The following is a 57,671-nucleotide window of genomic DNA, read 5'->3' on the forward strand; positions in this document are numbered from 1 at the left end:
CCACACACTCATTCCACCTTACTAGAAGTAAACCCTATGAATATTTAATTAAAGGAGCAACAGGGTCTTAATATGCTAACTGAGAAAATCTAAATACAAATAAATGGCTGATGCTTGTCTCTAAAGCATCAGCCATTCTTTTTAAAATACCTTATCACCATTAAAAATCGAATTTTTCACAACCACGTAATCAACATGGCGAATGGCATCTAATTTATTTCCACCTGCATAAGAAATAGATGATTGAAGATCTTGCTCCATTTCTTTTAATGTATCTTCTAAAGAACCTTTATGTTCCACGTAAATTTTCTTGCCTTCCACATTCTTCTTCTCACCTTTTTGAAATTCTGAAGCTGAGCCAAAGTATTCTTTACAAAGCTTCCCATCTTTTTCGATCGTTTGACCTGGGGATTCTTCATGACCCGCAAATAATGAACCGATCATGACCATAGAAGCCCCAAATCGAATCGATTTTGCGATATCACCGTGTGTGCGAATTCCGCCGTCAGCAATAATTGGCTTACTCGCCGCTTTAGAACACCATCGTAACGCTGCTAGTTGCCAACCACCTGTGCCAAATCCAGTTTTAATCTTGGTGATACAAACCTTTCCTGGGCCTATCCCTACTTTAGTCGCATCAGCTCCAGCATGTTCTAACTCTCTGACAGCTTCTGGTGTACCGACATTTCCAGCAATAACAAAACTTTCAGGGATATGTTTCTTAATGTGCTGAATCATTTCAATGACTGCATTAGAGTGACCATGTGCAATGTCAATTGTAATAAATTCAGGCTTTAATTGTTCTTCCTTAAGCTGTTCAATAAAGCGATATTCTTCGTCTTTAACGCCGACACTAATGGAAGCAAGCAAACCACGTGATTGCATATCTTTAATAAACGCTACACGTTTTTCTGGTTGAAAACGATGCATAATATAGAAATAGCCATTTTCAGCTAAATAAACAGCTAACTTTTCGTCTAAGATTGTCTGCATATTCGCAGGAACAACCGGTAACTTAAAAGTATGTCCACCTAACGTAACAGATGTGTCGCATTCTGAGCGACTACCTACGATGCTTTTTGCGGGAATTAGTTGAATATCTTCGTAATCAAACACATTATCCATGAGTTACACCTCTATATAAAATTAGTAGAACGAAATGAATAGTCCTTTCAGATAATAATCAAAATTATGGCAACTTGTCAATTATAAAGTTAGGGTCACCAGTTGTATACAGCCTTATTCATTTAGCTGTCTTTCGAAGTGAATACATTTTTTCCTATTGAATAAGGAAAAAAATTAAGAAAAAACTAATCAGGATTAATGATAAAGGGGGGATTGTAATGGCAACTGGAAAAAGCTTTAATCATAAGAGAAAAGGGCACCCTGGAGCATTTCCGAAAGAAGGAGAAATGAAAGAACCGAAAAATAACATAAAAGAAGAAGGATACTTAGTTGAAAAAGAAGCTTTTCGAAATCGTGTGACTGAGTAATGTAGAGTGCCTGTCAACGTTTGAAAGTGCGTTGGCAGGCATCATTTTTTGAATGAATTGTGTCGAAATATTTAAAGGATTATGTGCTTGTATTTCAAAACCTCTCGTTATACTATTAAAATACATACCTACCGGTTAGTATATAATGGAGGAGGAGTCACACTCAACGTGAAAGATCAAAAAAGATTATGGATCTATTCATTTATTGGCATCATAACCACCAGTGTTGTACTCGCTTTTGCACGCCTTTCTTACGGCACAATACTTCCTTTTATGCGAGAAGGTTTACAAATTACGTATAAAGAAGCCGGACTGCTTGGGACGGTCACATCTTTTGGGTATTTATCTATGGTTGTTACTGCCGGCCTCCTATCCGCAAAGTGGGGAGGGAAGAAAACGATCCTTTTAGGTATTAGCCTAGTTACCGTTGGTTTTATAGGTGTGGCTTTAAGTCCTTATTATTGGATTACTTTATGGTTTATGCTTTTACTAGGAATAGGTACGGCCTTTACTTATACTCCTTTGATTTCCTTGCTCGTCACATGGTTTCCTAAACAAAAGGGATTGGTAATCGGTTTAACAACAAGCGGTGTTGGTATTGGCATTTTACTCACAGGTCTAATGGTTCCTTATATAAGTCGATTGTATCCAGTCGTTGGCTGGAGAATTTCGTGGGGGTTGTTTGCACTTGTGGGAGGCATTGTAGTCTTCTGCATATATCTTTTTATTAAAAATCCACCTTCTATTACATCCTCAGAAACAACAGAGCTACAAACACGTCCTAAAGATATTTATAAAAATAAAGATGTCATTAATGTCTCACTGATTTATGGCTTAATTGGTGTTGCTTATATCGTTCAAATGCTTTTTGTAATGAGTTTTATGATCGAATCAGAAATAAGTATGACACAAGCAGGTCAACTTATCGCACTAAATGGTATTTTATCCATATTTGGAGGTCCGTTATGGGGATTTATCTCTGATAAGTTAGGACGAAAACAATCACTAATCGCTACGATGACCATTACTTTTGCTTCTATGACACTCCCACTCTTTTTTCCAACTCTTCTTGGATTTACTGTTCATATTGTTGTATTAAGCTGTACGTTAACAGGATTATTCACATTAATTCAAGCTTCAACGATGGATCAAGTAAAGCCGATTGATATGCCTTTGGCGTTCAGCTATGCAACCTTTTATTTTGCAGCAGGTCAATTTATTGGACCGTTTATAGCGGGATGGTTGATCGATGATTTTGGTGGCTTTAGTAGTGCTTTTCTTTTTTCGACAATTTGTTTAGGGTTAGGTTTGCTTTTAACTTTTAAAGTGAAAAGAGGCAGAGTCCAGACTTTTTCTAAATCTAATCTCACTACAGAGGTAAACTAGTGTTTTTCCTCTAAAGGAGGTGATGTATGAGTTTTCGTCTTAGTTTAAATTTAGCAGATAATAGGGGGATGATTTTTATTGAAAAATTATTTGAATTTCTATCCTAATCGTGTACCAAGAACGATCACTATACCTGAAACGACTCTTTTCGAAAATTTAGAAATGTCAGCACGTCGTTATCCAAATAAAACAGCTCTTCATTATTACGGAAGAAAGGTTTCCTACCAAGAGTTATATGAAGAGGTATTGAATCTTGCTGGATATTTGCAGGAGAAAAGTGTGAGCAAAGGTGAACGTGTCCTTCTGTACATGCAAAACTCACCACAATGGATCATTTCTTTTTATGCTATTGCTCGTATAGGAGTAGTTGTTATTCCAGCCAATCCGATGTGCACTAACGAAGAGCTAACTTTTTTTATCCAAGATGGAGCGGTGAAGACCGCAATCATATCTCAAGAATTGCTAAATAAAGTGGATTCAAGCTTGCTTGAGCAAGTGATCGTTGCCGCTTACTCAGATTACATTGACCAAGAAACAGACTTGGCACTGCCTCCCGAGGTAAGAGCACCTAGACAGGAAATCCCTCATGAATGGGTGCATTGGATCAATGCAATTTCATTTGGTTACTCCCCTAAAGAAATGAAGGTAAGGGCTGATGACCTTGTTGTTATGCCATATACGTCAGGGACAACTGGCCTTCCAAAAGGATGTATGCACACAAATAAAACGGTGCAAGCCAATATCGTCAGTGTAACCGTGTGGCAGAGTGTCACTAGTGAATCTGTTCACCTATTAACTCTTCCTCTCTTTCATGTAACTGGCATGCTTCACAGTTGTCATGGTCCTTTGGCTGGTGGATGTGAAATCGTAATAATGACAAGGTGGGATCGCGAACTTGCTAGACAATTAATTGAGAGAAATCAGGTTACACACTGGACAAATATTAGTACGATGTTAATAGACTTTTTAGCGAATCCCAACTTAACTAAAGAATCGTTAAACACAGTTGAAGTTATTGGGGGTGGAGGAGCACCTTTACCAGCAGCGGTTGGAGAGAAATTGTTTGAACTGGCTGGAATTCGCTATTCAGAAGGATATGGTTTATCTGAAACAATCTCGCACACACACTTGAATCCGCCAGATCGGCCAAAGATGCAATGTTTAGGTCTCCCGTCTCCAAATACCATTTCTAAAATTATTGACCCAACTACATTAAAGGTGTTAGGTCCTAATGAAGAAGGCGAAATCATCGTTTACGGTCCACAAATTTTCAAAGGATATTATAATCGTCCAGAAGAAAATGTAAACGCATTCATAGAGGTTGACGGTCAACCTTACTTTAGAACAGGCGACATAGCGAAATACGATGAAGAGGGATATTACTTTATTGTTGATCGAATTAAAAGAATGATTAATGCTTCTGGATTTAAGGTGTGGCCGACCGAAGTTGAATCAATGCTTTATAAACACCCCGCCATTCAGCAGGCTTGTGTTGTCGGGATACCAGATGAAAAAAGAGGTGAAACAGTCAAAGCCTTTATTATCTTAAATGAAAAAAATAAAGGGAAAATCACAGAAGAGGAGATCATCGAGTGGTCTAAAAAGCAATTATCTGCTTATAAATATCCAAGAATCATCGAGTTCAGAGAGCAACTTCCAACTACGAGTAGCGGGAAATTGTTATGGCGTCATTTGCAAGACGAAGAAAAAAGAAAAGTGTTGGAGGGATCATAATGAATGTTGAAACAGTAACAGGGCCAATATCTGTTGATCAACTAGGGAAAACACTCGTTCATGAGCATTTTGTGTTTGGCTATCCTGGCTACAGTGGTGACTCGACACTAGGAAGGTTTCACTACGATGAAGCCCTTAAAATAGGGATTGAAGTAGCTCTTAAGATTATGTCACATGGTGTGAAAACGGTGATGGATCCAACACCAAATGAATGTGGTCGAAATGTACGCTTGTTAAAAGATATTTCAGAACAAACGGGCCTCCAAATCATCTGTGGAACTGGATTTTACTATGAAGGTGAGGGAGCAACACCATACTTTAAATCCCGTGCTGCATTAGGACCCGCTGAAGAAGAGATTTACGAAATGTTTATCACAGAAATTAAACAAGGGATTGAAGATACAGGGATCAAGGCAGGTTTTATAAAACTTGCTTCTAGTAAAGACGAAATTACAGATTACGAGAAAATGTTTTTCAGAGCCGCCGCTAGAGCTCATAAGGAAACCGGAGTTGTGATTCTCACACATACACAAGAAGGGACAATGGGTCCTGAACAAGCAAAGTTTTTAGTTGAACTTGGGGTAAATCCTAACTCCATTGTGATTGGGCATATGTGTGGGAACACCGATGTTAATTACCATAGAAGAACGCTTGAACAAGGAGTTAAAATCGGATTTGACCGTATTGGCCTTCAAGGGTTAGTAGGGTGTCCGACTGATCAAGAAAGGATAGCGGTCCTACTTGAATTGCTTAGTGAAGGATATGCGAACCAAATTTTCTTAGCACATGACACGGTGAATATTTGGTTAGGTAGACAACTTGTTGTTCCTGAGGCTGCATTACCTGCAATTGCGAACTGGCATCCCACTCATATTTTTGAAAATATTGTACCAGACTACGGTTAGCTGGAGTGACGGATGAGCAGCTTAATGTCATGTTCAATCAAAATGTGAAGTCACTTTTCACAAAAACTAGGACAATAGCGACAAATTAATAGAGTACCTGTTACTTGTTCTCAAGTGACAGGTACTTTTTTGATGTTCATAAAACTCTATTCATGCCAATTCTAATTTTCTGGTATAATACTAGAGTAATTATGCCATCTAGTAGAAAGGACAAGTGATGAACAACAATGGAATTACAACATAAAGAAGAAATGCAACCTAGTAATAAGAACTCGATTAGAATGACTGTTAAACAACTAATTGAGCATTCCTATTTTCAACCGATTGTGATAGGAATTATCCTATTAAACGGTTTAATCATTGTGACTGAAACGTATCTCACTGGTAATAGTCTATTACTTTCTTTAGATAAAATCATTGTTTGGATTTTTGTAGGAGAATTAATTTTAAAACTCGTTGGACTTGGCTTCAAAGGGTATCTAACCGATCGTTGGAACCGCTTTGACTTTCTAATTGTTGTAGGAAGTTTGGTGTTTTATTCAACGCCATTTGTTAGTGTTTTAAGGTTAGTCAGGGTACTGCGTCTGATCAGAATGATTCCCGCTATCCCAGCGTTACGAAAAATTATTGATTCCTTAATGAAGTCCGTACCTGCGCTTACAGGAATTCTAGGGTTATCGATCTTGATTTTCTCAATCTATGCAATTATTGGAACGACTTTCTTTAGTGAAGTTCTTCCAGATGAATTCTTTGGTAGTTTTCATTCATCGCTATTCACTCTGCTTCAAGTAGTGACGTTTGAATCATGGGCAAGTCAAGTAGCAAGACCAGTGATCAATGAAATTCCATGGGCTTGGGCTTATTTTGTTTCCTTTATTATTATTGGAGCGTTGGTCATTTTAAATCTAGTTGTGGCCGTTATTTTAAGTTACCTTGGCCAAGATGACGAAGCTATTCGAGAAGAGCAGATGAACAAACTATTTCAAGAAAACCAAGAGCTTAAAAAGGATATTCAGGAGATTAAGCAATTGATATTAGATAGAAAATAATAACGAAGAGAGTAACCTGTTGCTTGTCGGATACGACGAGTAGCAGGTTCTTTGTTGATTTTACTTCCTGAAACTGGCGTGGAATATTAAATGTTTTTTATGCTAAGATTAAAGGCTGAAAGGAGTCGGTTTAAATGGACATCATTGCAATGATAGCTGAAGATAAAATAAAAGCAGCCATCGAAAAAGGAGAACTAGATAATCTACCAGGGCAAGGCAAGCCTCTTGTTTTCAAAGACGATTATCCTGGAATGTCAAATGACATGAAGATGGCGTTTCGAATGATGAAAAATGCCGGTTTCATAGATGACAAGACTGCAGTGCATAAAGAATTATTGAATGTAAATGATTTAATCCGATTATGTGATGATAATCGCGTTAAAACAGAAGAAGAAAAAAAAGCATCTGTCAAAGAACAGCTGTTTGACGACGTTATGAAAAAGCGACGTGGAAAAGAAGAATTAAACTTTGGCAAGTATGCGCAGAAAATATATCAAAAGCTAAAAAGCAGCAAGTAATAAAGATCGCGATAGTTTGCGGTCTTTTTTGTATTTCAGCCTTTACATAGATAACGTTGGTCTAACGCTTTTTCCTACTACATACACTTTAATCTTGGAGCATGGTTCGAGGTAAGGAGGATTACTAGTGATTTCTTCCCTTAATGAACACGTATTGTTTATTTTAAAGACGATTTCGGTCGGGGCTTTAATCTTTTTAACCCTAATTCTACTGAAGAGATGGTTGAGGTGGTTTTTCAAGGAATTTGATTTTTCGACAGAGAGTAAAGAGAAGACCACAGAGGTGTTTTTAAATTCGTTCTTAAACTATGCTGCTATTGTCGGGTTTATTGTCTATGTGCTAACTCCTTATATTGATTTGACGAAAGTGTTAATGGGAGCTGGAATCGTTGCTCTGATACTGGGAGCTACGTTGCAAAAGTTTATTAAAGATGCTTTTTTTGGATTTATCAGGCTGTATGAGAAGCAGTTTATAGTTGGAGATTTCGTTATAATAAATGGAAAGCATCAAGGTACTATTGAAGAAATTCGTGTTCGTTTTATTAGAATTCGTGAGTGGTCAGGCCGGCGACTGATGTTAGCACACAGTGAGATTTTAGAAATTCAAAATTATAATCATTCCGAATTAAAAGTGATCGAAAAAATTGTAATTGACAATCAGGAAAATCCTGAAAAAGTAAAGGTAGTGATTGAAAATGTTTGCGAGAAGCTGAATACGGAAATAAAAGAATGGTTGCAAGTAGATCAGTCAGGAAATTCAGTCCAGCCATTTGAAGTTTATGGGATTACTTCACTAAACAGAGATTATGTTGGTATTGAGTGGACGGTCATCGGAGTTGTCAAACCCGAGCATTATATAAAGGTATGCAACTTAATCCGTTATGAATTAGCGGTAGCGGTATACAAGGAAAAGATAAGGTTGGCAGCGAATACGGTCGTTTCCCGTTCTTGAGGATACCTATAACTAATGTGCGTAAAAAAGACTTGCCCAGTAACTTGATTCACCGGGCAAGTTTTTTCCTTACTACCTTGTAGCGACAATCGCCTTACTCTTATATAACCACGAACCAATGAAAAACGTGACAACTCCCCACAACACCATAACTCCAACACCAAACCAAAGTGTGCTAGAGAAAATGCTAGTTGAATACACCATACTTTCTCGTAACCCTTCAACAAAGTAGGTGAGAGGAAGTACGTTTGAAATAGGCTGTAACCATTCAGGCATCGTCTCAATTGGGAAAAACACGCCACTTAAAAACATCATAAAGAAATTGCTTATATTGGCAACACCCATATAAGCCTCGGTCGTTTTACATATCGAAGAAAAAAAGTATCCTAATGCATTAAAGGAAAGAGCACCTAGTAAGAAAACAAATAGGAGACTCGGAAAGTTAATATAAAGATTTGCTCCAAAAATGAATACCCCGATTAACGATAATAAAATAATTTGAACGACACTAAACAGCAAGCGCATGACCATGTCACTTAATCCAAAAAGATTCATATTGGCAGGGGTCATTCGTAATCTTTTAATAAGTCCTTTTCTCCGCATTTCTACTAAATCGACCATTCCAAACAATCCACCTTGAGCGATAGCAAGAGCGATCATTCCGGTAAGAAGGAAGTCTGAATAACTCAATTCGTTATGTCCCGATGAGATAGATTCAAATTGTAACTCATATGTAGGGGGAGCGCCCACTGCATAGAGATTTGCTTGTTGTACAAAGTTGTTTAACATACCTGAAAGAGCTTGTGTTGTGACTCCTTGTTCGTTTTCTTTATTCACAATAAGAAGAATAGAAGTGGATTCAGCAGAGTTTGGCAAAATAATTGCAGCCTGCACATCTTGGCTTTTTACCAGCTCTTCAGCTTGCTCTCTAGTAACATCATTTGACTCACTTTCAAGAACGGGAATCTGGCTAATTTGCTGAAAAAGCATATCAGAGGTAGGATTTGGATTTTCATTAACAATTGCCACGTTCGCAGAGAATTCATTATCGGAACCTCCACTAAAAATAGACATAAAGATGACCATTAAGATAACTGGGAAGAAAATCCCCCAAAACCAAGCTTGTTTTTCTCTAAAGGTTAATTTAAGCTGAGCAGAAAACATATGTTTAAACTGCTTAAAGTTGTTCAAATTAGTCCCTCCATTCCTTACCAGTAAATGCGATAAAGACATCTTCTAAACTCATTTCACGAATAGAGACTTGTTCGACACGATAATTCTTCTCCTTTGTGAATCCAAATAAGTCATACAATGTATCTTCCGGGTTCGTGGTCCATATTTTTAACAACGTTTCTTCACGCTCTGTCCGAGTAACAGACTCTAGTTTCTCTGAAAAAAGATTCGCTTCCTCCGCAGCAAGAGCTCCATCAAGAAAAGATAATCGTACTTCTCTTTCTTTTGTTAACTTTTCAATTAGGGCAGAGGGAGTATCTAATGTAATCACTTTTCCTTGGTCAACGATACAAACACGGTCACTTAATTTCTCTGCTTCTTCCATATAATGAGTCGTTAAGATGGTTGTTTTACCAATTTCCTTTAGTTGTAAGATGATATCCCAAATGTTTCGCCGTGCTTGTGGATCAAGCCCTGTTGTCGGTTCATCTAAAAAAATTATTTCTGGATCACTAATCATCGCCAGACCAATCGCCAATCTTTGTCGTTGCCCACCAGAAAGCTTTTTTGTTTGATTATGACGGTGATCAGTAAGATTGATCAATTGTAAAATTTCTTCTGTCGACCGAGCTTGATCGTAAAAAGTCGCAAATAAATTCAAATTTTCCTCAGGAGTTAACAAATCGAACATCGCACTAGATTGCGGCTGGACACCAATTTTCTTTTTAATTGTATTTGCATGATGGTTCCAGTTTAATTCTCCAAAGAAGATGTCACCATGATCGGGCGTAACTAACCCTTCAATCATCTCCAGTGTCGTTGTCTTACCTGCCCCATTTGGACCAATAATCGTAAACACTTCTCCTGCCTTTACTGCAAAATTAATGTCCTGAACAGCACGAATGGAACCAAATGATTTTTTTAAGTTCCTCACTTCCAATACGGTCATGAATTCTCCTCACTTTCAGTTAGCTGCACTTAATAATAAACTCTATATCCATAATAGTTTTATAATCTCATAAATAATACCTTTTTTTTCCAAAGAAGATGTAAAATGAAAAATAAATCGAACGAAAAAGATGAAACTTCCCAATATAGAGTATAAAGAAAAAAGGAGGGTTGATTGTGACAGATGAGACCAAATATCACATGCTTATTAGACGGATATTGGAGGGAGATCAACAAGCATATAGTGAACTATATGACGTCACAATAAAACAAGTTTATAAGAATGTTCATTTTCTATTAGAGTCAAAAGAAGAAATTGATGATGTGATCCAAGATATTTATTTAGAAGTATTTAAATCACTCGGAAGATTTGATAAGCAAAGAGAATTTAATCCATGGCTCATGGGGTTAGTGATTAGACAAATTCAATCTTACCGAAAAAAAAGATGGACACGATTGCGGATCATTAAAAAAGCATTTGAAAATAATGTAACCATTACAGGACAAATATTTAACTGTGTAGATCAATTTGTTACTAATGACGAACTGATTAGATTAATTGAGCAATTACCATTTAAACAGAAGCAAGTAGTTATTCTTCACTATCTTAATGATTATTCACAGGAAGAAGTAGCAGAAATCTTACAAATACCAATCGGAACAGTTAAATCGAGAATTCACGCAGCGTTAGGGAAATTACGAAAAAAAGGCTTGATACAGAACCTTCTATTAGAGGAAGCGGGGAATGAGGTATGAGCATGGAAAAAAGGTTACGACAAGCTTTACAAGAGCAGGAGGTTGACCCATCACCTTCGCTAAAAGGAAAGGTCTTAAACCAGATTAGACAAAAGCAGAAAAAATCAAAAACAGCAATTATTGCTGGGATTATCCTTGCCTTTTTTATTTTCCCTGCAAGTGCCTTTGCTTATCAAACCTTTTTAGCAGATGAGTTATATGGATCTTTCGATTCGCTTAAGAATCGTTTTGCAGGTGTTACGATGGAAACGTACTTTATCATCAATGCGAAACTCTCGCAAGCTAAAGGAGAATTAAATAGTGAAGAATACGCGATCTTTAAAGAGCAATTAAAAGTAATTACTAGTTCAAAAGTTGAATGGGGTGATTCATATGGCAACATTGACTATGATTCTATACCTGGAGAAGATGCTAAGACGATTAAAGAGGCTCTTATCGAACTACAACCTTTTTTTGACCGCTTAAATGGTCTTAAATCTAGTAAAGAGGTTTTAACAGAAGAAGAGTATTTGAAGTATATAGAGGCATTAATGACCTATGAAAAAATTCTTGTGCAAAGTGGAATCAATCCAAGTGTACGTTTTGAAGTGGAAGAGGTTTTACCGAGCTTACAAGAAGACCTAATAGCTGCTCAGCAATTTATGCAAGAGGTTGACGAGAGGCAACGTTAAAGGAAATAATAAAGCGACTTCTGTTGAAATTTAGGGATATCCGAAAAGGTATGAAACTCTCGGATATCCCTTTTGTGTTGAGAGGTAATAGTTATTTCTTCACAAACATAGGTAAATCAGTGTGTCCCATTAAGCGAACATAAACGAATAAATTCCCTTTATGATTAATTTCATGGTCAATAGCTATATTTAATAGGTTTTCGGCTGGAAGTTCTATACCCATAATAGCGGTTAAATCAATCAACTCTTTTAAATCTTCATCAGTTAGTGATTCAATTAATTGAACCGTTTCGTCCGTGTAAAGCTGAGCCAACTCATGTAATTCCGGGTTTGAAGCTTCATCGTGCAGAGATTTTGGTGCTTGTTTAGCTGCAGCTGATGCAAATTGATAAAAGGACGTTACCATATGTAAGACAAGTTCTTTCGTGGACATGGACGAAGGTGTAGGTTTGAAATCATAATCTTTTTGCTCAATCTTTCCAATTAATTCATTTGTAACATGACGATGTGATAGAAAATAATCTTTTAATTGATTTGCTTTGCTCATAGAATATCTCTCCTTGTTTTTATTCATTTACTTCTTTTAAGTTAGTGGTTCTTTACTTAATAGTCAAGTGAAGTCACTCGTGTTGGGTGCCTGACCCCCAGCGCTTTAAAGCGCTGGGGGTCAGGCACCTTTTTTTCCTTTTTTATCACTTTTTTAAGGGAGAGGGCATTATCGCGCATTTTCCTTAATGCATTTTTCTTTAATTGATGAACCGAGTTTCTTGAAGTGCCAAATGTTAGTTGGATTTCCGATGGTTTTTTTTGTAAAACAATTGCTTCGTACACCCAGGTTTTTTCCTTTTCGGTTAGATTCCAAAGGTACGCTTCGAGTAATTCATACTCGAGGGGGATTGGGCCACCTTTGCTCGGAACCAACTCGATGGTTTCCTCTTCGGTAAAAGCATGGCGTTCATTATATGTTGTTTCTTTTGTGAGGTGGGTGAGCATTCGACCGCGAATAAACGAGATCGCGTACGTTGAAAACTTGCCTTTATCAGGGTTAAATTGTTGATATGCGTCCCAAAGAGCAATACAACCAACCTGGTAAAACTCATCAAAATCTTTGTATAACCGTAAAGAGACGAATTGTTTCTTTATCGCTTTTTCATACAGACGTAACACTTCTTCAAAAGGTTGGTCTTGTATATTCACTTTGCTTCCTTTTTGGAAAGCGCGCTTCCTTCTTTATTCCGTCGGTAGCTTTAAGATATCGAAAGAAAAGAGCATCGTCATTTGTCGAAATAACAATTAAACAAGTCGCTAAAAGGTTGAAAAATTCGTTTTTGTTAGGGAATTTTTAAAAAATGGAACAAGAGCGAGGTATGATTTTTAATAAAGTGTAATGTTTCTAACTAAAGGAAACATCCTCCAAATGAGGAGACGTTTTTGAATTGAGAAAAAGATAGAGATCGTTGAAAATAGAAGAAGTGTGTTCACGATAGAGAGGAGTGATGAATTCGTGAGTCGAAAGGAAATGAATGAAATACATTGGCTCCGGATCATTGCTTGTTTGAGTGTTGTCCTCACTCATGCTGTGAGTAGAGTGTTAACCGATTTCTCTGTGACCGGGGACGAAAGGGTTCTGTATAGGACTTTTCAGATGATGTTGCTTTATGGGACACCAATGTTTGTGTTAATTTCAACGATTGTTATGACACATGCTTATAAAGAGAAGATCCCACAAGGCTTTTTAAAAAAGAGAGTAAGTTTTATTTTAATCCCTTATATGGTGATGGCTACATTTTATGCTAGTGACAAATTCTACCGCTATAATTGGACAATAAACGATTTTGCCAAAGAACTGGGCTATAACTTGATTGGACAATGGCATGGATATTTTGTTTTAATTATTTTTCAGTTTTACCTTATTCACTTGTTATTTATTAAATATATGAAAAAGTATAAACCATTGGTTGTTTTAACCATAAGTTTTGTTATTAGCGTTGGTTATTGGATAAGCTTCTATTTTTATTGGATTGATTACGTGAATCAGTCGAGTTACCTAACTCTGTTCTTTTCAAGAATTCTATTTGTTGGTTGGTTATTTTATTATGTTGTTGCTTTTTATTGTGGAAGGAACTATGAACGCTTTACACAGATGCTAAATAAAAATTGGCTTTTGATACTAGTAGGAACCGTTGCTTCAGCATTACTCGTTCAAACTATATTTCATTCAGGATTGCTTATGCGAGTGACATCAGCTCGTTTTGATCTAATCCCTTACACCGTTTTTATTTTCTTTTTGTTTTTCTACATGGCCTCAAAAGTAAGACGAGTACCGAGATCACTTGTGTTGATCAGTGTATATTCATACGGTATCTATTTGCTGCACCCGTTTGCTCAGACGGTGACTAGTAGGTTTTTCTCATCTGCTGAAATTAGTGAATATCAGTATTTGCTTATTCAGTTTCTAGCTGGAGTAGTTATGCCGATGATTATCATCTTTTTTATATCGCAATTTCGATATGGTGTTTATATGATTGGAAAAACGCCTGTTCGAACTCGAAAAACATCTAAACAATTAGGAAAGCCCAAAATTGAACAAGCTGTTTAAACTCTAATTAGTTACCTAGTTGGAAGGTATAAATGTAATGTATAAACGTAATTTTGCCATTTACAGAAGTGATACTTACTGATATGATAAATCAGTTAAAATGAGTGGAGCTAATAACACTGACACAGAAGATAATAAAATAGGGTAGGTTTGTAGGGCCACTGAAATAAGGTTTTTTTACTTTTTCAGTGGTCTTTAAACTCATTGGGAATATTATTTGTTTTGTGTAGTGGCTCTGAAATGAATATAACTATTGTATGTTCACTCACTAACTAAATAAGGAAGCTGTTAAAAGTGCCCTCACTTAAGTGCCAAACAATCTTTTAACCTACCCGTTTTTACTAGATAAATTATAATTGAGAAGGAGGACGTTTTTTGAATGCTAATAATGTAGAAACTAGCGAAACAATCTCAGAAGGTGAATTCAAACGAATTCCAATAATGGTTTCATTGATTATTGGTGTATTCTTTGCAATTTTGAATGAAACCCTTTTGAACGTTGCTTATGTCCAATTAATGAATGATTTTGGGGTAACTACATCAACGATTCAGTGGTTAACAACAGGCTTTCTACTTGTCGTCGGGATTTTAATTCCAATTACGGCACTGATCCTACAATGGTTTACAACGAGGCAAATCTTTTTAGGTGCGATGAGTATTTTTGCAGTCGGAACATTGATTTGTGCATTTGCTCCAAACTTTCCGTTATTATTAATTGGTCGTTTAGTCCAAGCCGTTGGGACCGGTCTTCTCATTCCTGTAATGATGAATACCGTATTAGTTCTTTTTCCTAAGGAAAAACGAGGATCAGCAATGGGGATGGTCAGTCTAGTCATCATGGTTGCTCCTGCAATTGGACCAACACTTTCAGGGATTATTGTAGAAATGTTCCACTGGCGTTTCTTATTTATTTTTGTTTTGCCATTTATTGCATTCTCACTGGTTTTTGCTTTCATCTATTTGAAAAATATTACAAAATTAACAAAACCAAAGGTGGATATCCCCTCCATTGTTTTCTCAACCTTAGGATTCGGTGGGATCGTTTTTGGTTTCAGTCAAGCTGGTAAAGGAACAGCAGGTTGGTCCCACCCAGAAGTTTATCTTTTTATTGTAGTAGGGATCATCTCGTTAATTATTTTTGTGAAGCGCCAGTTACAGCTGAAGGAACCGATGCTTGATGTCCGAGCATTTCGCTTTCCGATGTTTACTCTTGCTACCATTTTAACAGTTGTATTGATGATGACGTTGTTTTCAACGTTCATTATCCTGCCTTTGTTTTTACAGCAGGGACTTCTATTTACCGCTTTTGCGACAGGTCTTGCCTTTTTACCAGGAGGAATTATTAATGGAATTGCCTCTCAAACGTCTGGTAGATTGTATGATAAATTTGGTCCAAGGGCTCTCGTCATACCAGGGGCATTAATTGTTGTTATTGTCATGTTCTTTTTTTCAAAAGTTACGATTTTAACTTCTTTTACGACTTTTATAGTATTGCATTGTTTGTTAATGTTTGGAGTGGCCCTGATCATGACACCTATTCAAACAAATGGATTGAACCAGTTGCCACCGAAATACTATCCACATGGGGCAGCCATTCTAAATACATTAGTTCAAGTGGCTGGTGCGATTGGGATTGCCGTATTTGTGACTGTACTAAGCTCTAGCCAAGCGAGATTTTTGGAGAATGTTGGTGGCAATGTAGAAGCAAATCAAGCCGAGGCATTAATAGCAGGCGTTCAAAGTGTATTTGCAATCGGGTTTGTGTTTGCGAGTATTTGTTTATTTTTAGCCTTGTTTATAAAGCGCCCAGTTACAAGCGAAGGGCTAGATATTTTAGAAGAAAAAGAGAAGGATAAACCGGTACATTTAACGCCTTAACGGATTTTAAACATAAATTCAATAGAACATTCATACATCTACCTTTTTAGAAAAGGGTAGGTGTTTTTTTGTTGCCATAACCTAACTGTATAGGACAAATATTGACAATAAAAAGGGATATAAAGTTTAGCTTATTGTAATGAAGTGATATAATTATAAAGAGAAAAATTAGTTTTATTCTAGAAACAAATCACTATGCTTCTGGCATTAAGAAAGAGTGGTTGTGTCTTAATAATTGTTTATTATTTTATGAAATCATGGCTACCTAAATCATGGGTAGTCTTCTTTAATTACAGTTGAAAGAACAAAAAACTATTGTGAATATGAAAATAATCTTTAAAAGGAGGGGTTAAATTGAGTGAGATTTTTAATCAACTAGAAAAGATAATAGATGAACATTATCTTACAGAAAAGATTTTTATAGTGCCGTCTCATCGTGATGGGAAGCTTGCGATCCGAGCTTTAACGAAAAGGGGAAAACATGTATTAAATGTCAAAGTACAAACATTTCACGATTTGGCTCAGGAACAGGTTCAACCGGTATTAAGAAAGAGTGGGCAGTCACCCTTGCCCAATGTAGTGGGTAGACAGTTTATTTATCAAGCGTTAAAACAACTTAAAAAGAAGAAAGAACTGTCCTATTTCAAGGATGTTCAATTTAATCCATCTTTCTGTCAGGCGTTCTACCAAACCCTATTAGATTTGAAACAAGTAAATGTCAGTCTGGAAAATTTTCCGATGGATGCTTTCTTAAAATCGGACAAAGGACAAGATATCGAGAAAGTTTTTACAATATATGAAGAAAAGAGAAAGCAAGCGCAGTTTATGGATGTGGCCGATTTATTCCAACTGGCGAAAAAGACAGAGTCCACTGCACGAACAGATGCAGTCTATATCTTTTTTCCGCATGAAGCTTATCACGTAGTTGAGAAAGAATTTTTTCTTCATTACACAAAAGAAGCAACAGTTATTCCACTAGCTCTTCCTGAAATTGAGGGCTTAGAACCTCTTTCGGCAATGGTTAAGTGTGAGGAACCGGTTACTACTGACCATCCGTTTAAACATATCTTTGATGTTGAAAAAGCGATAGAAGAAGGGATGCCTTCTTTTGAATTAACAGCAACGATAAGTGAGGATGAGGAAATTCAAAGTGTTTATCGCCGTATGAAGCAAGAGGAAATCCCATTTGATCAGACCGTGCTTTTTTACACGAGCCAGCGGCCATACATCGAGAGTTTAAGACGTCTTCAGCAAAAATTAAACCTTCCAATCACTTATGGAGAAGGAATTTCAATGGAGTTAACGAAACCAGGGAAGTTTCTTAAAGGCCTATTTCGCTGGATTCGTGATGATTTTAATGTCGCTACTTTAGCGAAACTGATTCGTGAAGATACGTTCGAAAAACTACCTTTACACCAAGAGCGCTTAATTAAATTATTAAAAGAAAGTGACATCCGGTGGGGAAAAGAACGTTATCTCCAAAAGTTACAAGAGAGATTAAACGTTTTTGTTGAGAAACAAGAGCAAGGATCGAATGTTGATTATCAATTGGATCAATACAAAGAATTATATAAGTGGACTGCGAAAATCCTTGCTCTGATTCCAGCAGCAAAGCCTTGGGAGGAAATCAATTTTAATGATTGGCTAATCAATGTGAAAGAGCTAATCTCTGATTATGCAAATGGAAAAGAGCTTGCGAGAAATGAGCAAAATGTAGATCAGCAGTCTTTTGATAAGATCGCAAAAGATCTCATGATAGAGGAGATCAAACAAATTATAGATGTTCAAGAGGAGCGCCTCACTCTTAGTGAAGCGATTAGCTTTACAGAACAATGGCTTCTTTCTTTGCCGGTAGGAGCTCGTAATCCTAAACCAGGTCATTTACACGTTTCTCCACATCGAAACGGTCTTTATGTGGACCGAGAACATGTTTTTATCGTCGGAATGGACAACGGGAAATTTCCTGGAAGAGTGAAGGAAGATCCATTGCTATTAGACCGGGAACGTAAGAAGATTCATGAAGAAATGACACTTGGAAAAGCATTTGTAAAACGAAATGGCTTTTTATTTGTTCAAGTTCTTCTAGCAACAAAGGGGAAAGTTCAATTGAGCTTTCCGTTTATGGACACGGTTGATAATCGTCAAAGCTCTCCTGCTCATCTGTTCTTACAACTGTTTAGAATACAAATGAATAATCCGGACAGTACAGGTGAAGATTTAATGGAGAAAATGGCCGAGAATGTTCATTTCATAAGAGAAGATGTAGGTTCGATGCTTCAGCAAGCGGAGTGGTTCGGTACGCAAATATGGAATAATCACGAACTAGATCAAAGCTTGTTACAAGAAGGTTCGTTTGAAAATATACAACAAGGCTTTAAAGCAAGAGCAGCTCGTTTAATGGAGCAAGTCACAGAACATGATGGATTTGTAGAGTATGAAGGAAATAACCTCGACCCACGCGAAAATCAATCTATGCTTTCTACGAGTAAGCTAGAGCAATTAGGTACCTGTCCATATTCCTTTTTTCTACGGCATATCTTGAAAATAGAAGAGGAAGAGGAGGAAGAGTTCGACCGATACTCTTGGCTTGACGCAGCTACAAGAGGAAGTGTGCTTCATGACGTATTTGAACGTTTTTACAGGTTGTTACATGAAAAGAAAGAAAAACCAAGCTTTGAAAAACATTTATCTGTCATTCTTTCTCTCTGTGATGACGTGTTGCTTGAAAAAAGAGAACTTCAGCTTCCACCGAGTGAAATGGTGTTTGAATTAGAACGACAAGAGATGTTAGAGTCATGCGGCTTGTTTCTAAAAGCAGAGGAAGAAGCCAGTGAAGATGGAGAGCCATTATTTTTTGAATTTACGTTTGGAATGGACGGAAAAGAACCGGCTGTTATTGATCTTCCTAACGGGAAACAGCTTCAGCTACGTGGGAAAATAGACAGAATTGATAGAAGACCTGACGGCACGTATTCTATCATTGATTATAAAACCGGAAGTTCGTACGGCTACGGAGAAAAGAAGTATTTTAATGGTGGTAGAAAGTTGCAACATATTCTTTATGCCCAAGCTTTTGAGAAATTAGTTGAGCATGAAGGTGGTCGTGTAAGTTCAAGTGTTTATGTGTTTCCAACATTAAAAGGGCAAGGCGAACGTGCTTACAGAACTCATACAGAAGAACAAAAACAGGCTTTCATTCAAATCGTTGATCATCTTTGTAATTACTTAAAAGAAGGACACTTTCCTTATACCGATAATGAAGATGATTGTAAGTTTTGTAACTTTAAAAGTATTTGCAGTCGCCACACGTACGACCAAGAATTACTTAATAAGAAAGCAAAAGATGAGCGGGCAAAAGGCTGGCAAGCATTAGAGGCGGTGAGAAAGCATGACTAATCGGGAAATCGTCGATCAACTGGAACGAGATAAAATATCAAATGAGTTAACAACGAACTTTTTGGTTGAAGCAGGAGCAGGGTCCGGGAAGACTCACAGTCTTGTTGAACGAATGGTAAATCTTGTGACAACGAATACGTTTAAGATTCAGCAAATTGTCGCCATTACTTTCACAAAAAAAGCAGCTGATGAGTTGAAGGAACGTTTTCAAACGGGACTAGAAAAAAAGCGGAAAGCAACAGATGATCCATTAGTGAAGCAAAGAGTGGAAGAAGCATTAGCTGATTTTGATCAATGTTATTTAGGCACTGTCCATGCTTTTTGTGCAAGACTTCTTAGAGAACGTCCGATTGAAGCTGGGCTTGATTTTGATTTTACCGAAATTGACGAGCGTGAAGATAAGCAACTAGCGGATGAAGCTTGGGAACGTTACATTCAAGACATCAGACGCAAACAGAAAGATAAAATGGATGAGCTAGGGGAGTTAGGTTTTAATATAGCTGAACTTCGAAATACGCTTCACTATCTAAGAGAATATGGCGATGTACATTGGCATTATGATGAGGTTGAAAAACCTTCTCTCACACCAGCTTTTACAGAACTTAAGAAGTTCATTGAATACACGAAACGCTCACTGCCAAAAGAAGAACCTGAAAAAGGCTATGATGCTCTGCAAAAGAAAATTTTAAAAACCATCATGCAGCTTAAATATTCAGACGTAGAACAAGAGAAAACCATCGTGCAGATGCTACGTCCGTATCAAAAGAAAAGTGCTGTAACATTAAATCGCTGGGAGAACAGTGATGAGGCAAAAGAAATACGCGATGAGATCCAGCTTTTGTTAGTAGAGGTGGTTCAACCGACGCTTGAACGGTGGTTCGAGTACTGTCATAGCAAGCTGATTCCATTTTTAAAACCGGCACTAGCCTATTATCAAAGTCTTAAGAAAGAACGCTCCGCTTTGAATTTCCAAGACTTACTCGTGAATGCTGCTAAACTATTGAAAGAAAACAGTGAGGTGCGCCGTTATTTTCAACAAAAGTATGGTTGTCTGTTAGTCGATGAGTTTCAAGACACCGACCCGATTCAAGCGGAAATTATGCTTTATTTGACAGGGGAGGAATTGACTGAAAAGAACTGGACAAACATTACGCCGAGACAAGGAACTCTGTTTGTGGTTGGAGATCCAAAGCAATCAATCTACCGTTTCAGAAGAGCGGATATTGACATTTATCAGAGAGTTAAAGACATGATTGCTCAAACAGGCGGAGAAGTTCTTCATTTAACGATGAACTTCCGAACGATTACGGCAATTACAGAACCGCTAAATGCTGTGTTTGAAGGTCCCCTTCCTCCAGAAGAAACACCATTTCAAGCAGCCTTTCGACCATTAAACTCTTATAACATAGGGGAAAAAGATGAAGAAGGCTTAAAAGGTGTTTATCAACACATAGTTCCTTATAATCGGAAAGCGCAAGAGGTGTTAGAGGCAGACTCGACGGCCATTGCTCATTTTATTCGAAACACCTTAGATGAGGAAAAAGCACAGCCTAAAGACTTTATGGTACTTACCCGTTACAACGGAAACTTAAAGGATTATGCGAAAAAACTTGAGGAGTACGGCATACCTGTTATGACTACGGGGGAAGTTTCCCTTGTAGAAGATGAAGAGATTCAAACGCTTGTTCATGTGATCCGTCTATTAACGGAGCCTTCGAACAGTCTTTACATGACCGCAGTCTTGCGAGGGCCATTATTTGGAATAAGCGACCGTCTTCTATATGAATTTGTTTCAAATAGCGGGAAATTACAGGTAACGAAGCATATCCCTGAGCAATTAAAGGAAGAAGATAAGATTCTTTTAGAACAGGCTTTTTCAAAGATAAATAAATATTATAAATGGACGAAAGAAGACTTACCTTCTGCAGCGATTGAGAAAATAATGGATGATATCGGCTTATTATCAATTTATATTAAATTACGTAAAACAAGAAGGGACTTTACCCGCCTGTATCAAGTGCTAGAACGGTTACGCACGTTTGAAGCCAATGGTAATAGTGAATTTCACTTAGTGGCTGAACGTCTTGTTGAAATGGTTCAAGAAGAAGCGATAGGTGAAATGACGTTACCGAATGAACAAAATGCGGTAAGAGTCATGAATGTTCATAAGTCGAAAGGCCTTGAAGCACCGATTGTCTTTTTAACGCAACCTAATAAGTTTATTGATACAGAAACTAAAATTAGTCAGCATATTAAACGACAGGGCACCGATTCAATTGGTTATTTCTCGTTTCAAAATGATAAAGGCGAACTGATGGCCCAACCAGTTCATTGGAACGACTTTAGAAGCGAAGAATATCAATATCTGCAAGCAGAAGAGTTGCGTCTACTTTATGTGGCTGCAACTAGAGCGAAACAGATGTTGGTCGTTAGTGGCATGGAGAAAAACAATGAGAAAAATAATCCGTGGAATATGCTACTTACAGGGATGGACCTTGAGTCACTTACTATTCCTGAAAATGTCGAACCACCTCAAGCTCTAACTCAAGTGAGGACGGATGTGGCACAATTTAAAGCGATTAAAGATGAATTGAAAAGTTGGATCGAACCACTATCTCAATCAACGTATAGTGAGTATAGTCCGACAGATGACACGAAAAAGCTTCCACAAGGGATTGAACGAGAAGACGGTGGAGGAAAAGCATGGGGAAGTGTCATTCATGCTGCATTTGAAGTAGTCTTAAAGGGGAAAGAACAGACAGAAGGCGAAGTTAAAGCCTTATTGGTAAAAGAAGGGCTAGCAACAGAACGCCTTCAAGAAGTATTGCAGACAGTCGAGCGTTTTAAAGAATCGGACTTATATCAACGAGTGAAGCAAGCTGACGCCTATTTTGTAGAAATGCCATTTTCACTCTCAGTAAAAAAAGGAGATCCCCTTTACTCACCAAATAACAAAAGTGACGTTGTTTTTATAAGCGGAGTAATCGACTTACTTATTAAAGAAGGAGATCAGTGGGTAATCGCTGATTTTAAAACGGACCGAGTGAAAACGGACAAAGGCTTATCTAAATTGAAAGACCACTATCAATCCCAACTTAACTTATATAAACAAGCATGGGAGTTTATGACGAATGAACAAGTGAAAGAAACATTATTTTATTTTGTTACACCGAATAAAACGATGGTGTTGTAAACAGCTTGCTAAACAAAGTAGAGATGGAAATCGCTTCGATTTTCATCTTTCTTTTTTGGGTAAATGCGATTTACATACATACTTATAGAAAATTACTACGCTCGAGCAGGAAAGTTTGAATTATTTACTTACTATTATATAGTGATGGTGCAAGGTTATTTTTTCTCAGAGTAATAAGATAATCATAAACACAAAGAAAGGTGTTTTGTATGGAAAAATATCGAATTGATCCAAGTAAAGGGCTTGAATTTGGAATTTATACATTGGGTGACCATTTGCCTAATCCGTTAACAGGAGAGCGCATGTCTGCAGGGGAGCGCATTCAAGAAATCATTAACTATGCAAAATTAGCAGAACAGGCAGGGGTTGACTTTTTTAGTGTCGGAGAAAGTCATCAAGAGTATTTTGCAACACAAGCACATACCGTAGTGCTCTCTGCAATTGCACAGGCGACGAGCAAAATAAAAATCGCAAGTTCTTCAACTATTGTTAGTACTTCAGATCCTGTACGTGTATATGAGGACTTTGCAACAATTGATTTAATTTCAAAGGGGCGTGCGGAAATTGTTTGTGGTCGCGCTTCGCGAGTGGGCCTTTTTGAGTTATTAGGGTATGACGTTAATAATTATGAAGAATTGTTTGAAGAAAAATTCGATTTGTTGCGTGAGATTAATGAAAAGGAAGTCATCAACTGGCGTGGTGAATTCCGTGCTCCGTTGCGCAATGCTGAAATTCTCCCGCGCCCCCAAACTGGGTCAATGCCAATTTGGCGGGCTGTTGGAGGATCTCCAGGTAGTGCGATAAAAGCAGGGTACGCAGGAGTCCCGATGTTCTTAGCTCATTTGGGAGGACATGTAATGAGCTTTAAGCGTTCAATTGATGCCTATCGCGATGCGGCAAAACAGGGTGGCTTTGACCCTGCTGAGTTACCAGTGGCAACTGCTGGATTCTTTTATGCGGCAGAAACTTCACAACAAGCGATTGAGGACACATACCCGCACATTAATGAGGGAATGAAACGAACAAACGGAAGAGGTTTTCCAAAAGAGGCGTACTCACAAGGCATTGATCCTCATAATGTGATGAATATTGGCAGTCCACAACAAATTATTGAAAAGATTCTTTATCAACATGAAGTTTATGGTCACCAACGCTATATCGCTCAAATTGATTTTGGCGGAGTCCCGTTTGAACGATTAGAGAAAAATCTTGAGTTGATTGGTACGGAAATATTACCTGCAATTAAGAAGTACACAGCGAAAAAGTAAGATTAATGATAATAATTTAAGCCGAATTAAAAATAAGTATTGCGCTAGCCAGCGCATGGGGAGAGAAGGGTCAGCTGAAGGACGACTTTAAGTAAAAGAAGTGGGGAATGTTTTTATAGGGATTATGAAGACCGAAACTAATTGAACGAAGTGGAGAAAAGGTCTTCATAAGGACGATGAAGACGAAACTGATTGAACGAAGTGAAGAAAAGGTCTTCATAAGGACGATGAAGACCGAAACTGATTGAACGAAGTGGAGAAAAGGTCTTCATAAGGACGATGAAGACCGAAACTGATTGAACGCAGAGCAGAAAAGGTCATCATGAGGACGATGAAGTGCTAAACTCATCAAAAGAATCAGTGAAAAGTCCTTCATCAGTTGATGAAGGACAAAATCATGTTTCGATGAAGATGAGTGTGACTCACCTATTCGTAATAAGTCCATTGACGCACCCCGACTTTTTTGAAATTCTTTTCTAGTATGGTTCTAATTTTTCTTTTACTAGAAATTAATTGGCACCAGTCATAAATGGCATTCGTAGTTATTCTCCGAGTTGGGAAAAGCAACTTAAACTCCTCCACACTTCGTATTACGGAAGTGGCAACTACCTCGCCATACCCACAATCATGACAAATACAGTATTTTCCTTTAAGCGATAGTGAAAACGAGGTGCACTTTGCACATGTGATTCCTGTTCGAAGTTGTTCATACTCGTATGCGGGTAATAAAGTAAAAGGAGAGTCTGTCATATGCAGGGAAGCTAGATTTGTAGCTAGCATTTGGTGTTTTTTAGTTAGTTTTGACTGAGTCGCATTGAGGTTTTTTAAATATCTAGTAATCTGAGTTGGGAAAATAAAAGGTTTGTTCCTAGGGGATTGGTATAAAGTGAATTCGGGGTTAACAAAGACAACATGAGCATAAATAGGGAGATTAAATCCGAGGGTTTGAAGTAATTGGCGTAGAAGAGATTCACTTCGTTGCAATTGGTTTAGTGGATTAGTAACTTCAGTATGAGGAGTTTTTTACAATCTGTCTGACTCGTAATAAAAATCACCTTCGTAATTTTTAATCTCGAAAAGGTAAACGGCGTCTTGTAGAATCACCATTGTGTCAATTTGAAATAAAGTGTTATTTAGTTTTAAAAGTAAATCATGTAATAGTAAGCATTCACATTCAAGTGTATCTACTAATAAATCAAAGACTTTCTCACCTTCATACCCTTTTTTGAAATTTAAATAATGTAGCCTGTCCTTGCTAGATAGTTTCATTCTTGTGTTTAACGATCTAAGGATAAGGAATTCAGTAGATTCAGTGCGAGACTTAAAAGGGCATAGTCCACAACCTTTCGTATTTATTTGTCATACAAATTTATTATACATAATGGTTGCATTCAAGTATAGTTGACTTATACATAATAATAAGTAGTGCCAAACCTGAGTATCTATGACTCTATAAATGATCACGCTTACAAAAAACGATAAAACAAACAAAAGGAGTTTAACCGATGCCAAAAGTAATCATGACATTTCCAGAAGGAAAACACAAAGTTCTTACAATGAGCTATGATGATGGGAAGGCAGCTGACAGAAGATTAGTCGACATTTTTAACAAATTCGGAATAAAAGGAACGTTTCATCTGAATTCAGGTTTACTTGGAGTGGGTGACCGGATTGCGAAGGAAGAAATTGCTGACCTTTATCGTGAACATGAAATATCCGCTCATACGGTTACGCATCCAACGATAGCTAGGTCACCGAGAGAACAACTTGTTGAAGAGTTATTCAATGATCGAAAACAATTAGAAAAGATCACAGGTTATCCTGTCAGAGGTGCATCATATCCGAACGGTTCCTTTAACAAGTATATTAAAGAATTGCTTCCATTTCTAGGAATTGAATATTCTAGAACCGTTAACAGCACAGGGAATTTCGGAATCCCTGACGAGTTCTTAGAATGGAATCCAACTTGTCATCATAAAAACAATTTAATGAAACTCGCCGAAGAGTTTATTAACCTCCACAAAAAACAATATTTATATATGATGTATGTCTGGGGACACAGTTATGAATTTGATAATGATCAAAATTGGGATCTGATTGAAAGTTTCTGTGAAAAGATTAGCAAGCGAGATGACATTTGGTATGCGACTAATATTGAGATCGTAGATTATATGAAGGCATTTCAAAATTTAAAGTTTTCCGCTGAAAGCCATTTCGTTTATAATCCTTCGGCTAAATCAGTCTGGCTTAATGTTGATGATGACAAAATTGTTGAAGTAGAAGGAGGAGCACAAATAGCATTGGTGTGATTTTAGAAAAAGTAGACTAAATTCTAAAACTGACTTTTTATTCATGAGAAACCTAGAAAATAGGCTCATTCTCTTCTCAGCATACGTGGATTTACCTAATTTATAATAACAAATTAGGTCTGTAATCAATATCATACATAGACAAGTGATAAAACTTGATATTAGAAAAATGTTGCCATGTTGTTGGAGACAGGAGAAAGCATGTTAAAATATGTGATATTTGATTTTGATGGTACGCTTGCTAATTCCAAGGACGTATTCATCTCAGCTTGGAATAGCTTAGCGGACAAACACAACTATCGAAAAATAAATCGTTCAGAGTTAGATACGCTTAGAAGATTGCCCATACTTGAGAGAGTTAAACGATTGGATTTCCCTATTTTTAAAGCACCATTAATCATCCAGATTTTTACCGTTATTATCGGAAATTTTCGGGGGACATTAAGTTATATCCTGGTGTGATTCAAATGTTAAATACATTAGAGAGAGAAGGCTATCAAACCGCTATCATCTCTTCTAATTCGAAAGAGGTAATCAAACAGGTATTACGACGACATCGGATAAGAACTATATCACAGATACTGAGTTCGAGTGCGATTTTCGGAAAAGATCAATTGATTCGTAAATTTCTAAAAGAACATCGCTTAAAACCTTCAGAAGTTGTGTACGTCGGTGATGAACAGCGAGATATCGTAGCTTGTAAATCAGCTGGAATTAAGGTTATTTGGGTCAGTTGGGGATATGATGCGAAAGAACTTATTCAGTCACAGAATCCTGATTTTCTCGTGGATTCTCCTGGGGAGATCTTGGATATTGTTTTCGAACAACTAAAATAATAAAAGAAAACAGTCAATCGTTTATAAACGGTTGACTGTTTTCTTGGTTACAGCTTGCTGTTTAGATGATGATCTCGACTTCCTTTTAAAATGACTTTCTTAAAATCAATCTTTGAAACAAGTACGCCTGCTAATAAAATCGTTGCTCCAAGGTACCCTTGTGCAGTCATGGTTTCACCGAGTAGAACGAAGGCAAATACTACAGCAACAACAGGCTCTAATGAGAAAATCAAACCCGTATTGGTTGGGGTCGTATATTTTTGGGAAATCGTTTGAACCGTGAAACCAATGGCGCTGCAAAAGATTCCTAACGATAAAATAGCAATCCATGACGCTTCAGAATTAGGCAACGTTGTTGTTTCAGTGCTTACGATTGAAGAAACAAGACCAAAGAAACCAGCAAAACCAAGTTGAACAATACCTAAACTAAGCGAATCAACATGTTTAGTAAGAGTTCCTGTAACAAGAATATATATTGCGTAAAATAAGGCTCCTAAAATACATAAAGCATCTCCAGTGTTAATCTGTAATTGAGTATTTACAGTTAATAGTCCAATCCCAAGGAATGCTAAACAAATACCGAATAATACACGAGTATTTAACTTCTCTTTTAAAAAAACTGCAGACAAGATCGGTACAAAAATAACCGCTAAACTGACTAGAAATCCTGCATTGGAAGCCGAAGTAGACTTTACGCCAAACGTAATAAAAGAAAAAGACAAAAATAAGACGAAACCTAAGATGCGCCGTATTTAATTGTTTTCAAATCTAATTTCATTAATTTTTTATAAAAAATGAGTCCTGCAAATAAAAAGGCAATAGCAAATCGTAATCCGATTAAATTAAAACCGTCTATGGAATCGAGCCCCATTTTCATAAATACATAAGATGATCCCCAAAAAATCACTACTACTACCATCATTAAATCTGCTTTTACCTGCATTTTCATCGTGCTTCACAATCTCCCTTTTTTACGTGTTTTTATTTTCGTAATTCAAATTATAATCTTAGACTTTAAATAAATATAATGAATGTTTATAATGTTTTACATGAAAAAAAGTAATGTAACTGAGGGTTGATTATGTCATTAGCAAAGTATGAAATATTTAGTAAGGTTGTAGAATTAGGAAGTTTGACAAAAGCAGGAGAAAAAATGAACTTAACCCAATCGGCCGTTAGTCACGCGATCAACAGTCTCGAATCAGAATTTGGATTTTCTTTATTAAATCGTGGAAGAACTGGATTAAGCTTAACGGTTAATGGAGAAAGGATTTTAGAATACATTCGCGAGATTTTACAAGTGAATGAAAGAATGATTCAAGAAGCTGCAGCTGTTAAAGGATTAGAAATAGGGACAGTAAGAATTGGAACGTTTACAAGTGTTTCGTCTCAATGGCTTCCAGGTATATTTAAAGAGTTTAAATCTGCTTATCCTGGGATTACGATTGAATTGTACGAAGGGGACTACGAAGAGATTGAAAACTGGATTGTATCTGGTGAAATAGATTGTGGATTTGTAAGTAAAATGAAAACAGATATATTAGAAGTGATTTCTCTTAGAACAGAAAAGTTGCTATGTATTATTCCTACTGATCATCCACTCGTGAATCAAGATAAAATCTTATTCAAGCAAATTGAACAAGAGCCTTTTATTATGCCGAGATATGGGGGATACCATGATGTAAAAAGATTTTTCAAAGAAAACGATGTAAAAGTTGATGCCATTTATGAATTAGTAGATGATTATGCCATTATATCAATGGTGGAAAATCATTTAGGTATTAGCGTACTTCCTCAAATGCTCCTTAGCAATTTACCTGAAGGTGTAAGTTGCCTTGATTTAGAAATGGATTGTCATCGAACGATCGGTATCGCTGCTAACTACAATATGTCTCCGGCAACTCGGAGTTTTATTGACGGTGTCGTTGATTGGATTAGAAGGAATTAGCTTAATGGTGTTGAGGTATGAGGACACAGCGTACTCTATTAAACAAAAAAATAGCTGTTTTTCTTAGCTGGAGGACTTAGGATTTCTTATTGAGTAACTTTAAAAGCAATTTATACTTCAAATTGTGACATAACGCATCTAATGTCCGATTGAGTAAGGAAAGCTTATTGTTCAAATAGAGGACTGTGTGTCCATATAGCAAGGCGCTTCTCATCTATTAGTAGGTTTTACCAACTGGTTTGTCCAAGGACATTACATGAAACAACACATAAAGTCATTCTTATAAAAATAGACTCCTATCAATTGATAGGAGTCTATTTATTACCTAGAAGCGTTCGCACGGAACAATTTGATTTCTGCTTGTTTTTCTTCTTGTTTTGAATGATTTAAATAATGATAGAAGACACCCATGAACAAGCTTCCACCTATAAAGTTTCCAATTGTCACAGGAATAAGGTTATGAATAGCTCCTGTGAAACTGATTGTTTCAGGATGGTCAAGTACGAGTGAAATCGCAAATGCACCCATATTGGCAATGCTATGCTCGTAACCAGAAATAAAGAAACAAAAGACAAGTAACATCATCGTAAATATTTTCGAGCCTTCTGATTTCATATTCATTGGAAGGAAAAACGCTAAACAGACGAGCCAGTTACAAAGAATACCTCGAAAGAAAAGCTCTAACCAAGGAGCATTCATTTTTGTCCCAACAACACTAAATAAAAAGCTGTTCACGGAAGAATCCTGAAATAAGCCAGTAAAATAGATGATAACAGCAAACGTAATCGCGCCTATTAAATTCCCAATATAGCTCATGCTTAAAAGTTTAAGAGCGCTAGACCAAACCATCTTTTTTTGCAAGCAAGTATATGTGTAATAAAACGCGTTACCAGTAAATAAATCGCCGCCACCAAAAGCAATAAGAATAATGGCTGCACCGAACGTAATTGCAGCAACCGGATATGTGAAGGGAGAACCTTCTAAATAAAAGAGATTTCCCGTTTTAAATGCTACAATCACACCAAATCCAATAAAAAGACTAGCTAAAACAGCTCGAAGCACGTAGCGAATTCGACTCTGACTGAATGCCTTCTCTTTTTTAATGGCTAATTGTTCAACTTGTTGTAATGCTTGATGTTCCATAAAATCCTCACCTTTTCTGTCTAAACTCTATTTTTCTAGAGTATTTCATCGTTAGTCCATAAATTTTAAAACGAACTTACCTACTATAACAAATGAATAAGAGTGAAACTAGTAGGAAATTGAAAGGAGACGTTTTCATTTTGAAAAAAATTTAAAACGGACAGTTAAGCATGAAAAACGAAGGTTTTTATAAGGAAAAAAAAGAAAATCGAGAAGGGTGTGCGAAATGCCGTACACCCTTTTTTCAATACTTAGAAATGTAGACATCATTCGATCTGGCCAGATTGATTTCTGCTTGTTTAAAAAGGTAAAACTTATGCGAACTTTAAGTGTACTTGAGGGACCTGGTGTAATTGAAGGCTCAGGAGATGATGTGATCCAAGTAACTGGGGATCCAAGCTTGGCAACTGTGGTGGGGAACTCAGAGGGGAGGCATTTTGCTATAACAGGTTTTAATCCAAGTCGGAGTTTAATGGTAAACACAACCGATCCATATGAAGGGAAGGTTCGGGTCGAAAATGGAACGTTTCTAATGGAAATCACCGCAGTTGGAGAATGGTCCATCGATATAGATTAGTTGTTTAGACGGGGGTGTTCCAAAGATGACGAAAAGCTGGCAATAGAGTGGTTCGCTACCTTGAGAAGTCTCATCCGAGGTAGCTCCGTTTATTACTTTGAAATTAACTCTTGCTATGTTAATTATTCAACTGATTTTCCAAGCGCAATCGTATATCACTAATTACGGATTGCCAAATCACAGGATCTGTTGTGATTCTTCTTTTAAATGTTGCGTACATATCCTTTTGTTTCTCTTGAAAATCAAGAGCGTCTTGTGCTGGTAAATTCGCCCGCTGTTCTGTTACCCATTTTTGTACTTCTGGAGAGCGCGGGCCCCATACAGCTAGTTCTTTTCCTAGTTCATTGGTTATAATGAAAATAGGTATAGAACGTGCAGTCCCGTTCGTCAGGTATTGATCCATAAGGTCTAAATTTTCGTCACGAATGAGAAATCTCAATTCAATTGAGATTAATTCCGCTATCCGCTGCATAATTGGTATGCACAAAGCCGCATCGCCACACCAATCTGCAGTGAGTGTAATCACTTGCAGATTTTTATCTCTTAATTGAGTAAAATATGTAACGTCACTAGACTCAAATGTGACGTTCTGATAAATCTCTTCCAATTCCAGGCGGTTCACCTGCATGTTTTCCACATACTCTGTGTAAGTCATTCCTTTAGAAAACCACGTATTTAATGACATGACGTACCTCCTTATGAAACATAAAATAAGCATTTCTAGTTTATACCAGTTTATCATAATGAGGATAGTATCCTTTAGTGTTAAGTTCCACCAATAGATCAAACTAGTAAAAAGCTTTCAAACAATATGGTATAATTCAATCATTGAATGTTAGGTTACTGGCAAAAGCAGGAGGACACATGATAAAGACAAATATAACTCCATATCGTTGTCCAATCACTTTGACGAATAAGGCGAAGGACAAGATGCGGGAGCTCAGGCTTGATGAGCGCTCGTTTTTTTCGTTGGAAAAATCGTTTCATGTTTATATAGAAAAATACCCACCTGCTCCTGACCGTGTTCTATCGGTTGCTTTATTTTTGGACACTGAGAAGAACAAACAGTTGGCGGAGAAATACAACGAGTTTGTCATTGTGCTCCATGGTGTTGTGGAGATGGACCGAGTTATTGTAACGAATGTAACGACAAGAGCAGTCCATACTCCCGTGCATATCAATTGGCGGCGACCGGCGAATCTTCTGTTTGATGTGAATTTCCAGCGCGGGGAGCGAGTAGCTCTGGATTTACTAAACTTGATCCATGAGATGCCTGTTGCACAAGAAAGTTCAACGTACGTAAAAAAAAGGATCGCAAGTTGGGAAGGGTATCTGAAAATTCAAGAGCGATCTGCCGACATTCCAGATATGACAACAAGCTTTTCGGGGCTTATATTTAATGGGGATTTCACTAGGGTGACGATCACGGGTTTAAAACTTGGGGAAAAAGAGTGGAAGTCTCTCAAAGATCTAAGTGTTAAATTAAAAGGGATTGACCAAGATATAGGAAAAGTTCTAAAGGCAAACCGTTCTGGGCAATCGATTGAGGTTGAATTACATGGCTATATGGAAGAACGAGCTAGAAAACAACGGCTTGACGTGAGTCCAAAAGAAGTCGTTTTCAGTAATTTTGCCACTTTGAGTCAAGTAAAGAGATTGCGACAAGGCTTTAAGCACTTAGAGAATGGCTTGGCTGTTAATCCAGATCTTGAGCGTCTTTTGTTTGAAAATAAACCACCAGTCCAGCCTCCGAAAAAACAAGCGGTTCTTAAGTTTCATAATCGTTTGAACGAGTTCCAGCGTGAAGCTGTGACAGGAGCAATGTCTGCAGAAGATTTATACGTTATTCAAGGACCGCCGGGAACTGGAAAAACAACGGTTATTTCTGAAATTTGCTTGCAAAATGCAAAGGCAGGACTTCGCACATTGGTTGCTTCTCAATCAAATTTGGCTGTCGACAACGCTCTTGGACGATTGCTTGCGAATAAGGACATTCGCATTCTTCGTGTAGGACGAACGGAAAGTATCGAAGAAGAAGGCAAGAAATTCATTGAAGAAAATGTCGGGCAATACTGGAAAGACCACACGTTGCAAGAAGTATCTTCTCAATTTGAAGCACGCCATAATCGAGAAAGTGAAATTGAGGCAGAATGGGAAGCAAATCAGCAAGAGCAAGAAAGGTTAGAGCCTGAACTTGAACGTTTACAAGCTGAAATGGAAGCCAAGCAGCGAGCAGAACAACAATTTAACGAGATTCAATCACTGATTGATGAGCAAGAAAAGAAGGTAGAAGAGGCTGAGCAAGAGCAAAAAGCATTGCTAAAAAAGATACAGGACAGCAAAAAATCTCTGAACCTACTAAATGCGGAGCTCGAGAAAGAAAATATTTTTCTTCAGACAGAGCCAGATCGAGACACCATTCAAAAGGAATGGGAGGCAAACGAGCAATTGATTCAACGGTTGCAGAACAGTCTTGCGCTAGAAATTCTTGAAGCGGACATTGCTGATAAAAAGCAAACATTCGCGCAAACGTTATCTAAATGTGAAATGTGGTCAGAAGAAGTTAACAAGACAGAGGCTCTTGCAGAAAGAGTAAAAGAGATTAAGCAAATAGACGGCTTAAAATGGGTGATGCTCGAACAAAACATGAAGCGCTCTTTAAGAATGCAAGAGCTTATGGAAGAGATCGAGGATATTCGCGGATACATCAAACAAAGGGAAAAACTAAAAGATTATGCCGAGAAACTTGGCAAAGCCATTTCAGTTGTTGAACAGAACCTAGCGCTACAGCTTGTAGTCACTCGTCAATTGGAGGAAAGAGCTAAGGCACGAAAGGCCGTTTATACAGCCGAGACTATTGATCAATTTTTAGATAGATTAAGATATAAGTACAAAAGCAACGTCAAATATGATATCCAAGATCTTGAAGGACTTTACAGTAGAATACAGTTTGTATGGCAAAAAGCTAAAATGTTACAGTCACCTGATAGCTATATCCAAATGGCTAAAGAAGCTTTTCGATCGTTGAAGCAGGAAGTGACAGATGAACTTCAACAAAAGCAGCGTGAAAACAAGGTGTTGTACCAGAAGTGGCAGCGAACACTGGAAGAGGAGAAAGCTACACTTCAATCTCTAGAAAACAAGCAAAAACAATTAAGTGTTTCAGCGGAGAGCATCCCGAACGCGAAAGAAATGCTGAAACAAAAAGAAGCAATATCCTTGGAATTAAAGGAAAAGCAAGAACTTTATTCTCAAGTGAAAAAGCGTTTTGAAGAAAATAGTGAGAAACAAGCGCAAGAAGTAATGCAACTTGAAGAAGCAGAGCAGCAACTTGTAGTAAGTGATGATTGTCTCAATGAGCTTAATGTTTCGTTTATTAAATGGGAAGAAGAACAAAAAATGTTAAAAGACATTTTGGCTAGTGAACCTGAAGCGGAGCATGAAAAAGTTTTAACTCAGTTAGCAAGTCTTTCTTTGAGACGCGAGTCTATGAAACAAGAGAAGAAAAGACTTCCACTTTTTCAGTCGATTCAAGGGAAGTGGCTGTCTCTACTAGAAGAAGCAAGTGAACACGATTTGGATGAAATCCGTAAACTTTATGTGAAGCATGCCAATGTAATCGGAACAACCTGTGTGGCATCGGCACGTAAAGATTTCATCGACAGCTACCCTGAATTTGATGTTGTTATTATTGATGAAGTGTCAAAAGCAACTCCGCCAGAGCTACTTTTGCCAATGCTGAAAGGGAAAAAAATTATCTTAGTCGGAGACCATCATCAACTGCCACCTCTATTAGGTAATGATACGCTTGAAGAAACGCTACAAGAAATGGCCGATAGTAGTGATGATTTTGAAGGAAAAGCGGAATTAAACAAACTTTTAAAAGAATCACTGTTTGAACGGTTATTTAAGAGTTTGCCAAAAAGCAATAAAACCATGCTCGCGATCCAGTACCGGATGCATGAAAACATTATGGAGACGATTGCACCATTTTATGAGCAGGAAAGTGACCGACTGCAATGTGGCTTAACTGACTCTGACGCAGAACGCGACCATTTACTAGAATCAGCACTTATAAAGCGAAACAATCACCTTTTATGGCTTGATATGCCAAATGAACCTGCATTTTTTGAGGAAAGAATGAAAGGTGGAAAGAGTTTATTTAACCCATCTGAATTAGAGAAGATCGGTGCGATGTTGACCGAGCTAGATGAAGCAGTTGCAGCAGCTAAAAGAGCTGGACGAATGGATGAGTATGATAAAAAGAGTGTTGGTGTTATTAGTTTCTACGGGGAACAAGTTAAAAGAATTGACCGCTTAATTCAACAAGAACTTCGACTGCAGCACCTAACGATTCGTACAGGGACAGTTGACCGCTTCCAAGGTATGGAAATGGATGTTATTCTGTTAAGTATGGTAAGAAACCATGATAACAAACAAGATGATATCGGTTTTGCTAAGGACTATCGCAGGTTGAATGTTGCCTTATCGCGTGCAAGAGAACTTCTTATTTTAATTGGAAGCACAAAGATGTACACGGAGCGCGCAAAACATAAAGATACAAGACAGATGTATTCGCACGTATTAGAAGCCGCCAAAAAACAAGGTGGATTGCGAATGCTTGAAGAGGTGATGCAGCTTGGATAAACTAACGAAACGCCTACGTACAAGTTTACTTGAAAATCCATCTATTCAAATTAAAGAAACAGCGGTATGGTATCTACCGGTTATGATATTGGATGTGGAATTCAAACGAGTCAAGCGTTCGAAGATGGATATTCTGATGAAAATGATGATGCTCACCTTTGAGGAAGCTGATATTAGAAGACCAGCGAACTTAACCGAAATGCTTTTAGTTGAAGAGTTATTCATTGCAGATTTAATTGAAAAAATGCAGAGGACAGGCTTAATTCAACAAGAAAGAGGAATCTACAAGCTTACAAGAAAAGGGCATGAACAGTTGCAAACGGGTATTATTGAAGAAGAGTTAGAAGAAGAGTGGACCGAGCTTTTCTATAGTTCTGATCTTGATGAATATTGGTCAGAACTTCACCAACCTGAGAAGGAGTCAGAACAGGAAGAGCCGATTTTTCGCTATGCGGATCAACAAGGTATCGTTAATGTGGACCAAATCTTACAATTCATTTCCGAAAGAGAAAACGGACTGGATGAAGATGGCTTCCAAACAGTAGTTGATGCTGTGTTGAACATTGAGGAGCGGTCGTTTGAATATATTCCGTGTGTCGAATTTCAATTATATAATCAAGAACAGGACTCTTTCTTCGCCCGTGTCTGGAATACATCACTTGAACGTTGGGATGAAGCGCTCGAAAAACAGATAGAAGAGCAGGAAAGAGTGAGATGGCGAGAGAAATATGACTTATAAGGGGGTCTGACCCCCAGCGCTGTAAAGCTTTAACGCAGTGGGGGTCAGGCACCTTTATTGCTCTATCAATGGCAGTTGAACGTTAAAGGTAGTACCTTTATTTTCTTTTGATTTAAAATTAATTGTACCACCGTGTTGATGGATAATGTTGTAACAGATCATTAGGCCTAAGCCAGTGCCGTTTTCTTTTGTTGAATAAAAAGGTTGACCTAATTTGTCCTGAATTTGCTCAGGAATTCCTTTACCATTATCGGTTATTTCGATACAAGCTTTATTATTCTGTTTATATATCTTTAAAAGAATCTGTCCGTTGTTACTCGTTGCTTCTATCGCGTTTTTAATTAAATTAATAAATACCTGTTTTATTTGTTCCTCGTTACATTGGATCGGTAAAAACTCTTCTGTTGATAAGAATTCAAGGAGAACTCCTTCCATGTTAGCTTGAGATTGCATAAGAGTAAAGGAGTTCTGAAGTAAGGTCGTTGCATTTGATTCTACGGTTTTCATTGAAGTGGGCTTTCCTAAAACTAACAATTCACTAGCAATCGTTTCGATCCGTTCAATCTCTTTATCTATAATAGATATGAAATCTAATTTTAATTCTCCTTCTCTAGCTAAAGCCATAAATCCTTTTATAGAAGTGAGGGGATTACGTATTTCATGAGCAATACTAGCAGCAAGCTGACCTGTGATTCCTAATTTTTCTGCTTCGACAACTAAACGCTGATTTTCTTTCCGGTCTTTGATATCTCTTACTAAGAGCATGGTTGATTCCTTACAATTTTCAAAAACAAAAGGAAAGGTGAAGGTTTCAACTTCTATCGTTTTTCCATGTAATGATTGAAATGTTTCTTCGACAGGTGTTGAGGGTTTTTGATGCAGCAAATTTATTTTTCTTTTAATCTCTTCTTCAGAAAGACTCGGATGAAAGAAATCACCGATAGCTTTACCTATCAATGGCTCATTCTCAGATTCGAGTAACTCATGTGCGGCCATATTAGAGTAGGCAATGGTGCCTTCTAAAAGAATAAACGCAGCTTCTGGCATCTGCTCGATCAAATGAATGTATTGATTGTTCATAGTTTGCAGATTTGTAATGGTTTCTTTATAGTTTTCTTCCATTCCTATCGACGGAGAGACTCTTTCGCAGTCATAAAAACTAGAAGTGGTAAACTCGGTATCGGTCATGATGTAGGAATGATGTTTGCTCATTTCTAGTAACAGGTCAGCAGAGATCGAATTACCGTCATAAGCACATACACTAACGGAATGAACTTCATTAACAAAATCTTCAACAGTTAATTCATAGTCAAGAAATTTTTCTTTTAGACAGCATTGATTCTCAAGCCAGGCAGGTTTTCCCCAGTTCCGAATGGGGGTACCACTAGTTGCGATTGGTCTAAGAAAGGAAGAGAACGTTTGGACAACACGATCTACATCTAATTCCACAGTTGAGTGATAGTTTTTTTCAGAGTCACCAAATATAACGGAATCTAAGATTTGTTGATCAACCCCCTTTTTTAATAGGGCTTTCTTAACAAGTGAAACGGTCTCCAACGAATCTATAAAAATCGTAGCATGGCCTAGTTCAATACCTGCAACAATAAAAGAGACTGCGTTGTTAATATACTCTTGTTGATTTGACGTAACATATAAAATATGAGCCCCATTCATAACATGTGTATTTGATGTGAAGGCAACTTCTGGTGTGATTGTATGAGTAGGTTTTATTAATATCGTCATATTTATCTCCTTATTATCTTAACAGTTGAATCTATTATATTATTAAAGTACCAATCGACCAAGGGGAAATATATCCAAAAGGGGTCTCATAAAAAGGGGTCTGACCCCCGGCGCTGTAAAGCTTTAACGCAGTGGGGGTCAGGCACCCTTTTCTAGGCACCCTTTTCTAACCTTAATATATCTATATAGAAAGAGCGAAAAAAACATGGAGATGAAAATCAATCACAAGCTGATTAAAGACCTTTGCGGTACGGTTTCTTATAAAAAAGGGGATTCTTTTTATCGCTCGAATAAAGTAACTCTTCACCAGTATCAAGAAGATTTCTGTGAAGCTACCATTTGTGGCAAAGAAGACTTTCATGTCACTATTGAAAAAAGCAAAACAGGTGATTTTCAAATGAATTGCACCTGTCCAACATTAGCTAACTTCTCAAAAAGTTGCCAGCATGTTGCTGCTACTTTACTAGCGATTTATGAACGGCAGCAACTAGAAAAAAGGTCTTTCCTTGGTAATCAAGTGGAACCTTCTACAGTTGGTACGGAAACAGAAGCTTTCATGTCTCTTTTTCAAAATAAGCCAACCAGAACTAGTGGACATCAACTTTACTTTGAAGAAAGAAAAATTCTCCCTATCAGCTTTACTATTAAACCAGTCTTAATCGGAGAGGATCAATACTTGCTCGGAGTGGAAATACAAATCGAGAAAGACTCAGTCAAGTCGATAAGAAACTTTCTATTAGCTGTGAAACAAGGGAAACTATACAAGTACTCTTCTGTATCAGCCTATGATCCAAACATTCACTGTTTTACGAATGAATCAGATGAGGTGATTCAACAGCTTTTACGTGTCATGTACGATGAGAAAGCTTTTCTAGAAGCAACGTCTTATAATTCTAATCAGACAAAATCGAATTCAACATTACTGATTCCTCCATCATCTTGGAAGGATCTTATCCCGTTACTGAAAAAAGCTCCATTCGTTTTCTTTAAGCGAGAAGGTCAGGCTTTTCAGAGCTTTCGGGTCGTGGACGGACCTCCTCCCATTCAGTTTTTATTCGAAGATACTGAGGATTCAAATTTCCAATTAACAATTAAGGGCTTCGAAAGAATGAGTATTTTACATTTTTATAGTGCTGTACTATATGATGGGAAAGTATTTCAGCTCGGAGGACAGGATTGCGAACGATTATACGAACTCAAGCAAACGCTAACGTCTCCGAATAAAAATCACATACCTATACCACACGAACAAATGAATGTTTTTCTGGAAAAAACTGTACCTGATCTGAAGAGAATTGGAAAGGTGCAACTGTCTAAAAGAATGTCACAAGAGCTTTTGAAAACACCACTTATCGCCAAGTTGTATTTGGATCGCTTAAGAAATCGTTTGCTTGTCGGTTTGGAGTTTCAATATGAACATGTGATCATTCAACCGTTGGAACAGCGAGAGAGTGCAGAACCAATGGTAATGAGAGATTTGGAAAAAGAAGAGGAAATTCTTCAGCTTATGGAAACAAGTGGTTTTTCTAAAACAGATGGTGGTTATTTCATGCAAAATGAATTGCTTGAATATGAATTTTTATACCATGTTGTCCCGAAGCTACAATCAATCTGTCAGATCTACGCAACCACAGCTGTTAGAAATCGCATTTTTAAAAAGAATGCTCATCCGAAAATTAAAGTTCATGTTAATGAAAAAGAAAGAACAAACTGGTTAGAATTCAAATTTGAGATGGACGGGGTAGCAGATAAAGAGGTTAAAGAGATTTTAGCTGCACTAGAAGTAAAGCGTAAATACTATCGCCTTCAAAACGGATCGCTTCTTTCACTTGAAACTAAAGAAATGGAAGAAATTCAGCGATTCTTACATGCTGTGCCATCTCAGGAACAAGATTTTGAAACGAGCCTGAATATGCCAATGATTCAGGGGCTAAAATTTCTTGATAGACTTGAGGATAGTAACGTTTTTCAAGCAGAACATTCGTTTCAAGAGCGTTTCAATCAATTGCTGAATCCTGGAACTACTTTGTTTGATGTACCTGAAAACTTAAACCTTATATTGAGAGACTATCAAAAACAAGGTTATCAATGGATGAAAACTTTGGCAAGCTATGGATTTGGGGGCATTTTAGCCGATGATATGGGACTTGGGAAAACGATACAAAGCATTGCCTTTATCACATCGGAACTAGTACGTATTCGAGAAAGTGGTCAGCCTGTCTTGATTGTGTGTCCATCTTCGTTAACATATAACTGGCTACATGAACTGGCGAAATTTGCTCCGGAATTACAGGTGGTTGTGGTAGATGGACAAAAATTAGAGCGAGAGCAGCTTTTAAAAGACACAAGTGATTTAGATGTGATCATCACGTCTTATCCATTGCTTCGTCGTGATATCCAATGCTTTGAAAAGCAATCGTTTCACACGGTTTTCTTTGATGAAGCACAGGCGTTTAAAAATCCAGTCACTCAAACAGCGCGCGCAGTAAAAAGAATTAAGGCAGAACATCGGTTTGGACTTACAGGTACACCAGTAGAAAACTCACTTGAAGAACTTTGGTCAATTTTTCATGTCGTTTTTCCACAGCTATTTCAAGGACTAAAAGAGTACAGTGAGTTATCTCGAAAGAAAATTGCTCGGCGAGTTCGCCCCTTTTTGCTTCGTAGAGTTAAAGAGGATGTACTTCATGAGCTACCTGATAAAGTGGAATCCTTAGTATCAGCAGAATTATTACCTGAGCAAAAGAAGCTGTATGTTGCGTATTTAGCAAAATTACGGCACGAGACTTTAAAACATCTTGATAAAGAAACAGTACGCAAAAATCGAATTAAAATCTTAGCTGGATTGACAAGATTGCGACAAATTTGTTGTCACCCTGCTTTGTTTGTAGATGGCTATAAGGGGAGCTCCGCCAAATTCGAACAGCTCTTGCAAATTCTAGAGGAGTCTAAGCTTTCTGGAAGAAGAGTACTGATTTTCTCGCAATTTACGAAAATGCTAGACTTGATTGGGAGAGAACTTACAATAAGAGGCCAAACCTATTTCTATCTTGATGGACAAACCGCCTCAGAGGAACGATTAGAACTCTGCAATAAATTCAATGAAGGGGAGAGTGAGTTATTTTTGATTTCGTTGAAAGCCGGAGGAACAGGGTTGAACTTAACTGGTGCTGATACGGTCATTTTATATGACCTCTGGTGGAATCCAGCTGTCGAACAACAAGCTGCAGACCGAGCACATAGAATGGGTCAACAAAAAGAAGTAGAGGTGATCAAGCTAATCGCTCGAGGCACCATTGAAGAGAAGATGAATGATCTACAACAGAAAAAGAGAGAGCTAATCGCGGAGATTGTTAATTCAGAAGAACAACCCTCTAACGGGTTAACAGAAGAAGACATTAGAGAGATTTTAATGTGATCAGAGAAGGTGCCTATGCTCTAGCGCTTTAAAGTGCTGGGGGTCAGGCACCTTTTTGAGGCACCTTTTTTGAGGCACCTTTTTTGGAAAATCAAAAAACCAGATTCTTAATGAATCTGGTTTTTAAGAATTGTCTATTAAGCTAATCTCATTTTAAAATCTTCATAGCCAAACTCGCGTACAATACGGTAATCTCCATCTTTATTCTTTACAGCAATTGCTGGTAGGGGCATACCGTTAAAAGTTGTGTTTTTAACCATTGTGTAAATCGCCATATCACCAAAAACGAGGCGGTCTCCGCTTTCTAGTGGCTTGTCAAAAGAGTATTCTCCGATCACGTCACCGGCAAGGCACGTTTGTCCACCAAGGCGATATGAGTGTGGCTTTTCATTTACTTGTCCCGACCCTAATAGAGGGGGACGGTAAGGCATTTCTAATACATCTGGCATATGACAAGTTGCTGACGTATCAAGAATGGCAATTTCCATATCGTTTTCGAGTTTATCAAGAACAGTGGTTACAAGGAAACCTGCATTAAGAGCAATTGCCTCACCAGGCTCAAGATAAACTTCTAATCCATATTTATCCTGCATTCTCTTAATACATTTTTCAAGTAAAGCAATGTCGTAGTCTTCACGCGTGATATGATGACCTCCACCAAAGTTGATCCATTCCATTTGTGACAGATATGGTCCAAACTTTTCTTCAATGGCATTTAAAGTGGTTTCTAAATCGTCAGAGTTTTGCTCGCAAAGAGTATGAAAGTGAAGACCTGACACACCATCTAATAACTCTGGGCGGAAATTCTTAATAGTAACTCCAAAGCGAGAACCAGGAGAACATGGATCATAAATCGCATGTCCAACCTGTGTAGAGTGCTCAGGATTAATTCGTAAACCTACTTGTTTTCCAGCTTGAAGTACTTTGTCTTTAAACTTTTCCACCTGTGAAAAAGAATTAAAGATAATATGATCACAATAGGAGATGATTTCATCAATTTCATCATCGCGATAAGCTGGAGCAAAACAATGATTTTCTTTGCCCATTTCCTCGTGACCAAGACGTGCTTCATATAATCCACTTGATGCAGTCCCACTTAAATACTTGCCAATTAGTGGATACATCGCTGACATCGAGAAAGCTTTTTGTGCAAGAATAATTTTTGAGTTGGTACGTTCCATGACTCCGTTTAGAACTTTTAAATTCTTCTCAAGCAAGCCTTCATCTACTACATAACAAGGTGTTGGTAATTCCTCGAACCGCATCTTAACGAACGGACTCCGGTTGCTTAATTGGCTCATTATCAACAAGCTCTGGATTAAAGCTTTCTTGCCATGGTAGACCCCATTTATTTAAAGCTTCCATGAATGGATCTGGATCGAATTCTTCAATGTTGAATACGCCTGGTTTGTTCCACTTGCCAGTCATTAACATCATCGCACCAATCATTGCAGGAACACCTGTTGTATAAGAAACAGCTTGTGAACCTACTTCTTTGAAACACTCTTGGTGATCACATACGTTGTAAACATAGTAAGTTTTCTCTTTGCCGTCTTTTTTCCCTTTAAAGATACAACCGATGTTTGTTTTTCCAACGGTACGTGGTCCAAGAGAAGCTGGGTCAGGCAATAAAGCTTTTAAGAATTGAAGAGGAACAATTTGTTGACCTTCGTACTCAATTGGCTCAATTGATGTTAATCCAACATTCTCAAGACACTTTAAGTGAGTTAAATAGCTTTGACCGAATGTCATAAAGAAACGAATTCTTTTGATTCCTGGAATGTTTACAGCAAGAGATTCAAGTTCTTCATGATAAAGCAAGTACATATCCTTCTCGCCGATTTCAGGGAAGTTGTAAACTCGCTTAATTTCCATTGGATCTGTTTCAATCCATTGGCCATTTTCCCAGTAACGTCCGTTAGCAGACACTTCGCGGATGTTAATTTCAGGGTTAAAGTTTGTTGCGAAAGGATAGCCATGATCACCTGCGTTACAATCAAGAATATCAATGTATTCAATTTCATCAAAGTGATGCTTAAGTGCATGTGCAGAGAATACGCCTGTTACACCTGGGTCAAATCCACTTCCTAAAAGAGCTGTAATTCCAGCTTTTTCAAAACGCTCACGATAGTCCCATTGCCAACTATACTCAAATTTTGCCGTATCTTCAGGCTCGTAGTTTGCTGTATCCATGTAATTTACTTTTGTTGCAAGACAAGCATCCATAATCGTTAGATCTTGATACGGTAATGCTAAATTCATAACGATATCCGGTTTTACTTCTTCGATCAACGCGATTAATTCATCCACATTATTAGCATCGACTTGCGCAGTCGTAATTTTTGTTTTTCCACCATCTAGTTTCGCTTTTAAGTCATCACATTTAGATTTCGTACGACTTGCGATACAGATTTCTTCAAATACCTCGCTGTTTTGGACGCATTTATGGATGGCTACAGAAGCCACTCCACCACAACCAATAATAAGTGCTTTACCCATCATTCATTTCTCCCAACTAAAATAAATTTTGCTAATGCAAGAGAAGTCCGTACTGTCTAGCTTAACTGTTATGAAAGTTTGAAGCAAAATTACCGCTCAGAAGATATTTCCATAACAAAAAAGCAAGTGTAGGACGCATTACGCGCACAACACTTGCTAAGATATCAAAGTAATATTAAAAAGGCATGACAAAAAGTCATATGTACATATCTATACCATAAAAACTAATTAAAGCCATTATGGAAGAAAGCTTTTTAATATCGAGTATCTTATTAGGATCAGAGTCTATATAGCAAATAATTACTTCTTAGCACTCTTATTGACCGTTTCACAAGTTGATGTGCAAATGCACTGGTTATAAAGTAACCAACTTATAAAATTTGAGCTTCTAACTCAATCAATAAGGCAACTTAAGTTGCCAGTCGGCATTTGACCCAGCTGTCCGTATGGCTTTAACTTACTTTCAAAAGTAAGTGGTCAAAATTATCTGCTTGGAAAGACCTGATGTCATAAAATAATAGCTTTCCAATTAATGCTTCTCTAGATTATCAACTTATAATTAAAATTTCAATAGCAATGTCGAAAAAAAGTGAAAAAAATTATTGCACTTTGAAAAAAACTTCAATTTTCATCTTCACAGGCTATAACTTGTGATTTATTTCTAACAAAATGGATCCAAGTGCCAAATTTTGCTGCTTATGAGAAAAAATCAGTGTCTTGGCAGCATTCAAGCTATAATTGGAAAAATTACAGTCTCTTGTAGCGTAGTAGCTGCAGTATCAGATCAGTTAACATCAAATCACTTATCTAGGAACAACCTTTTAAAGGTTTAGCTGAACAGCTTAAAAGAAAAGTTTCCCTTGTCAATACACAATAGAAAGCATAAAATGATCTATACGGCGTGAGCTCTATTTTAAATAGGGGTACGCCGTTTAATCGTTATAACTGGTATAGGTAAAATACAGATAACTTTATAATTTTGTTTACGTACATAATAAGTCAGGAATTACAAACTGCATGACGAGTATTAATTCTTCAAATGTACTGATAAAATAATAGGGAAAGATAGTGATTATAAAAATTATAGATTAAGGAGGGGTGTCTGTTGTTCAATTTTAAAAAAGAAAATAGACTCCTTAATTATAATCAAGACTTATTGAAAAGAGATTTAATAGCAGGAATAACACTGTTTGTGATGCTGATCCCGCAGGGGATGGCTTATGCGATGTTAGCTGGTCTTCCACCAGTAATGGGGTTGTACGCTGCTACGGTTCCGCTATTTATATATGCTTTATTTGCATCTTCTAAACATCTGTCTGTTGGTCCAGTTGCTATTACGTCACTACTTGTCTTCTCAGGTGTTTCTATTTTGGCGGAGCCAGGATCACAAGAATATCTCTCATTTGTTCTTATACTTGCAATTATGGTTGGGGTTATCCAATTTCTATTAGGCATGACCCAATTAGGGTTTATTGTTAAATTTATTCCCCATTCAGTGATGAACGGATACACATCTGCTGCAGCGATTGTCATTGGATTGAGCCAGATCAAGCATGTATTAGGGATTGATTTAGGAAATCATTTACAAGCACAGTACATCTTTATTGGCGTTATAGATAGATTAAAAGATATAAACATGATTGCATTGTTAATAGGTGTTCTGAGCATACTCATTTTGATCTTCTTGAAAAAAAAGGCACCACGCCTCCCAGGAGCATTACTCGTGGTAGCTGTGTCTAGTCTAGGAGTTTTCCTGTTTAATTTGGATGAAAGTGGTGTGAAGATTGTTGGCCATGTTCCCCAAGGATTTCCGCAATTAGTAGTTCCCTCTTTTTCGCCAGAGACAATCCAATTGTTATTACCGATGGCAATTACAATTGCGCTTCTTGGTTTTATGGAGTCTTTAGCTATTGGTAAAGCAATTGCGAAAAGAGAAAAATATAAAATCAGTCCGAATAAGGAATTGAAAGCTTTAGGATTGTCTAATATGATAGGAGCTTTCTTTCAATCTTTCCCAGTAAATGGGAGTTTTTCCAGGACGGCTGTGAATCATCAAGCGGGTGGTGCCACACAAGTAACATCAGTTATCACAGGTGTATTAATTATTGTGACGCTCATGTATTTCACTTCCTTCTTCTATTATCTTCCTAATGCAGCGCTTGCAGCGATCATTTTAGTGGCAGTTTATAATTTAATAGATGTAAAAGAAATGAAGCATCTTTTTAAGGTGAAGCCGTTTGAAGGGTGGGTATGGATCATAACATTCATGGTCACTTTGTTTATTGGTATTCAATGGGGAATTATTATTGGGGCGATATTTACTTTAGTGTTACTTGTTAATCGAAGTTCGAAACCTCAGATTGTTGAACTTGGTTATGTCAAAAATGAGAAGACATTCAGAAATATAAAACGTTACAAAGAAGCAGTGACTTCTAAGGAAGTCGTTGTTTTAAGAGTTGATTCTAATTTTCATTTTGCCAATATCTCTTATATTGAAGAAAAGGTAAAATCAATTATCAAACAAAGAAAAGAGCTTAAATGGGTGGTGTTTGATATGTCTGGCGTTAATGATGTTGATACCATTTCCGTTGATACGTTAGAGGAAATGATAGATTTCTATCAGGAAAAAGGAATTACTATTTTATTCGCGAGTATGAAAGGCACCATACGAGATACGGTCAATAAAGCTAATTGGAATCATAAATACAAGGAACAACTCAATCATTTACCGCTTGATCAGCTTCTAAAGGCAAAGGGAATTCATTTGGAGAATTCACAAGAACTAAAAATGGGTGAATTAGATTTTCAAATTTAATCACATTGTTTCTACTTGGAGGAAAAAAGAGCTTGGAGAAACTTAAAGAAAATAACCGGCAATTTGTAAGTGAACGATTGGAACATGATCCTTCCTATTTTCATCAATTAAAACAAGGGCAACATCCTGATTACTTTGTTCTATCTTGCAGTGATTCGAGAGTTTGCCCTTCTGTAATTACAAAAATGCCACTAGGAAATTTATTTAGCCACCGTAATGTTGGGAATCAAGTAAGCGAAAATGATGAGAGTTTTCGTTCTAGTTTATACTTTGCCTTGAAGGTTCTTAAGGTAAAAAAGATTTTGATAATAGGTCATACAGGGTGCAGTGGTGTTAAGTTTGCGTTGGAGGATCATATCGACGATGAAGTTGTTGGGTGGATCAATCAAATAAAAGCTTCCTTACCAAAGGAGAGAACAAGACAATTATCGTTAGAGAAACTAGCAGAAATTAATGTTATAGCCCAAACAAAAAATCTGAAAAAACATCCTTTATATTTAAAATATGGAGAGAGAGTTACGGTAATAGGATGTTTATTTCATGTAGAATCTGGAGATTTAGAAATTCTTGAAAATGAAGATTGATCTAACTGCAAAAAGGCTCGGATAAAGTTAACTTTGTCCGAGCCTTTTTGCGTGTCATTGACTAATTATTAAGAAATGAAAACTCGGAAATTTCAAGAAGATACTCTAAAGTGGTATGGTCATTATAAGTAGATGCTTTATTATTAGTTTCAAACACCTGATTGTATTGGACAGCTAGTATATTGTTGTTGGGAAATTATGTTAAGATCAAGAAGAGATTAAAAGAATATGTTAAATGAGGTATTTACATGATTATAATGATTAATGGGGCGTTCGGTGTTGGGAAAACGACGATAGCAAACGAACTTCAGAAAAAAATCGCAAATACTATGATATTTGATCCAGAAGAGGTAGGTTTTATGCTTAGAAATATCGTTCCTGAAGAAATCAAACGACTAGAAGCCAACACTGGTGATTTCCAGGATTTACGATTGTGGAAAGAATTAACTGTCGAGGTGGCAGCACGAATGGTAAATACTTATAACACAAACCTTGTCATTCCTATGACAATCAGAAAACCAGAATACCTGCGCTACATACAAAATGGATTTAAGAAGATTGATAAGGAAACCTACCATTTTTGTTTAACTGCAAGTGAGGGCACTATTTACAAGAGGCTAAGAAATCGTGGAGAAACAGAGGGGAATTGGTGTTTTCAACAAACGGAAAAGTGTTTAACTGCCTTTAAGAGTTTTGATTTCGGGGAGTATATTGATACGGATGGTGTTAGCATAAGCACTATTGTTGCGGCTATAAAAAGAGCTACGTTAGCGTAGAGTATCGGAATATTTGGAGGTGGTTATCATACCTTATCTGAATTTATTTGGGTTGTTAATTCTGTTTAGTACTGTAGTTTTGTTTTTTATTTTTTCTATCAAACTACTTATTTACTTGATCAACAAAAAACAGTTTCCTAAAAAGTTGATGATTGCCTCTTTTGTTGGTATTACGCTGTTAGGTATATTTACGGCCTACACGATCTACTGTTTTACATTCCAAACAGCTGATGGAGAATTTTACAAAGGGCCAGTCACATCTCCAACAGAAGAGTATACGGCCAATGCTTATTATATGACATACGGTGGTGCGGCTGGTGGTGTTAATGTATGGGTGGAAATCATAAACAATCTTACAGAACAGGAAGCGAAAATAGTTTATTATAGTGATGCAAAAAGTAAGTTTTCAATGAGATGGCAAGATGATAAAACCCTATACATCGAAAACGAGGAATTGGAAAATCTAGATGAAAATAAAAGTATTGAATTGAATGTTGAAAAGGAGATTTATCATGATCAAGGTCTAGCTTGTCGAAGTTGGTTAATGAAAGATCAATATGAATCTTGTTTTTCAAGGGAATACGTAAAAAAAGGCATCTAGGGAATGTTCTCCTAAATGCCTTTGTCGTGCTAGTCAAAGAACAATTGTCTTGCATCTGAGCCATCTTTGTTAATAACAAACCAACCAAGTTCAAAACTGGTGATGTGTTTTTGGTAAAAAACAAGATCATCAATCACATGAATGGATGAACCTTTCTCATCCATTTTAATTGAATCAAGAGTGTTTAAGTCGAGTTTATATAACGCATAATTGTCAGAGACATTCGTAAAATAGATGCTGTCATCTGAAACATTAAATCCTTGTGATTCATCTGTTGTAAGCTTTTCAAAACCATAACCATCAGTAGGCGTGCGGTAAATCGTATTTCCATCATTAAGATTTTCATAATAAATGTAGCCGTCTTCTGCTTGGAACATACCAACAAGGTGATTCGTTAATAGATAGCTTGACTTATCTTTGGGGTCAAGGTCAGTTCTATATAATTGAAAATCATCTGTTAAGTAAAAAACATCATCTTGATGAACCGTATAACGAAATAAATGATCTACTAGTGTAAAAGTAGTAGTAGTCGCACCAGAACGTTTCGCCTGAAATAACGAACGATTATTTGTACCGGCAAAATTTTTATAATAGATGATATTATCAATAACCCGTAAATCAATTGTATAAGTATGAAGAATCTTTTCCAGCCCTGATCCGTCTTTTTTCATTCGATAAACATGAAAATCGTCTGTTGAATCATGGAAATAAATCCACTCATCAGTTACATTAATATCTGAGGCACTAACATCAGAAATTTTTTCTATTCCATTGTCAATGTCTGCTTTGTTTATCCGGTAAATGCCGTCGTTAGAAAAGTCGTCGGCAAAATAGATCCACTCACCATCTGTTGTAAAGTTAGCGCCGTTGAAATGATTGCCATCCGAAATCCCCTTTGTTTCAGTAGGAACTTCTTCTGTTTCTAATTCTCTGTCAGCAAAAATATATTCCCCGTAAGACATTGCTTTATTAATAATATTTTCAGGAATCTGAATCTCTTCAACTCTATTAGAAAAATCATATGTAACATGAAGTTGCTCCGTAAATGTTGTCTCATTTCCTACCAAATCGTCACCAATATCCAGCAGAAGTTCAATAGACTCTGAAACGAGTATGGAGGATTGTTTATCAATTATGAATTCATAGGTAAGGTGATTTAAAATACCTTCTTGACGATACACATAAAAGATCATTTCAACAAAAGGGTGGTCACTTACATGAAAAAAAGGGAAAATTGTTGAAGCTAATGTGTCCAATCCCTCTTGATAGTTTGTTAAAGCAAAATGATAATGGTCATCGTTTTCCGTGAAAGTGAAGGAGTCAACAAACTCATTAATAACCTTAAGCTGTTCATGTGGCGTTGGCGGAGTATGTTGAAAGGAGCTCTTAATCCATTCTTCCTCTTCTCCTGAAGTGCCTTTGTGGTAAATCGCATCTTCTGATAGGTACACTTCTGTTTCTACTAACTCACCATCATCGTAATCACTTTTTAATGTTATATGCGCAGTACGTGGGTCATGTTGTACTTGCCCTTTGCTATTTATGGCAAGTGTTTGTCCATCACTTTCTTCGGCGTGAGATTCTAGTGTGAAGCCAAATTCTTCTTTACCGGTCATAGCTTCAATCGAGTTTTCCATCACTTCAGATGCAGTTAAATTTGAATGACTACAGCCACTAATAATGAAACTGCTTATAAATATAAAAGTTAAATAATAACGAAAGTTTTTCACATATACCCCCAAAAATATTTTTCTATTATTAAGGGTAACTGGTTATAGGATAGATTTCAATCAGTAATTCGTTTGTCAACTCTAGGCATAGAGAAGAACGTTAATCAAGAAAAAAGCGTTTCTACTCCTAAAAAGATTGGGAGAGAAACGCTTTACGCGTGCGATTAATTTTTACTCAAAGACTCATTCTGTTGCTTTAATTTCTTATGAAGAAGGTTTAATTGATTCATTAATTTTTCGTATTCTTCATATTCGATGTTACATGAATTAACCTCGGTAGCAATCTTTTCTAAAATAGCTGATTTTTCTTCTAATGCTTTTGATTGAAGGAAAATAGAAACTCTACGTTCATCAACGGTAGAACGCTCTTTTTTCACCCAGCCATTGGCTTCCATCCTTTTAATCATGGGCGTTAAGGTTCCTGTACCTAGATTTATACGCTCGCCCAATTCCTTGACGGTCAAGCCGTTTTTCTCCCAAAGTGCTAATAAGGCTAAATATTGAGGATAGGTGAGGCCAAAGGAGTGAAGTACTTTCGAATATAGTTTATTAAATTGACTACTTGTTTCGTAAATTGAAAAACAGAGTTGATTTTCTAAAGTGAAAAAGTCATCCAAAGTGCTCATCCTTTTTTACAGTGATAATTGTTTTTTGATTTCATTCTCTATTTTACTCGGTTCGGTAGTTGGTGCATAGCGTTCTACAACTTTTCCATTTTTATCGACTAGAAATTTTGTGAAGTTCCACTTTATATTTTTTGAAAGGACACCCTTTTTCTGAGCTTTGAGATAGGTGAATAGTGGGTCTTCATTTTCTCCATTTACATCTATTTTTGCAAAAATCGGAAAGGTTACTCCATAATTTAACTGACAAAATTGAGTGGTTTCATCAATATCATCGAATTCTTGTTTATTAAATTGATTACAAGGAAATCCGAGAATTTCTAATCCCTCATCCTTGTATTTATCATAAAGTTCCTGCAAATCTTTAAATTGGTTAGACAATCCACATTTACTTGCAGTATTTACAATGAGTAACGGTTTGCCTTCAAACTCCTTTAGTAATTTGTCCTCACCATTGGTTTTCTTTACAACAAAGTCATATACAGTTTTCATGACGGTATCCCCCTATCAAATTATAAAAGTTTAAATTCCGGAAATATTAATCGTTTATGATTTAATCGTATACGATTTAAATAGGTTTTTCAAGGTTAAATTAAAGTAATTGAAGAGGAGAAAAAATTGACAGCGAAAATTATATCGCTTAAGATTAAGACGTGCACGATTTAATTTTAATTTTGCAAAAAAGGGGAATGTAAAATGACAGTATTATACAAAGCAAGTGCAACTGCAGTGGGTGGTAGACAGGGGAGAGTCGTTTCTTCAGACAATGTGCTAGATTTAGATTTGAAAACGCCAAAGGAGCTAGGTGGACCAGGCGGATATGGAACAAACCCTGAACAATTATTTGCAGCTGGTTACTCGGCTTGTTTTGATTCAGCTTTAAATCTTATCATTCGTACCCAAAAGGTAAAAGGTGTGACAGCAACTGCCGTAACAGCTACTGTTTCAATTTTGAAAGGTGCAGACAATGGTTTTAAACTTGCAGTTGAGCTTGAAGTGGAAATAGAGGGGGCAACAAAAGAAGTTGCTTATCAACTTGTGGAAGCAGCTCATCAAGTATGTCCATACTCAAATGCAACTAGAGGGAATATTGAAGTGAGTTTTAAAATTGTATAAGATTATAAGTGAGTTTACGATATCTAATGAGCGGACAAGAGAGCTCTTATTTACTTAAGATAGGGTGATTTTATGCTGCAAGAGGACTGTAGAGCCTTTATTTAGCTGACCGGGTGTGAAATGGATGATATTTATAGAAGATAAGGCCCTGTGTGTCCGTGAACATACTAAAAAGTGTTTTTTCTTCCTATATAAGGCCCCTAGTGTCCGATAGCTAACCTTTTATTAACAAAAAACTCTGATTGAACAATATAGTTCAATCAGAGTTTTTTGTTTGGTTTAATTACCAGGCGGGGTTTTCTTGAGTTGTATATCTTCTATATAAAATTGCCTGCGTATGCTTTTGATAAACATGTAAAAGCTGGGCTAGCAGGATTCGAACCTACGCATGACGGAGTCAAAGTCCGTTGCCTTACCGCTTGGCTATAGCCCAAGAATATTTTTATTATGCCTGCTATTGAATAAATTATGCATATAGAATTTAATGTTGAGACAAGAATTTAGCACTTTAAAGCACCGGGGGTCAGACCCCTTTTTAAGACCGCTTCTTATGCTTAAAATAGCTTCAATTGGAAATAATCTTAATTGTATCTTATCATGAAAGATATATGTTTAATAAGGTAGGAACAAGAATTATATAGGCAATGATGGCGGGGAGTAGAATAGTGAAAAGATTAACTGTAGCAGATTTGGTAGATAAGTTTTCATTGAAAGTATTAACTGGCGAGGATCAGTTACATAAAACGATTACTCAATCACGAGCGCATCGTCCTGGTTTGGAGTTTGTCGGACATTTTGATTTTTTTCCGACAGAACGAGTTCAAATATTAGGTAGAAAAGAAATAAATTATTTACATAAGTTGACGAATGACGAACGTAGTGTTCGAATTGGAAATATTGTTCATTATCATCCACCATGTTTCATTGTAACAGCTGGTGAAGAAGGGCTTACGTATCTAACCCATTATTGTAAAGAAGAGGGGATCCCTTTATTAGTAGCAAACACAGTAGAGACAACATCAGAATTTGTCATTATGTTGGATGCTTTTCTATTAAAAAATCTCGCACCAGAAATATCAATACATGGGGTTTGTCTGAATGTGTTTGGAGTTGGAATTTTGCTTCGTGGCCAATCTGGTGTTGGGAAAAGTGAAATTGCTCATACTTTAATAGGTCGTGGACATCGCCTAGTGTCTGATGATCTCGTCGTTTTAAAGAAGCTGAGCCCACGAACTTTACTAGGTACCCATGATGAAAAGACAAAGGAATTTTTGGCACTTCGTAGCATTGGTTTATTAAATGTCGTTCGTATGTATGGACGAAAAGTATTTCAAGACGAAACAAGAATCTCATTAGACATTCATTTAACGAAGTGGCAAAAAGATGCATTAAATAATGAACTTGAACACGAACCCTCTTTTACCGAATACATGGGTGTAAAAGTTCCTTCTATTGAAATTCAACTTCAGCCTGGACGTGATGTAGCAGGTTTGATTGAAGCAGCGGCGAACAACTGGTATTTGAGACAATCAGGATATAGCGCTGCTGAGGAATTCATGAGAAGAATCGAGGCGGATTTTGCCCGTAATGAAAATGAATGAATTGCGCCAGAGGGACGGACATTAGAATAAAGTTGTCTAGACAAGAAGAAGAGAGCACTCCTGTTAACTCAGGGATGCTCTCTTTTCCACTAGTTCTTAACTGGGCTAGCAGGATTCGAACCTACGCATGACGGAGTCAAAGTCCGTTGCCTTACCGCTTGGCTATAGCCCATCAATATTTTTATTATGGCTGCTTTTAAATAAATTATGCATGGTTTTCGCACATGAATTTAGCGCTTTAACGCGTCGGGGGTCAGGCACCTAATTATTACCCCTGAAAAGGCGACAGTCCTCGGTCCGCAAGCGTAATAATCAATTCAGCTATCTCTTTCGGTGATTCTTGTAATCCGTTTTTCAGCCAATGTTGAATCACATGAATACTGCCGTTTACAATGAACAAACTTAAATATTCAGCGTTAAACGAAAGATTATTCCTGTCTGTAATTAAAAAGTTTATCAAATGTCGATGGGCTAGCATCATGACTTTCTTTTGGAACTCAGGGTTGCCATGTTCGCTGAATAAGGTTTGCGAGCTTTCATTATTTTTTACTAGATACTCCAACAAGGTTTCTGTCATTTGAATGGCTTCTTCATTTTTTGTGTAGTTAAAGGAGGACAAGGTTTGGTTGAGGTCTTCAATGATGCCATCCTCGATCTGGTTAAGAAGGTCATATAAATCTGTGTAATGAGAATAGAATGTTGAGCGATTAATATCTGCTAATTCGCACACTTCTTTAATGGTAATCTTCGTTACTGGTTTTTCTTGCATAAGTTTCATGAAACTATCTTTTAGAGCAAGCCGTGTATATTTAATTCGTCTGTCTATTTTGGAACTCATGTAAAATCACCTCTATTTTTGACGATTTGTTACAAAACCATCACATCGTATGCTAAGTGTTGGATATGTAACAAAAGATATTGAACTGTTTGTTGATTATCCTACACTGTGTCATTATACTTAGACATTAGTTATGATTCAAGGAGTTGTTCAGTCATGCTAGACATCGCTTCAAAAATAATGAAATATAAAAAGTCAATTGTAGTTGTTTTTATGCTTTTAACTGTAGTTAGTGCAATTGCCCAGTTTTTTGTATCGGTTAACTACAATATGAGTGAATATATGCCAGAGAATACCCCATCGACCAAAGCGGTTGAGGTGATGGAAGAAGAATTTGCTATCCCTCTATCGAATGCACAAGTGATGATTCGGAATGTGTCTGTACAAGAGGCGCTTGTGTATAAAGAAATGCTCGAGGAGCTAGACGGCGTAACAGACGTGGTCTGGCTCGATCAAGTGTTAGATTTGAAAACTCCTTTAGAGATGGCAGAAAAAGAGTTAGTTGAGAGTTACTATAAGGACAATAATGCCCTCTTTTCGTTGACCGTACGAGAAGGGGATGAAGTAGCGATTACAGGAGCTATTTATGAACTGATCGGTGAGGAAAATGCACTGACAGGAGAAGCAGCCGATACAGCTGTTGCGCAAAGTATGGCTGCCAATGAAGCCATATATGCAGCTTTGTTATTAGTTCCGCTTATTATCATTATTCTAGTGATTTCTACGACTTCATGGGTTGAACCGCTATTTTTCCTTACAGCTATTGGAGTATCTGTTCTCATTAATTTAGGGACGAATATTTTTATTGGCGAGATTTCTTTCGTAACGCAATCGGTTAGTCCTATTTTACAACTAGCGGTTTCGTTAGATTATGCGGTTTTCTTACTTCATAGTTTTGCCCACTACCGAGATAAAACGGCAAGTCCAGAAGAGGCGATGCAACTTGCGATCAAAAAATCGTTTCCTGCAATTGCAGCAAGTGCAGCAACGACTTTCTTCGGTTTCTTAGCACTTACGTTCATGCAGTTTGAAATTGGAGCTGATTTAGGAGTTAACTTAGTAAAAGGGATTGTCCTAAGTTTTATAAGTGTAATGGTGTTTTTACCAGCCTTAACGGTATTGTTTTATAAATGGATTGATAAAACACAGCACAAGCCTTTCGTGCCAAACACTTTTCCTATTGGTAAAGGTGTGATGAAAGTACGAATCATTAGCATACTCGTTGTGTTAGTTTTGCTCGTACCTATTTTCTTAGCTCAACAAGAAACCGAATTTATATACGGAAGTGGGGAGCACCCAGAGGCAACCCGTCTTGGCACTGACATTATTGCGATGGATGAGGTATTCGGTAAAACAAATCCAATTGTTTTACTTGTTCCAAAAGGGGATGTCGCTCGCGAAGTTAGAATGGAACAAGATTTAGAAGAAGTTCAGCACGTCACAAATGTTATTTCTTATAATCAAGCGGTTAGTCCGGCGATTCCACCAGAATATTTGGATCCGTCAATTACAGAGCAGTTTCATTCGGAGAATTACAGTCAAATCATCCTTTATACAGAGACAGATAACGAAGGAGATGTTGCCTTCCAAGTCGTTGAAACGGTTCGTGAAATAGCCGCATCTTATTACGGTGAAGAAGCACTGGCGCTCGGCGAAAGTGTCGCCTTGTATGATATGAAGACGACGATTACAAGAGATAATGTAGTCGTGAACATTTTAACCATTGTAGCTATTGGAATGGTATTGGTTTTTACATTTAAATCAATTTCTCTTCCAGTTATTTTACTATTAACGATCCAAGCAGCCGTATGGATCAATTTATCTATGCCTTATTTTACAGACACACCATTAGTCTTTGTTGGATATTTGGTCGTCAGTACCGTTCAGCTTGCAGCAACAGTCGATTATGCGATCCTTTTAAGCGAAGATTATTTGGAGAATCGCAAAGAAATGCCTGCCAAGCAAGCGATTATGAAAACTTTAAATGAGAAGACATTCTCGATTTCAATATCAGCAGCCATTTTATCGTGTGTCGGCTTTATTTTATGGATCACGTCTAGTAATCCGATTGTTGCATCAATTGGATTACTACTTGGAAGAGGGGCGTTACTCGCCTTTATCATGGTTCTATTCTTCCTGCCAGCAGTGCTTTTTGTGTTCGATAAAGTAATTGGAAAAACAACGGTAAAAGCAAACTTCTTTAGGGAGGACTAACAATGAAAAAGAAAGTAACAAGCGTATTTTTAGCGACGCTCCTCGTCTTTCCTTATCAAATCGGAAACGCCAGCGTAAATGAGGAAGCTACGTCCAAAGATGAAGTTGTATATGGAAGTTTAAGTGCAAATGGGGCACTACATGAATTATATGTCGTGAATATGTTGGAAGTTGAGCAACCTGGGTCCATTATCGATTATGGAGAATATACGGAAGTTCGTAATTTAACGGACCTAACTGTCATTGAGCAGGATGGTGATGAGGTAAAGCTAGAGGCTTCACCAGGTTGGTTCTATTATCAAGGGAACATGGCGGCTGACCGTGAATTGCCTTGGAATATTGAAATCTCTTACGTGCTTGACGGTCAAGAGATTCTACCAGAGGATTTAGCAGGGCAAGAGGGGCGTTTACTTTTAACGATCCATACATCAGAAAATGAACAAGTAGACTCGTTATTTTTTGAAAACTATACAATGCAAATCTCTCTTACTTTAAATACCGAGATTATCAGCAATATCCAAGCACCTGATGCTAACATTGCAAATGTCGGGAAAAAAAGACAGTTAACATATACCGTCATGCCGGATAGTGAGGGTGAAATCAGTTTTCTAGCTGATGTCGTTGATTTTGAAATGGAAGGAATCGACATCGCCGCTATTCCATTATCTATGGCTCTTGACCACCTAGAAACAGATGAAATGACAGGTGAAATGCGAACTTTAAGTGACGCGATTCAAGAGATCAATAATGGTGTATCTGACTTAAACACAGGTGTCTCAGAATTAAATAATGGTGTTCAAAGCTTGAATTCTGGCTCACGTCAATATCAAGCAGGAATGAATGAAATAAAAAATGCTTCTGCTGAAATCATTCAAGCTTCGCGTACAATTGACCAGTCACTTGGGATGTTACATCAGGGTCTTAATGGTTCATCAAGTGAAATGGATTTAGGTGATTTAGCGCAATTACCAGCTGGACTGTCGCAAATCGCAGGT

Annotated in this window: 44 protein-coding genes, 2 tRNA genes and 2 pseudogenes (1 of these 48 only partly in view); 30 read left to right on the top strand and 18 right to left on the bottom strand. The window is 37.3% G+C overall.

Annotated features, from left to right (window positions below; all coding sequences use genetic code 11):
* Nucleotides 1-141: 141 nt before the first annotated feature.
* Complete coding sequence (guaC, locus tag JCM9157_RS04700; protein ID WP_035662713.1) at nt 142-1,125, bottom strand: GMP reductase; 984 nt, start codon at nt 1,123-1,125, stop codon at nt 142-144.
* A 218-nt stretch (nt 1,126-1,343) separates the two neighbouring features.
* On the opposite strand from guaC, the gene JCM9157_RS24865 reads away from it, so the two are divergent.
* The 7 genes and pseudogenes from JCM9157_RS24865 to JCM9157_RS04730 all read left to right on the top strand — a co-directional run bounded on the left by JCM9157_RS24865 (nt 1,344) and on the right by JCM9157_RS04730 (nt 8,037).
* Nucleotides 1,344-1,493, top strand: coding sequence for a hypothetical protein (locus JCM9157_RS24865; RefSeq protein WP_162831750.1), 150 nt, complete (start codon nt 1,344-1,346; stop codon nt 1,491-1,493).
* Nucleotides 1,494-1,661: 168 nt separating this feature from the next.
* Entirely contained in the window at nt 1,662-2,879 is a 1,218-nt protein-coding gene (locus tag JCM9157_RS04705; protein ID WP_052012945.1) for an MFS transporter, read from the top strand.
* A 78-nt stretch (nt 2,880-2,957) separates the two neighbouring features.
* A complete protein-coding gene (locus tag JCM9157_RS04710) occupies nt 2,958-4,613 on the top strand; it encodes a long-chain-fatty-acid--CoA ligase (protein WP_035662714.1) in 1,656 nt (551 codons plus the stop codon).
* A pseudogene (locus tag JCM9157_RS04715) lies at nt 4,613-5,607 on the top strand (phosphotriesterase family protein). The gene JCM9157_RS04710 and the pseudogene JCM9157_RS04715 overlap by 1 nt, the downstream one beginning before the upstream one ends.
* Before the next feature lie 138 nt (nt 5,608-5,745).
* Nucleotides 5,746-6,567, top strand: coding sequence for an ion transporter (locus JCM9157_RS04720; protein ID WP_235714790.1), 822 nt, complete (start codon nt 5,746-5,748; stop codon nt 6,565-6,567).
* Between the two features lie 134 nt (nt 6,568-6,701).
* Complete coding sequence (locus JCM9157_RS04725; protein ID WP_035662715.1) at nt 6,702-7,085, top strand: DnaJ family domain-containing protein; 384 nt, start codon at nt 6,702-6,704, stop codon at nt 7,083-7,085.
* Nucleotides 7,086-7,212: 127 nt separating this feature from the next.
* Entirely contained in the window at nt 7,213-8,037 is an 825-nt protein-coding gene (locus JCM9157_RS04730; protein ID WP_052012946.1) for a mechanosensitive ion channel family protein, read from the top strand.
* Between the two features lie 72 nt (nt 8,038-8,109).
* Here JCM9157_RS04730 and JCM9157_RS04735 read toward each other — a convergent pair whose 3' ends face one another.
* Both JCM9157_RS04735 and JCM9157_RS04740 read right to left on the bottom strand, forming a co-directional pair.
* A complete protein-coding gene (locus JCM9157_RS04735; RefSeq protein WP_235714791.1) occupies nt 8,110-9,228 on the bottom strand; it encodes an ABC transporter permease in 1,119 nt (372 codons plus the stop codon).
* Between the two features lies 1 nt (nt 9,229).
* Nucleotides 9,230-10,159 carry an ABC transporter ATP-binding protein gene (locus tag JCM9157_RS04740; RefSeq protein ID WP_035662716.1) on the bottom strand — a complete coding sequence of 310 codons (930 nt, stop codon included), beginning with the start codon at nt 10,157-10,159 and terminating at the stop codon, nt 9,230-9,232.
* Between the two features lie 176 nt (nt 10,160-10,335).
* Here JCM9157_RS04740 and JCM9157_RS04745 point away from each other — a divergent pair, with 176 nt between their 5' ends.
* Nucleotides 10,336-10,914: a sigma-70 family RNA polymerase sigma factor gene (locus JCM9157_RS04745; protein WP_035662717.1), complete on the top strand. Its 579-nt coding sequence runs from the start codon at nt 10,336-10,338 to the stop codon at nt 10,912-10,914.
* A 2-nt stretch (nt 10,915-10,916) separates the two neighbouring features.
* The gene (locus JCM9157_RS04750) at nt 10,917-11,585 is read left to right on the top strand and encodes a DUF3600 domain-containing protein (RefSeq protein WP_052012947.1); all 669 of its coding nucleotides are present in this window, start codon (nt 10,917-10,919) and stop codon (nt 11,583-11,585) included.
* A gap of 91 nt (nt 11,586-11,676) precedes the next feature.
* Here the strand turns inward: JCM9157_RS04750 and JCM9157_RS04755 are convergent, their stop codons facing one another.
* Both JCM9157_RS04755 and JCM9157_RS04760 read right to left on the bottom strand, forming a co-directional pair.
* The gene (locus JCM9157_RS04755) at nt 11,677-12,132 is read right to left on the bottom strand and encodes a DinB family protein (protein WP_035662720.1); all 456 of its coding nucleotides are present in this window, start codon (nt 12,130-12,132) and stop codon (nt 11,677-11,679) included.
* A gap of 56 nt (nt 12,133-12,188) precedes the next feature.
* Nucleotides 12,189-12,782 (bottom strand): sigma-70 family RNA polymerase sigma factor, encoded by a 594-nt coding sequence (locus JCM9157_RS04760; RefSeq protein WP_052012948.1) that lies wholly within the window; start codon nt 12,780-12,782, stop codon nt 12,189-12,191.
* A 307-nt stretch (nt 12,783-13,089) separates the two neighbouring features.
* Between JCM9157_RS04760 and JCM9157_RS04765 the strand changes: the two genes are divergently transcribed.
* The 5 genes from JCM9157_RS04765 to JCM9157_RS04785 all read left to right on the top strand — a co-directional run bounded on the left by JCM9157_RS04765 (nt 13,090) and on the right by JCM9157_RS04785 (nt 23,919).
* Nucleotides 13,090-14,184, top strand: coding sequence for an acyltransferase family protein (locus JCM9157_RS04765; RefSeq protein WP_035662721.1), 1,095 nt, complete (start codon nt 13,090-13,092; stop codon nt 14,182-14,184).
* A 441-nt stretch (nt 14,185-14,625) separates the two neighbouring features.
* Nucleotides 14,626-16,062: an MDR family MFS transporter gene (locus JCM9157_RS04770; RefSeq protein WP_081734049.1), complete on the top strand. Its 1,437-nt coding sequence runs from the start codon at nt 14,626-14,628 to the stop codon at nt 16,060-16,062.
* Between the two features lie 354 nt (nt 16,063-16,416).
* A complete protein-coding gene (locus tag JCM9157_RS04775) occupies nt 16,417-19,458 on the top strand; it encodes a PD-(D/E)XK nuclease family protein (protein ID WP_035662723.1) in 3,042 nt (1,013 codons plus the stop codon).
* Complete coding sequence (locus tag JCM9157_RS04780; RefSeq protein ID WP_035662725.1) at nt 19,451-22,651, top strand: UvrD-helicase domain-containing protein; 3,201 nt, start codon at nt 19,451-19,453, stop codon at nt 22,649-22,651. The genes JCM9157_RS04775 and JCM9157_RS04780 overlap by 8 nt, the downstream gene beginning before the upstream one ends.
* A gap of 209 nt (nt 22,652-22,860) precedes the next feature.
* Nucleotides 22,861-23,919 carry an LLM class flavin-dependent oxidoreductase gene (locus JCM9157_RS04785; RefSeq protein WP_035662726.1) on the top strand — a complete coding sequence of 353 codons (1,059 nt, stop codon included), beginning with the start codon at nt 22,861-22,863 and terminating at the stop codon, nt 23,917-23,919.
* Between the two features lie 1,023 nt (nt 23,920-24,942).
* Here the strand turns inward: JCM9157_RS04785 and JCM9157_RS25985 are convergent.
* Nucleotides 24,943-25,188, bottom strand: coding sequence for a nuclease-related domain-containing protein (locus tag JCM9157_RS25985; RefSeq protein ID WP_369384695.1), 246 nt, complete (start codon nt 25,186-25,188; stop codon nt 24,943-24,945).
* Nucleotides 25,189-25,424: 236 nt separating this feature from the next.
* Between JCM9157_RS25985 and JCM9157_RS04790 the strand changes: the two genes are divergently transcribed.
* From JCM9157_RS04790 to JCM9157_RS25640, 3 genes are all read left to right on the top strand, one after another.
* On the top strand, nt 25,425-26,228 hold the full coding sequence (locus JCM9157_RS04790; protein WP_035662728.1) for a polysaccharide deacetylase family protein: 804 nt from the start codon (nt 25,425-25,427) through the stop codon (nt 26,226-26,228).
* A gap of 201 nt (nt 26,229-26,429) precedes the next feature.
* A complete protein-coding gene (locus tag JCM9157_RS25635; RefSeq protein WP_268870913.1) occupies nt 26,430-26,690 on the top strand; it encodes an HAD hydrolase-like protein in 261 nt (86 codons plus the stop codon).
* Nucleotides 26,687-27,064, top strand: coding sequence for an HAD-IA family hydrolase (locus tag JCM9157_RS25640; protein ID WP_268870914.1), 378 nt, complete (start codon nt 26,687-26,689; stop codon nt 27,062-27,064). Before JCM9157_RS25635 ends, JCM9157_RS25640 begins: the two co-directional genes overlap by 4 nt.
* Before the next feature lie 47 nt (nt 27,065-27,111).
* Here the strand turns inward: JCM9157_RS25640 and JCM9157_RS04800 are convergent.
* A pseudogene (locus tag JCM9157_RS04800) lies at nt 27,112-28,013 on the bottom strand (DMT family transporter).
* A gap of 132 nt (nt 28,014-28,145) precedes the next feature.
* Between JCM9157_RS04800 and JCM9157_RS04805 the strand changes: the two are divergent.
* On the top strand, nt 28,146-29,012 hold the full coding sequence (locus tag JCM9157_RS04805; protein ID WP_035662731.1) for a LysR family transcriptional regulator: 867 nt from the start codon (nt 28,146-28,148) through the stop codon (nt 29,010-29,012).
* Between the two features lie 321 nt (nt 29,013-29,333).
* Here JCM9157_RS04805 and JCM9157_RS04810 read toward each other — a convergent pair whose 3' ends face one another.
* Entirely contained in the window at nt 29,334-30,155 is an 822-nt protein-coding gene (locus JCM9157_RS04810; RefSeq protein ID WP_052012950.1) for a formate/nitrite transporter family protein, read from the bottom strand.
* A 226-nt stretch (nt 30,156-30,381) separates the two neighbouring features.
* On the opposite strand from JCM9157_RS04810, the gene JCM9157_RS04815 reads away from it, so the two are divergent.
* A complete protein-coding gene (locus JCM9157_RS04815; protein WP_035662733.1) occupies nt 30,382-30,732 on the top strand; it encodes a hypothetical protein in 351 nt (116 codons plus the stop codon).
* Nucleotides 30,733-30,850: 118 nt separating this feature from the next.
* Here JCM9157_RS04815 and JCM9157_RS04820 read toward each other — a convergent pair whose 3' ends face one another.
* Nucleotides 30,851-31,417 (bottom strand): thioredoxin family protein, encoded by a 567-nt coding sequence (locus JCM9157_RS04820; protein WP_035662735.1) that lies wholly within the window; start codon nt 31,415-31,417, stop codon nt 30,851-30,853.
* A gap of 179 nt (nt 31,418-31,596) precedes the next feature.
* Between JCM9157_RS04820 and JCM9157_RS04825 the strand changes: the two genes are divergently transcribed.
* Both JCM9157_RS04825 and JCM9157_RS04830 read left to right on the top strand, forming a co-directional pair.
* Nucleotides 31,597-35,379: a DEAD/DEAH box helicase gene (locus JCM9157_RS04825; protein WP_035662737.1), complete on the top strand. Its 3,783-nt coding sequence runs from the start codon at nt 31,597-31,599 to the stop codon at nt 35,377-35,379.
* The gene (locus tag JCM9157_RS04830; RefSeq protein ID WP_035662738.1) at nt 35,372-36,118 is read left to right on the top strand and encodes a hypothetical protein; all 747 of its coding nucleotides are present in this window, start codon (nt 35,372-35,374) and stop codon (nt 36,116-36,118) included. Before JCM9157_RS04825 ends, JCM9157_RS04830 begins: the two co-directional genes overlap by 8 nt.
* Before the next feature lie 54 nt (nt 36,119-36,172).
* Here the strand turns inward: JCM9157_RS04830 and JCM9157_RS23240 are convergent, their stop codons facing one another.
* A complete protein-coding gene (locus JCM9157_RS23240; protein ID WP_052012951.1) occupies nt 36,173-37,861 on the bottom strand; it encodes an ATP-binding protein in 1,689 nt (562 codons plus the stop codon).
* A 205-nt stretch (nt 37,862-38,066) separates the two neighbouring features.
* On the opposite strand from JCM9157_RS23240, the gene JCM9157_RS04840 reads away from it, so the two are divergent.
* Nucleotides 38,067-41,279 carry a DEAD/DEAH box helicase gene (locus JCM9157_RS04840; RefSeq protein WP_035662741.1) on the top strand — a complete coding sequence of 1,071 codons (3,213 nt, stop codon included), beginning with the start codon at nt 38,067-38,069 and terminating at the stop codon, nt 41,277-41,279.
* A 137-nt stretch (nt 41,280-41,416) separates the two neighbouring features.
* On the opposite strand, the gene nspC is transcribed toward JCM9157_RS04840, so the two are convergent.
* Entirely contained in the window at nt 41,417-42,544 is a 1,128-nt protein-coding gene (gene nspC, locus JCM9157_RS04845) for a carboxynorspermidine decarboxylase (protein ID WP_035662744.1), read from the bottom strand.
* A gap of 1 nt (nt 42,545) precedes the next feature.
* Nucleotides 42,546-43,778: a saccharopine dehydrogenase family protein gene (locus JCM9157_RS04850; protein ID WP_035662746.1), complete on the bottom strand. Its 1,233-nt coding sequence runs from the start codon at nt 43,776-43,778 to the stop codon at nt 42,546-42,548.
* 1,105 nt (nt 43,779-44,883) lie between these two features.
* On the opposite strand from JCM9157_RS04850, the gene JCM9157_RS04855 reads away from it, so the two are divergent.
* The 4 genes from JCM9157_RS04855 (at nt 44,884) to JCM9157_RS04870 (ending at nt 48,554) form a co-directional block, all read left to right on the top strand.
* Nucleotides 44,884-46,593 (top strand): SulP family inorganic anion transporter, encoded by a 1,710-nt coding sequence (locus tag JCM9157_RS04855; protein ID WP_035662747.1) that lies wholly within the window; start codon nt 44,884-44,886, stop codon nt 46,591-46,593.
* A gap of 32 nt (nt 46,594-46,625) precedes the next feature.
* The gene (locus JCM9157_RS04860; protein ID WP_035662748.1) at nt 46,626-47,177 is read left to right on the top strand and encodes a carbonic anhydrase; all 552 of its coding nucleotides are present in this window, start codon (nt 46,626-46,628) and stop codon (nt 47,175-47,177) included.
* A 248-nt stretch (nt 47,178-47,425) separates the two neighbouring features.
* Nucleotides 47,426-47,953, top strand: coding sequence for an AAA family ATPase (locus tag JCM9157_RS04865; protein WP_035662750.1), 528 nt, complete (start codon nt 47,426-47,428; stop codon nt 47,951-47,953).
* A 19-nt stretch (nt 47,954-47,972) separates the two neighbouring features.
* On the top strand, nt 47,973-48,554 hold the full coding sequence (locus JCM9157_RS04870) for a DUF5412 family protein (RefSeq protein ID WP_235714792.1): 582 nt from the start codon (nt 47,973-47,975) through the stop codon (nt 48,552-48,554).
* A 29-nt stretch (nt 48,555-48,583) separates the two neighbouring features.
* On the opposite strand, the gene JCM9157_RS04875 is transcribed toward JCM9157_RS04870, so the two are convergent.
* The 3 genes from JCM9157_RS04875 to JCM9157_RS04885 all read right to left on the bottom strand — a co-directional run bounded on the left by JCM9157_RS04875 (nt 48,584) and on the right by JCM9157_RS04885 (nt 51,399).
* Entirely contained in the window at nt 48,584-50,284 is a 1,701-nt protein-coding gene (locus JCM9157_RS04875; RefSeq protein ID WP_035662752.1) for a DUF6612 family protein, read from the bottom strand.
* Between the two features lie 164 nt (nt 50,285-50,448).
* A complete protein-coding gene (locus JCM9157_RS04880) occupies nt 50,449-50,901 on the bottom strand; it encodes a MarR family winged helix-turn-helix transcriptional regulator (protein ID WP_035662754.1) in 453 nt (150 codons plus the stop codon).
* Between the two features lie 15 nt (nt 50,902-50,916).
* Nucleotides 50,917-51,399, bottom strand: coding sequence for a glutathione peroxidase (locus JCM9157_RS04885; RefSeq protein WP_035662755.1), 483 nt, complete (start codon nt 51,397-51,399; stop codon nt 50,917-50,919).
* Nucleotides 51,400-51,603: 204 nt separating this feature from the next.
* Between JCM9157_RS04885 and JCM9157_RS04890 the strand changes: the two genes are divergently transcribed.
* Nucleotides 51,604-52,023 carry an organic hydroperoxide resistance protein gene (locus JCM9157_RS04890; protein ID WP_035662757.1) on the top strand — a complete coding sequence of 140 codons (420 nt, stop codon included), beginning with the start codon at nt 51,604-51,606 and terminating at the stop codon, nt 52,021-52,023.
* A 361-nt stretch (nt 52,024-52,384) separates the two neighbouring features.
* On the opposite strand, the gene JCM9157_RS04895 is transcribed toward JCM9157_RS04890, so the two are convergent.
* Nucleotides 52,385-52,456, bottom strand: a tRNA-Gln gene (locus JCM9157_RS04895).
* 232 nt (nt 52,457-52,688) lie between these two features.
* Here JCM9157_RS04895 and hprK point away from each other — a divergent pair.
* Nucleotides 52,689-53,624, top strand: coding sequence for an HPr(Ser) kinase/phosphatase (hprK, locus tag JCM9157_RS04900; RefSeq protein ID WP_035662758.1), 936 nt, complete (start codon nt 52,689-52,691; stop codon nt 53,622-53,624).
* A 100-nt stretch (nt 53,625-53,724) separates the two neighbouring features.
* On the opposite strand, the gene JCM9157_RS04905 is transcribed toward hprK, so the two are convergent.
* Nucleotides 53,725-53,796, bottom strand: a tRNA-Gln gene (locus JCM9157_RS04905).
* A 96-nt stretch (nt 53,797-53,892) separates the two neighbouring features.
* Nucleotides 53,893-54,462: a TetR/AcrR family transcriptional regulator gene (locus JCM9157_RS04910; RefSeq protein ID WP_035662760.1), complete on the bottom strand. Its 570-nt coding sequence runs from the start codon at nt 54,460-54,462 to the stop codon at nt 53,893-53,895.
* A 156-nt stretch (nt 54,463-54,618) separates the two neighbouring features.
* Here JCM9157_RS04910 and JCM9157_RS04915 point away from each other — a divergent pair, with 156 nt between their 5' ends.
* Nucleotides 54,619-56,676: an efflux RND transporter permease subunit gene (locus JCM9157_RS04915; protein WP_035662761.1), complete on the top strand. Its 2,058-nt coding sequence runs from the start codon at nt 54,619-54,621 to the stop codon at nt 56,674-56,676.
* Nucleotides 56,677-56,678: 2 nt separating this feature from the next.
* Nucleotides 56,679-57,671 carry the 5' portion of a methyl-accepting chemotaxis protein gene (locus JCM9157_RS04920; protein WP_035662763.1) on the top strand. It continues 795 nt past the right edge of the window, so the window shows 993 of its 1,788 coding nt (coding positions 1-993); its start codon is at nt 56,679-56,681; the stop codon falls past the right edge of the window.

Source organism: Halalkalibacter akibai JCM 9157, assembly GCF_000513135.1.
Lineage (GTDB): Bacteria > Bacillota > Bacilli > Bacillales > Bacillaceae_D > Halalkalibacter > Halalkalibacter akibai.

What these genes read in the sequence shown, in the direction of transcription:
- JCM9157_RS25635 (WP_268870913.1), top strand. Translation starts at nt 26,430, where the DNA reads ATGTTAAAATATGTGATATTTGATTTTGATGGTACGCTTGCTAATTCC.
- JCM9157_RS04825 (WP_035662737.1), top strand. Translation starts at nt 31,597, where the DNA reads ATGATAAAGACAAATATAACTCCATATCGTTGTCCAATCACTTTGACG.
- JCM9157_RS04815 (WP_035662733.1), top strand. Translation starts at nt 30,382, where the DNA reads ATGCCGTACACCCTTTTTTCAATACTTAGAAATGTAGACATCATTCGA.
- JCM9157_RS04915 (WP_035662761.1), top strand. Translation starts at nt 54,619, where the DNA reads ATGCTAGACATCGCTTCAAAAATAATGAAATATAAAAAGTCAATTGTA.
- JCM9157_RS04790 (WP_035662728.1), top strand. Translation starts at nt 25,425, where the DNA reads ATGCCAAAAGTAATCATGACATTTCCAGAAGGAAAACACAAAGTTCTT.
- JCM9157_RS04740 (WP_035662716.1), bottom strand. Translation starts at nt 10,159, where the DNA reads ATGACCGTATTGGAAGTGAGGAACTTAAAAAAATCATTTGGTTCCATT.
- JCM9157_RS23240 (WP_052012951.1), bottom strand. Translation starts at nt 37,861, where the DNA reads ATGACGATATTAATAAAACCTACTCATACAATCACACCAGAAGTTGCC.
- JCM9157_RS04750 (WP_052012947.1), top strand. Translation starts at nt 10,917, where the DNA reads ATGGAAAAAAGGTTACGACAAGCTTTACAAGAGCAGGAGGTTGACCCA.
- JCM9157_RS04840 (WP_035662741.1), top strand. Translation starts at nt 38,067, where the DNA reads ATGGAGATGAAAATCAATCACAAGCTGATTAAAGACCTTTGCGGTACG.
- JCM9157_RS04885 (WP_035662755.1), bottom strand. Translation starts at nt 51,399, where the DNA reads ATGAAAACTGTATATGACTTTGTTGTAAAGAAAACCAATGGTGAGGAC.
- JCM9157_RS04770 (WP_081734049.1), top strand. Translation starts at nt 14,626, where the DNA reads ATGGTTTCATTGATTATTGGTGTATTCTTTGCAATTTTGAATGAAACC.
- guaC (WP_035662713.1), bottom strand. Translation starts at nt 1,125, where the DNA reads ATGGATAATGTGTTTGATTACGAAGATATTCAACTAATTCCCGCAAAA.
- JCM9157_RS24865 (WP_162831750.1), top strand. Translation starts at nt 1,344, where the DNA reads ATGGCAACTGGAAAAAGCTTTAATCATAAGAGAAAAGGGCACCCTGGA.
- JCM9157_RS04785 (WP_035662726.1), top strand. Translation starts at nt 22,861, where the DNA reads ATGGAAAAATATCGAATTGATCCAAGTAAAGGGCTTGAATTTGGAATT.
- JCM9157_RS04805 (WP_035662731.1), top strand. Translation starts at nt 28,146, where the DNA reads ATGTCATTAGCAAAGTATGAAATATTTAGTAAGGTTGTAGAATTAGGA.
- JCM9157_RS04720 (WP_235714790.1), top strand. Translation starts at nt 5,746, where the DNA reads ATGGAATTACAACATAAAGAAGAAATGCAACCTAGTAATAAGAACTCG.
- JCM9157_RS04910 (WP_035662760.1), bottom strand. Translation starts at nt 54,462, where the DNA reads ATGAGTTCCAAAATAGACAGACGAATTAAATATACACGGCTTGCTCTA.
- JCM9157_RS04810 (WP_052012950.1), bottom strand. Translation starts at nt 30,155, where the DNA reads ATGGAACATCAAGCATTACAACAAGTTGAACAATTAGCCATTAAAAAA.
- JCM9157_RS04890 (WP_035662757.1), top strand. Translation starts at nt 51,604, where the DNA reads ATGACAGTATTATACAAAGCAAGTGCAACTGCAGTGGGTGGTAGACAG.
- JCM9157_RS25985 (WP_369384695.1), bottom strand. Translation starts at nt 25,188, where the DNA reads ATGAAACTATCTAGCAAGGACAGGCTACATTATTTAAATTTCAAAAAA.
- JCM9157_RS04755 (WP_035662720.1), bottom strand. Translation starts at nt 12,132, where the DNA reads ATGAGCAAAGCAAATCAATTAAAAGATTATTTTCTATCACATCGTCAT.
- nspC (WP_035662744.1), bottom strand. Translation starts at nt 42,544, where the DNA reads ATGCGGTTCGAGGAATTACCAACACCTTGTTATGTAGTAGATGAAGGC.
- JCM9157_RS04820 (WP_035662735.1), bottom strand. Translation starts at nt 31,417, where the DNA reads ATGTCATTAAATACGTGGTTTTCTAAAGGAATGACTTACACAGAGTAT.
- JCM9157_RS04865 (WP_035662750.1), top strand. Translation starts at nt 47,426, where the DNA reads ATGATTATAATGATTAATGGGGCGTTCGGTGTTGGGAAAACGACGATA.
- JCM9157_RS04725 (WP_035662715.1), top strand. Translation starts at nt 6,702, where the DNA reads ATGGACATCATTGCAATGATAGCTGAAGATAAAATAAAAGCAGCCATC.
- JCM9157_RS04780 (WP_035662725.1), top strand. Translation starts at nt 19,451, where the DNA reads ATGACTAATCGGGAAATCGTCGATCAACTGGAACGAGATAAAATATCA.
- JCM9157_RS04850 (WP_035662746.1), bottom strand. Translation starts at nt 43,778, where the DNA reads ATGGGTAAAGCACTTATTATTGGTTGTGGTGGAGTGGCTTCTGTAGCC.